This is a genomic window from Chryseobacterium sp. NRRL B-14798 (assembly GCF_050470705.1).
Taxonomy (GTDB): domain Bacteria; phylum Bacteroidota; class Bacteroidia; order Flavobacteriales; family Weeksellaceae; genus Chryseobacterium; species Chryseobacterium cupriresistens.
Map to the genome: position 1 here is coordinate 1,590,588 of NZ_JBFLUL010000005.1, position 57,671 is coordinate 1,648,258.

At 38.2% G+C, this 57,671-nt stretch carries 54 protein-coding genes (1 of these 54 only partly in view); 13 read left to right on the forward strand and 41 right to left on the reverse strand.

All coding sequences use genetic code 11. The annotated features are described in order from the left end of the window. The first annotated feature begins 203 nt into the window (after positions 1 to 203). Genes AB1278_RS07585 through AB1278_RS07595 form a run of 3 tightly spaced genes read left to right on the forward strand, consistent with a single transcriptional unit; the run spans position 204 to position 2,421 of the window. Positions 204 to 770: a Crp/Fnr family transcriptional regulator gene (locus AB1278_RS07585; RefSeq protein ID WP_137905255.1), complete on the forward strand. Its 567-nt coding sequence runs from the start codon at positions 204 to 206 to the stop codon at positions 768 to 770. Between the two features lie 53 nt (positions 771 to 823). After that, entirely contained in the window at positions 824 to 1,846 is a 1,023-nt protein-coding gene (locus AB1278_RS07590; RefSeq protein ID WP_202839046.1) for a saccharopine dehydrogenase, read from the forward strand. Further along, positions 1,843 to 2,421, forward strand: coding sequence for an NAD(P)H-dependent oxidoreductase (locus tag AB1278_RS07595; RefSeq protein ID WP_343641977.1), 579 nt, complete (start codon positions 1,843 to 1,845; stop codon positions 2,419 to 2,421). The genes AB1278_RS07590 and AB1278_RS07595 overlap by 4 nt, the downstream gene beginning before the upstream one ends. 114 nt (positions 2,422 to 2,535) lie before the next feature. Here AB1278_RS07595 and AB1278_RS07600 read toward each other — a convergent pair whose 3' ends face one another. The 3 genes from AB1278_RS07600 to AB1278_RS07610 form a co-directional block, all read right to left on the reverse strand. After that, positions 2,536 to 3,258, reverse strand: a complete 723-nt coding sequence (locus tag AB1278_RS07600; protein WP_343641975.1) for a siderophore-interacting protein — start codon at positions 3,256 to 3,258, stop codon at positions 2,536 to 2,538. A 90-nt stretch (positions 3,259 to 3,348) separates the two neighbouring features. After that, a complete protein-coding gene (locus tag AB1278_RS07605) occupies positions 3,349 to 4,212 on the reverse strand; it encodes a helix-turn-helix domain-containing protein (protein ID WP_429813412.1) in 864 nt (287 codons plus the stop codon). Positions 4,213 to 4,387: 175 nt separating this feature from the next. Further along, on the reverse strand, positions 4,388 to 5,023 hold the full coding sequence (locus AB1278_RS07610) for a LysE family translocator (protein WP_343641971.1): 636 nt from the start codon (positions 5,021 to 5,023) through the stop codon (positions 4,388 to 4,390). 205 nt (positions 5,024 to 5,228) lie between these two features. On the opposite strand from AB1278_RS07610, the gene AB1278_RS07615 reads away from it, so the two are divergent. From AB1278_RS07615 to AB1278_RS07630, 4 genes are all read left to right on the forward strand, one after another. Continuing rightward, a complete protein-coding gene (locus tag AB1278_RS07615) occupies positions 5,229 to 5,942 on the forward strand; it encodes a hypothetical protein (RefSeq protein WP_343641969.1) in 714 nt (237 codons plus the stop codon). Positions 5,943 to 6,096: 154 nt separating this feature from the next. Next, positions 6,097 to 6,573, forward strand: a complete 477-nt coding sequence (locus tag AB1278_RS07620; RefSeq protein ID WP_429813416.1) for a hypothetical protein — start codon at positions 6,097 to 6,099, stop codon at positions 6,571 to 6,573. A gap of 149 nt (positions 6,574 to 6,722) precedes the next feature. After that, positions 6,723 to 7,292 (forward strand): sensor histidine kinase, encoded by a 570-nt coding sequence (locus tag AB1278_RS07625; protein WP_429813419.1) that lies wholly within the window; start codon positions 6,723 to 6,725, stop codon positions 7,290 to 7,292. Between the two features lie 9 nt (positions 7,293 to 7,301). After that, the gene (locus AB1278_RS07630; RefSeq protein ID WP_429813422.1) at positions 7,302 to 7,982 is read left to right on the forward strand and encodes a response regulator; all 681 of its coding nucleotides are present in this window, start codon (positions 7,302 to 7,304) and stop codon (positions 7,980 to 7,982) included. A gap of 66 nt (positions 7,983 to 8,048) precedes the next feature. Here AB1278_RS07630 and AB1278_RS07635 read toward each other — a convergent pair whose 3' ends face one another. The 11 genes from AB1278_RS07635 to AB1278_RS07685 form a co-directional block, all read right to left on the reverse strand. Then, positions 8,049 to 8,312 carry a RebB family R body protein gene (locus tag AB1278_RS07635; protein ID WP_034697228.1) on the reverse strand — a complete coding sequence of 88 codons (264 nt, stop codon included), beginning with the start codon at positions 8,310 to 8,312 and terminating at the stop codon, positions 8,049 to 8,051. An 84-nt stretch (positions 8,313 to 8,396) separates the two neighbouring features. Then, entirely contained in the window at positions 8,397 to 8,654 is a 258-nt protein-coding gene (locus tag AB1278_RS07640) for a RebB family R body protein (protein ID WP_034697227.1), read from the reverse strand. Positions 8,655 to 8,737: 83 nt separating this feature from the next. Further along, positions 8,738 to 8,995: a RebB family R body protein gene (locus tag AB1278_RS07645; protein WP_034697225.1), complete on the reverse strand. Its 258-nt coding sequence runs from the start codon at positions 8,993 to 8,995 to the stop codon at positions 8,738 to 8,740. A 77-nt stretch (positions 8,996 to 9,072) separates the two neighbouring features. Then, positions 9,073 to 9,330 carry a RebB family R body protein gene (locus tag AB1278_RS07650; RefSeq protein WP_034697223.1) on the reverse strand — a complete coding sequence of 86 codons (258 nt, stop codon included), beginning with the start codon at positions 9,328 to 9,330 and terminating at the stop codon, positions 9,073 to 9,075. Positions 9,331 to 9,407: 77 nt separating this feature from the next. Beyond that, positions 9,408 to 9,665: a RebB family R body protein gene (locus AB1278_RS07655; RefSeq protein ID WP_110011409.1), complete on the reverse strand. Its 258-nt coding sequence runs from the start codon at positions 9,663 to 9,665 to the stop codon at positions 9,408 to 9,410. Positions 9,666 to 10,128: 463 nt separating this feature from the next. Then, complete coding sequence (locus tag AB1278_RS07660; RefSeq protein WP_202839064.1) at positions 10,129 to 10,356, reverse strand: RebB family R body protein; 228 nt, start codon at positions 10,354 to 10,356, stop codon at positions 10,129 to 10,131. Between the two features lie 20 nt (positions 10,357 to 10,376). Beyond that, on the reverse strand, positions 10,377 to 10,757 hold the full coding sequence (locus AB1278_RS07665) for a hypothetical protein (protein ID WP_110011406.1): 381 nt from the start codon (positions 10,755 to 10,757) through the stop codon (positions 10,377 to 10,379). Positions 10,758 to 10,797: 40 nt separating this feature from the next. Further along, on the reverse strand, positions 10,798 to 11,625 hold the full coding sequence (locus AB1278_RS07670) for a hypothetical protein (protein ID WP_343641955.1): 828 nt from the start codon (positions 11,623 to 11,625) through the stop codon (positions 10,798 to 10,800). Next, positions 11,622 to 11,810: a hypothetical protein gene (locus AB1278_RS07675; protein WP_343641953.1), complete on the reverse strand. Its 189-nt coding sequence runs from the start codon at positions 11,808 to 11,810 to the stop codon at positions 11,622 to 11,624. The genes AB1278_RS07670 and AB1278_RS07675 overlap by 4 nt, the downstream gene beginning before the upstream one ends. A 38-nt stretch (positions 11,811 to 11,848) precedes the next feature. Further along, a complete protein-coding gene (locus tag AB1278_RS07680; protein ID WP_343641951.1) occupies positions 11,849 to 12,364 on the reverse strand; it encodes a hypothetical protein in 516 nt (171 codons plus the stop codon). Between the two features lie 17 nt (positions 12,365 to 12,381). Then, positions 12,382 to 12,597 carry a RebB family R body protein gene (locus AB1278_RS07685; RefSeq protein WP_034697211.1) on the reverse strand — a complete coding sequence of 72 codons (216 nt, stop codon included), beginning with the start codon at positions 12,595 to 12,597 and terminating at the stop codon, positions 12,382 to 12,384. A 370-nt stretch (positions 12,598 to 12,967) separates the two neighbouring features. Between AB1278_RS07685 and AB1278_RS07690 the strand changes: the two genes are divergently transcribed. Continuing rightward, complete coding sequence (locus AB1278_RS07690) at positions 12,968 to 14,407, forward strand: hypothetical protein (protein ID WP_429813431.1); 1,440 nt, start codon at positions 12,968 to 12,970, stop codon at positions 14,405 to 14,407. A gap of 67 nt (positions 14,408 to 14,474) precedes the next feature. Here AB1278_RS07690 and AB1278_RS07695 read toward each other — a convergent pair whose 3' ends face one another. Next, positions 14,475 to 15,359: a CPBP family intramembrane glutamic endopeptidase gene (locus AB1278_RS07695; protein ID WP_429813434.1), complete on the reverse strand. Its 885-nt coding sequence runs from the start codon at positions 15,357 to 15,359 to the stop codon at positions 14,475 to 14,477. Positions 15,360 to 15,530: 171 nt separating this feature from the next. Here AB1278_RS07695 and AB1278_RS07700 point away from each other — a divergent pair, with 171 nt between their 5' ends. From AB1278_RS07700 to AB1278_RS07710, 3 genes are all read left to right on the forward strand, one after another. Beyond that, a complete protein-coding gene (locus AB1278_RS07700; RefSeq protein WP_411413988.1) occupies positions 15,531 to 16,103 on the forward strand; it encodes a helix-turn-helix domain-containing protein in 573 nt (190 codons plus the stop codon). A gap of 87 nt (positions 16,104 to 16,190) precedes the next feature. Next, positions 16,191 to 17,678 (forward strand): serine hydrolase, encoded by a 1,488-nt coding sequence (locus tag AB1278_RS07705; RefSeq protein ID WP_343641943.1) that lies wholly within the window; start codon positions 16,191 to 16,193, stop codon positions 17,676 to 17,678. 111 nt (positions 17,679 to 17,789) lie between these two features. Continuing rightward, positions 17,790 to 18,218, forward strand: a complete 429-nt coding sequence (locus tag AB1278_RS07710; protein WP_429813438.1) for a DUF3592 domain-containing protein — start codon at positions 17,790 to 17,792, stop codon at positions 18,216 to 18,218. Positions 18,219 to 18,259: 41 nt separating this feature from the next. On the opposite strand, the gene AB1278_RS07715 is transcribed toward AB1278_RS07710, so the two are convergent. Genes AB1278_RS07715 through AB1278_RS07725 form a run of 3 tightly spaced genes read right to left on the reverse strand, consistent with a single transcriptional unit; the run spans position 18,260 to position 20,401 of the window. Further along, positions 18,260 to 19,156 (reverse strand): cyclase family protein, encoded by an 897-nt coding sequence (locus AB1278_RS07715; protein WP_429813441.1) that lies wholly within the window; start codon positions 19,154 to 19,156, stop codon positions 18,260 to 18,262. A gap of 31 nt (positions 19,157 to 19,187) precedes the next feature. After that, positions 19,188 to 19,796 carry a Crp/Fnr family transcriptional regulator gene (locus AB1278_RS07720; protein ID WP_277695253.1) on the reverse strand — a complete coding sequence of 203 codons (609 nt, stop codon included), beginning with the start codon at positions 19,794 to 19,796 and terminating at the stop codon, positions 19,188 to 19,190. Between the two features lie 59 nt (positions 19,797 to 19,855). Beyond that, complete coding sequence (locus tag AB1278_RS07725; RefSeq protein ID WP_343641937.1) at positions 19,856 to 20,401, reverse strand: hypothetical protein; 546 nt, start codon at positions 20,399 to 20,401, stop codon at positions 19,856 to 19,858. Positions 20,402 to 20,639: 238 nt separating this feature from the next. On the opposite strand from AB1278_RS07725, the gene AB1278_RS07730 reads away from it, so the two are divergent. Further along, positions 20,640 to 21,683: an alpha/beta fold hydrolase gene (locus AB1278_RS07730; protein ID WP_429813445.1), complete on the forward strand. Its 1,044-nt coding sequence runs from the start codon at positions 20,640 to 20,642 to the stop codon at positions 21,681 to 21,683. A gap of 69 nt (positions 21,684 to 21,752) precedes the next feature. Here AB1278_RS07730 and AB1278_RS07735 read toward each other — a convergent pair whose 3' ends face one another. The 5 genes from AB1278_RS07735 to AB1278_RS07755 form a co-directional block, all read right to left on the reverse strand. Next, entirely contained in the window at positions 21,753 to 22,895 is a 1,143-nt protein-coding gene (locus AB1278_RS07735) for a 1-acyl-sn-glycerol-3-phosphate acyltransferase (protein WP_429813448.1), read from the reverse strand. 439 nt (positions 22,896 to 23,334) lie between these two features. Beyond that, entirely contained in the window at positions 23,335 to 24,585 is a 1,251-nt protein-coding gene (locus tag AB1278_RS07740) for an McrC family protein (protein WP_429813451.1), read from the reverse strand. Beyond that, positions 24,585 to 27,086: an McrB family protein gene (locus tag AB1278_RS07745; protein ID WP_429813454.1), complete on the reverse strand. Its 2,502-nt coding sequence runs from the start codon at positions 27,084 to 27,086 to the stop codon at positions 24,585 to 24,587. The genes AB1278_RS07740 and AB1278_RS07745 overlap by 1 nt, the downstream gene beginning before the upstream one ends. A 42-nt stretch (positions 27,087 to 27,128) precedes the next feature. After that, entirely contained in the window at positions 27,129 to 27,545 is a 417-nt protein-coding gene (locus tag AB1278_RS07750) for a hypothetical protein (protein WP_429813457.1), read from the reverse strand. A gap of 2,084 nt (positions 27,546 to 29,629) precedes the next feature. Beyond that, positions 29,630 to 30,136 (reverse strand): hypothetical protein, encoded by a 507-nt coding sequence (locus AB1278_RS07755; protein WP_429813460.1) that lies wholly within the window; start codon positions 30,134 to 30,136, stop codon positions 29,630 to 29,632. 297 nt (positions 30,137 to 30,433) lie between these two features. Between AB1278_RS07755 and AB1278_RS07760 the strand changes: the two genes are divergently transcribed. Further along, a complete protein-coding gene (locus AB1278_RS07760; protein WP_429813463.1) occupies positions 30,434 to 30,844 on the forward strand; it encodes a helix-turn-helix domain-containing protein in 411 nt (136 codons plus the stop codon). 56 nt (positions 30,845 to 30,900) lie between these two features. Here AB1278_RS07760 and AB1278_RS07765 read toward each other — a convergent pair whose 3' ends face one another. The 18 genes from AB1278_RS07765 to AB1278_RS07850 form a co-directional block, all read right to left on the reverse strand. After that, on the reverse strand, positions 30,901 to 32,415 hold the full coding sequence (locus AB1278_RS07765; RefSeq protein ID WP_429813466.1) for an N-6 DNA methylase: 1,515 nt from the start codon (positions 32,413 to 32,415) through the stop codon (positions 30,901 to 30,903). A 14-nt stretch (positions 32,416 to 32,429) separates the two neighbouring features. Next, on the reverse strand, positions 32,430 to 33,965 hold the full coding sequence (locus AB1278_RS07770; protein WP_429813469.1) for a restriction endonuclease subunit S: 1,536 nt from the start codon (positions 33,963 to 33,965) through the stop codon (positions 32,430 to 32,432). After that, on the reverse strand, positions 33,965 to 36,772 hold the full coding sequence (locus tag AB1278_RS07775) for a DEAD/DEAH box helicase family protein (RefSeq protein WP_429813472.1): 2,808 nt from the start codon (positions 36,770 to 36,772) through the stop codon (positions 33,965 to 33,967). The genes AB1278_RS07770 and AB1278_RS07775 overlap by 1 nt, the downstream gene beginning before the upstream one ends. Positions 36,773 to 36,988: 216 nt before the next feature. Continuing rightward, positions 36,989 to 37,948 carry a Fic family protein gene (locus tag AB1278_RS07780; RefSeq protein ID WP_407936193.1) on the reverse strand — a complete coding sequence of 320 codons (960 nt, stop codon included), beginning with the start codon at positions 37,946 to 37,948 and terminating at the stop codon, positions 36,989 to 36,991. Between the two features lie 146 nt (positions 37,949 to 38,094). After that, positions 38,095 to 40,851 carry a hypothetical protein gene (locus AB1278_RS07785; RefSeq protein ID WP_429813475.1) on the reverse strand — a complete coding sequence of 919 codons (2,757 nt, stop codon included), beginning with the start codon at positions 40,849 to 40,851 and terminating at the stop codon, positions 38,095 to 38,097. Positions 40,852 to 40,892: 41 nt separating this feature from the next. Further along, positions 40,893 to 41,921 carry a hypothetical protein gene (locus tag AB1278_RS07790; protein WP_429813478.1) on the reverse strand — a complete coding sequence of 343 codons (1,029 nt, stop codon included), beginning with the start codon at positions 41,919 to 41,921 and terminating at the stop codon, positions 40,893 to 40,895. Then, on the reverse strand, positions 41,914 to 42,717 hold the full coding sequence (locus AB1278_RS07795; RefSeq protein WP_429813481.1) for a fimbrial biogenesis chaperone: 804 nt from the start codon (positions 42,715 to 42,717) through the stop codon (positions 41,914 to 41,916). Before AB1278_RS07795 ends, AB1278_RS07790 begins: the two co-directional genes overlap by 8 nt. Before the next feature lie 75 nt (positions 42,718 to 42,792). Continuing rightward, positions 42,793 to 43,317: a hypothetical protein gene (locus AB1278_RS07800; RefSeq protein ID WP_429813484.1), complete on the reverse strand. Its 525-nt coding sequence runs from the start codon at positions 43,315 to 43,317 to the stop codon at positions 42,793 to 42,795. A gap of 313 nt (positions 43,318 to 43,630) precedes the next feature. Continuing rightward, positions 43,631 to 44,047: a hypothetical protein gene (locus tag AB1278_RS07805; protein ID WP_429813487.1), complete on the reverse strand. Its 417-nt coding sequence runs from the start codon at positions 44,045 to 44,047 to the stop codon at positions 43,631 to 43,633. Between the two features lie 46 nt (positions 44,048 to 44,093). Further along, complete coding sequence (locus AB1278_RS07810) at positions 44,094 to 44,924, reverse strand: helix-turn-helix domain-containing protein (protein WP_343641908.1); 831 nt, start codon at positions 44,922 to 44,924, stop codon at positions 44,094 to 44,096. 205 nt (positions 44,925 to 45,129) lie between these two features. Beyond that, the gene (locus AB1278_RS07815; protein ID WP_343641906.1) at positions 45,130 to 45,678 is read right to left on the reverse strand and encodes a hypothetical protein; all 549 of its coding nucleotides are present in this window, start codon (positions 45,676 to 45,678) and stop codon (positions 45,130 to 45,132) included. Continuing rightward, positions 45,675 to 46,928, reverse strand: a complete 1,254-nt coding sequence (locus tag AB1278_RS07820) for a phthiocerol/phthiodiolone dimycocerosyl transferase family protein (protein ID WP_429813490.1) — start codon at positions 46,926 to 46,928, stop codon at positions 45,675 to 45,677. Before AB1278_RS07820 ends, AB1278_RS07815 begins: the two co-directional genes overlap by 4 nt. After that, a complete protein-coding gene (locus AB1278_RS07825; protein ID WP_429813493.1) occupies positions 46,925 to 48,196 on the reverse strand; it encodes a condensation domain-containing protein in 1,272 nt (423 codons plus the stop codon). The genes AB1278_RS07820 and AB1278_RS07825 overlap by 4 nt, the downstream gene beginning before the upstream one ends. 15 nt (positions 48,197 to 48,211) lie before the next feature. After that, positions 48,212 to 50,614, reverse strand: coding sequence for a glycosyltransferase (locus AB1278_RS07830; protein ID WP_429813496.1), 2,403 nt, complete (start codon positions 50,612 to 50,614; stop codon positions 48,212 to 48,214). Next, complete coding sequence (locus AB1278_RS07835) at positions 50,607 to 51,389, reverse strand: alpha/beta fold hydrolase (RefSeq protein WP_429813499.1); 783 nt, start codon at positions 51,387 to 51,389, stop codon at positions 50,607 to 50,609. Before AB1278_RS07835 ends, AB1278_RS07830 begins: the two co-directional genes overlap by 8 nt. After that, positions 51,380 to 51,679, reverse strand: coding sequence for an acyl carrier protein (locus tag AB1278_RS07840; protein WP_034696900.1), 300 nt, complete (start codon positions 51,677 to 51,679; stop codon positions 51,380 to 51,382). The genes AB1278_RS07835 and AB1278_RS07840 overlap by 10 nt, the downstream gene beginning before the upstream one ends. Then, on the reverse strand, positions 51,667 to 55,917 hold the full coding sequence (locus tag AB1278_RS07845; RefSeq protein WP_429813502.1) for a beta-ketoacyl synthase N-terminal-like domain-containing protein: 4,251 nt from the start codon (positions 55,915 to 55,917) through the stop codon (positions 51,667 to 51,669). The genes AB1278_RS07840 and AB1278_RS07845 overlap by 13 nt, the downstream gene beginning before the upstream one ends. Before the next feature lie 19 nt (positions 55,918 to 55,936). Then, a protein-coding gene (locus tag AB1278_RS07850) for an SDR family NAD(P)-dependent oxidoreductase (RefSeq protein WP_429813505.1) crosses the window boundary here: on the reverse strand, positions 55,937 to 57,671 show its 3' portion. It continues 5,288 nt past the right edge of the window; the window shows 1,735 of its 7,023 coding nt (coding positions 5,289-7,023); its start codon lies off the right edge, out of view — the gene reads right to left on this strand; it ends in the stop codon at positions 55,937 to 55,939.

Below are 57,671 nucleotides of genomic sequence, written 5' to 3' on the forward strand. Positions count from 1 at the left end.
ACATCTTATTCTTAAGAGGGCTAAGGCTTCAACAAAGTCGCTGATGAAGCTATATGGCTATGTATGAGCTTAGAATGAATCAATGAAATTGATCCCGTCTTTGCCCTCTTTACATTAAAACTCTGCAAAAATTAAAACTTTGCGTTGATAAACAACATTGCCTCCATCTTTTTATTTATTTTCGCTGAAACTTATTTGATATCATGGAACGTGACTATTTCCGAAGCTTTAATCTGTTTTCAGAAAATGAAATTGAAGAATTTCTGAAGCATTCCGAATTCAGGCATATCAGCAAAAATGATTATTTCATACAGGAAGGAGAGCTTTGCAAGGAAGTAGGATTGGTGAAGTCCGGTATCTTCCGTTCCTTTTACACCTCTGATGAAGGAAAAGATATGACGTATTGTTTCCGGTTTCCCAATCATATGATCGCCGCCTATTCGTCATTTGTTTCCGGATGCCCAAGCAAAGAAAGTATGCAGGCTATTACTGATGCTGAGTTGATTATTCTTAAAAAAGATGCGGTAGATGAACTGGTTCAGAACAGTCTTAACTGGACAAAGTTTTTAAAAATCATTGCAGAACAGGAATATCTTGAACTGGAATCACGTTTTTTTCAGCTGCAAAGAGACAGCGCAGCCCAGCGTTATCAAACACTGTTAAAGAATCATCCTGATTATATTCAAAACATTCCATTGCAGTATCTGGCTTCCTACCTTGGCATTACCCAACGTCACCTGAGCCGCATCAGAAAGGAAATTTCTTTTTAGACATTTGTCCTGTTTATTGAAACAGCAGCGCTCTACTTTTGTCAAAAAAAGTTATGGAGCAAAATATTCTGATAATTGGTGGAAATGGATTGGTTGGAAAAACAATTTCCCGGATCCTGATATCAAGAAATCCTCATCTTACTGTTTTTATCGGAGGGAGAAAAGGTGGAAAAACAGATAAAGACCTGAAGATCGACGTTACAGATCCTTCCTCGTTTAAAGTGATCTCAGAGAAAAAAATACATCTCATTATCCTTTCCGTGAATGATAAAGAAGATCATGTACTTCGTTTTGCGATTGATCACCACATAGACTATCTGGATATTACAAAACCTACTCCGGCTTTGGTGAAGGCTTATGAAATTGCCGGTAAATCAGATGTTAACAGCAGAATTGTTTTCAGTTCAGGCTGGATGGGTGGTATTGTCCCTGGATTAGTCAATACCTTGTCAGATTCCGGTGATATTAATGAGGTGAAACTGTTTGTCTACTATTCTGTAAAAGATCTGGCAGGAGAGAGTTCTGCTCACTTTATGGCAGAAAATGTAGCCGTTCCTTTTGTGCATTATAAGAATGACAAACCGGTTTCTATCAGACATTTTTTAGATACAGAAGTTTTTAATTTTTCCTTTGGAATCGGGAAGAGAAGCGCCTATAATTTTGATGTGCCCGACTTGTATATTCTCAACAAAGTGGAAAGAATTTCCGATGTGAGTGTGAAAATGACCTACAACTCAAAATTCATAACCTGGCTGCTGGGAGCATTTCAATATTTAAGAATCTACAATATTCTGTCTTTAAAAGAAAGAAAAATGATTTTTGGATCCAGCGGTAACGGAGATCAGGCGGTCTTTGAAATTGTAGTCGATGATCCGTCAGGACAAAAGAGACTGAGTTTGCAGAGTGAAAAAGGACAGGCAGAATTAACCGCTTTATCTGCTGTTCTGCACACCGAAGAACTGTTGAGAAATCCTCATGAAAACAAGGTGTATTTCAGCCATCAGCTGCATGAGCCTTTATCATTAATGGAACAGCTTAATGCCTACGATTCTATCAATATTAATGTGAAATCATGAAAAAAATAGCCATTATCAATGGGCATCCCAATAAAGATTCCTTCAATTTTGGGGTAACAGAAGCTTACAGGTTGGGAGCCTCAGAAACAGGAGCAGAAGTGCGGGAAATCGTAATACGGGATCTCAACTTTAATCCCAATTTACAGTTTGGATATCAGAAAAGAATGGAGCTTGAGCCGGATCTGATCAAAGCCTGGGAAATTATTCAGTGGGCAGATCATCTCGTTTGGGTACATCCGGTTTGGTGGGGAGGATTTCCTGCCTTGATGAAAGGATTTATAGACCGTCTTTTTTTACCGGGAATGGCCTATAAATATCGTGAAAATTCTGTGTGGTGGGACAAGCTTTTAAAAGGTAAAACAGCCCACATTATTACCACATTAGACCAACCTGGATGGTATTACCGTCTGTTTTTTGGCAGACCCAGTGTCAATCAGCTTAAAAAATCCATACTTGAATACTGTGGGGTAAAACCGGTGAAAGTGACTTATGTAGGTATTATCAGGAATTCTAAAGAGGAGCAGCTGTCTCAATGGCTTAGTAAGGTGAGGGAATTAGGAAAGAAGTATAAATAATTTGCACCTTATTTTTTTGGTAACGGAAAATGATAACTTTATCTGGTAATAATGGTGTTTTATTAGCAGATAAAGTTTCATTATTAAAGTAGAAACACTTTTGTTGATCCATTTTTACAGTCCTTTTTTCCCTTCAATCCAGTAGGCTTGTGATTTGATGCACTTCGGGGAAACACCTCTGGCTTTAAGGAATTTCCTGATCAGAGACATTCGTCCTCCGTTTCCTGTGATATAAAAAATAACCTCATCATCAGAGATGGATTCTTTTTCTTCTTGCAGAAAATCATTCAAAGCTTCAATCATTCTCATGGTATTGTTTTTAGGACAGTGATAGCCATATAAATTAAGCTTTTCAAGAGCAGAACAATCATCAAGCTCATGAAGACAAATGAACAAAGAACCCGATTCCTCCACCGCTTCCTTGATCGAAAGAGAACTTCCCAATGATGTTTCATCTCCCAGAGAAAAATGAATCCGGGCACCGGGAGTAAAGAATTGTTTTCCTCTGGGCATTAAAAGTTTTATGGAATCTCCTTCTCTCAGTTGGGTTACAAAATGACTTCCTGCAGCAGACATGTCATGCAAATGAAACAAAATATCGAAAGTTCCTGCTTCTTTGTTAAAATTAAAAGGAGAATAATTCCTGAAATCCCTGTCGTTGATTCTTATTCCAATGGCATAGGCAGGTTCATAAGGAACATTCTCTAATTCTGTTTCAAAGCGTATCAGTCGAAGATCATTGGTGATCTGTTCTATATGGTTAACGGTGCATTCTTTGAATTTTGAGGACCAGACATTTTCTACGGTGTCATTGATCCATTTTGGTAGGCTCGGCATAAATCATTTTTATTGCAAAGGACGTTGCAAAATCAGAAAATACCGATAGCGGTTTCGGGGAATTAATTGGATTATTCGTGGTTGATGATCTTATTGATGCCGTCCTCTGAATTCTGATGGAGATTGATCTTCAAGTTTGGAAAATAAACGGCTGAAATAGGTATGATCACTGTATCCCAGTTCATAAGCTACTTCTTTTACACTCAGATTGGTAAAGACCAGCAATCTTTTGGCTTCGATTAAAATTTCCTGATGAATCCAGTGTTGTGCAGGCTTTCCTGTGACCTCACGAACCGTTTCCGTTAAATATCCTCTTGTAATGTTCAAAATTTCTGCATATTCTGATGGACTTTTCATGGTTTTGAAATTTTTCCGGACAAGAGCCCTGAATGCACGGGTTAATTGTAAAGCACGGTTTTCCTCTGAAGCCGGAGAAGTATTTTTCTGAGAATACAACTGGGCAAACATTCCGAGAAAGGCATTAAGCAGTGATTGAACAATGAGAAATCCTTCTTTAGTGGAAAGCATTTCGTTTGTATATGAGAAATGAAGTAGGCCGGCTGTCGTATTGAGGTTTTTGACAAGGTTCTTATCCACAGACAGCGGCTGTATTTCACCCAAAGATTCATCAAAAAAAGAACGAACTGTATCCGGAACAAGTTCTGCTTTTACTGCTACAAACCATCCGCAGACCTCTTTCATAAGAAGTCCCTGATGTACCTGTCCCGGCAATACACAGAAAATAGTGGATTCTTTGGCTTCAATAGTTTTAAAGTCAACCATCATTCTCACATGACCGCTCTCCATACAGGTGAAAATATAATGACTGTCCCGGTGTATACCTTTGCCCAGAAGAATATCCCCAGAATCATAAGGCTGTTTATCCATCCTTTTGATATGGAACTGATGGTGGGTGATACCATTTAAATCATAGGTGGGAATGGTCTGTTTCATCTTTAAACCTGTTGTGATGAGGATAATACGGAACAGCAAAATTACGTATTTTCACGGTTTTACATCCCGGATTTTAATCTCAAATTCGCGGTGCATAATCATGATGCTTTCTTTAAGTCAGATTTTATATGAATATACACCGGAATTCGGAACAGAAGGAAACCTGTTCCGGATTTTATTTTGCTTTTGAAAATGCCATTTTTATGGCTAAATAAGTTAATACGCTGGCCATAAACCATTTCTGGACCTTTATCCACACCGGATTATTGGAAAAGAATACAGCAACTTTTGCAGCTGTTAATACAATGATAAAGTTGATGCTGAAGCTGATCAGAACCTGAATGATCCCTAGTTCCAGACTTTGGGTAAATATCGAACCATACTCGGGTTTGATGAACTGAGGAAAGAAAGACAGGTAAAACACAGCCACTTTCGGATTCAGTACATTCGTTAAAAAACCAATGGTGAAAAGCTTTTTGGGACTATCATGAGCACCATTTTTATCAACATCAAAAATATTTCTGCTTTTGGGCTTGATAGCCTGATAAGCAAGATATAAAAGATAGACTGTTCCCAGGGTTTTAAGAACGGTATAAGCGAGTGGAACAGCCAGTAAAACAGCGGTAAGACCAAATGAAACCATGATGATATGGAATAAAAATCCACATACGACTCCGGCTAATGAGATAAATCCGGACTTTTTCCCTTGTGTTATCGACTTTGATATCAGATAAATCATATTAGGACCGGGGCTGATGACTAAAATGAGTGCAGCCAGTATGAAAAATAGTAGCTCGTGGAATGGAATCATGACAGTTCTTATTTAAATGAGAAGGTTTCCGGTGCAAAGATAAGAGGTGTTTCCTGTTTAATTTTATCAGGGACAGAAGAAAAATTCATTTTTATTCAATTAAATTTTATTTTCCACCTGAATGTGATTTAAAAAGAAATACCAGTCTCTTTTTTTTGTAAATTTCAACGCATAAAATAATTATCATTCACAAATAAATATTATCATGACTACTGAAAACATCTTTGAAGCTATCAGAAAATGGAAAAATCTTATTGATTCTTACAAAAATGGAATTGATACCAATGGAGCAGAAATTTTGAATTATTTGAATCAGGGAACTCACTTCAGCGTTTCAGGTGAAGACATTGAACAATGGAAAAGAAATTTAGGAACCACCGAGCCCAAAATGATTCACGCCTATGTAGGCATTCATGAAGGGCAGCTGAAATTTTTCCTGATCGATTCCAAAAGTGATAAAGATGCTGATTTCAATACCATCCTGACGAAAGACTTCTTACGCGAGTTCAGTGAATCAAAAATAGAAAGCAGTAATGATATAGTGGCAGACGTTCCCCCGATTACTTCTGAATCAGCCATTAACCGGAATTTCAGATGGAATATGTTCGGAACATCGTGGATAGAAGCTCAGAAAACGGCGGATATCTTCCAGTTGATTTCCATTCCGTTTTCAGATTATGAGAATATTGGAATTACCACAGGACAGACCTGTACCAGCTTCTTCGGACTTACTGATGATCTGGAGAAGAAAGATCCCGACTTCCCTTATCATATTGAAATCATTACCGTGAAAAGTCTTGCCATCAATCATATGAGCGAGACTGCTGAAAATTATTCCACCCCAAGACCTCCCTTTACGATTATTGATACTCTTAATGATTATCAACTTCTGAAGCAAAGTACCAGTGTTGTCGTATAACAGCTTATCCCTGTATCTGCAAATTATAATTAATCTCGTCCTATGTACCGGATTGGTTGTATTGATAAAGGAAGAGATCAAAACAAAACTTCCTGTGATTATACTTCTCTCGGGGGAACTGATGCTGGAGTTGTCGGATTTAACAGGCCGGCTGATGAAATTAAATACACTCAATACTTATAATTATATATTGAGCCAGTTTTTTGGTTTGATGATCCTTACTGTGATTTACAGCAATTATTATATCCGGCTTTCCCGTCAATTAAGGTGGATGATTTACTGTTATGCTGTACTGGTGCTGATTACCAATGTGCTGTATGTTCAGAATGATACAAAGGTTACTTTTTATTTCAACATTATCACCAGTATTATTATTTGTAGTTATGCGGCCTCTTATTTTATGAAAATTATCAGGGAAGGTAGGGTAAACAGAGATCTGTTTATTGTGAACATCATCGTTTTTCTGTTTTTCTCTATAGAATGTATCATCTCCACTACCTTTAATTTCTTAATCAGCAATCATCTGAACTGGGTAGCTCCTGTCTGGCTTTTTAGAGGCATTCTGCTATTGTCTTTTTATCTTGCTTTTATTAATCTGGGATGGGGCGTTGGGAAAATCAGGATCAGATAGTTCTATGGATTTGGATTGGTATTGGGCTGTTTTTTTTAACAACATTATTCATTACGTTATTGGTAATTAATTACTTGAAAAGTATAAAGAAAAATAAACAGAAAGTCTCAAAGCTGGTCCGGAACACCCAAAAAGAATATCGGGAAAATATGCTGCTGGTACAGGAACAGGACAGAGAAAGGCTGGCAGAAGAACTTCATGATAATATTATCTCACAATTGAATCTTATCCGTTTGAATATCAATGATAAAAAACCGGAAGAATTGAATCGTGATTTAAAGAAATCGATGCAGCTGATCCGGGAGTTATCTCATAATCTTACTCCGCCTGATCTCGATGAGATAGAACTGGAAGATTTAATTGCAGATTATCTTGATCAGATCAATAAAAATATAGAGGTCGTTTTCAGTCATATGACGATCAGAACCCCGATCAGCAATCCTGTAAAACTAAATCTTTTCAGAATTGTTCAGGAACTGATCACCAATATTTTAAAACATGCCGAAGCTACCAGAGTAGATGTCTCACTGAGAATCTCTCTGAACTATTTAATATTAACCATAGAGGATAACGGCCGTGGGTTCGCTATTGAAAACCAGTCAGGAGGGATCGGGCTGAAGAATATTCAGTCCAGAGCTCAAAAAATTAAAGCCATCTATAAACTTAAAACCCAGCCTGAAAAAGGCACAAAATTCATTGCCTGTATGGCAATACAATAAAAAATAAACATGGAACACTCAAAAATTAAAATCGGAATTGTAGATGATGATCTGCTGTTTGTACAGCTTTTGAAAAATTATATTGAAAACAATGGAGATTATCAGGTTGTACTTACCTCAACGGGAGGATATCAGTTTCTTAAAGAAAAGGATTCTGTTTCTTTAGATATCCTGATTCTGGATCTGAGAATGAGCAATGGTGACGGTCTTGAAGTAATGGCCGAACTGGCTCAAAAAGAAAGTGAAACAAAAATCATTGTTCTTACCAGCTTCTACCGCCGCTCATTCATGGGGCAGATGCTGAAAATGGGTGCTCATGCTTTTTTACCCAAAGAAATTGAACTCGAAGAATTATTATCCGTAATCAAGACAGTTCATCATACCGGACATTATTTTTCCAATGACCAGATTAATGTCATGAGAACCCAGCTTTCCAATAAGCTTCCGGAGTTTCACGCGTTCTCCAAAAATGAACTGACAGACAGGGAAATTGATGTTTTAAGACTAGTCTGCCAGCAGCTGAGTACCAAAGAAATTGCAGATTCTCTGTTTATTTCACCCAAAACAGTAGAAACCCACAAGACTAATCTCATGATTAAAACCGGCGTGAAAAATATGGCCGGACTTGTTATTTATGCCGTACAGAATAAGGTAATAGATCCGGATGAAATTATATTGTTCGATAAATAGTCTGATCCAAAAAGAATCAGGGAGCACTTCAAAGTACTCCCTGATCACAAGAAATCTAAAAAAACACTATAATTTAGGATGTAATATTTTAGCAATAGAAACGGCATCTGCCACAGTGTCCAGGCTGTAGATCTGGATAACGCCCTGTGTAGTGGCTGCCTGACCTAAGATGTTCTGCTGGTTTTGTGCATTCACTGCATTTTCAAACATAATTCCTGTAGAATGTGCTGCAGATTGATACACGTTGGCTAGTGCCATTGCAGGAGATTCTCCTACTACTTTTACGTTGGATTGCGTTACCGCGTCTGTGATTTGTTCGTTTACTGGCATAATGATTATTGTTTATTTGGGTTAAAAACAACCGGAATTCCCGGTTGTTCGGATAATGGTATTTAAGCTATTCGCAAAAACGAATTAAGGATTAAGGATTTTAGCGATTGAAACTGCATCAGCCACAGTATCCAGGCTGTAAATCTGAGCAATACCCTGTGTAGTCGCCGCCTGAGTAACAATGTTTTGCTGGTTCTGGGTATTCACTGCATTTTCAAACAGGATTCCTGTAGAATGGGCCGCTGATTGATATACGTTGGCCATCGCCATTGCAGGAGATTCTGCTACTACTTTTACGTTGGATTGCGTTACCGCGTCTGTGATTTGTTCGTTTACTGGCATAATGATTATTGTTTATTTGGGTTAAAATTACCGGGTTTTCCGGCTGTTCGGATAATTGATTATAATAGTTTCGTAAAAAGTGATTACGGAGTAAGGATTTTAGCAATAGAAACCGCATCGGCTATCGTATCCAGACTGTAAATTTGAGTTACTCCCTGTGTAGTGGCTGCCTGGGTAACAATATTCTGCTGGTTTTGCGTGTTGATTGCATTTTCAAACATGATTCCTGTAGAATGTGCAGCTGACTGATACACGTTGCTTAGAGCCATTGCAGGAGATTCTGCTACTACTTTTACGTTGGATTGCGTTACTGCGTCTGTGATTTTTTCGTTTACTGGCATAATGATTATTGTTTATTTGGGTTAAAATTACCGGGTTTTCCGGCGGGTTAATTTATTTTGCGGTAGGCAAAATCTGATTAAGGTTTAAGAATTTTAGCAATAGAAAGAGCATCAGCGATGGTATCTTTACTGTAGATTTGAGTTACACCCTGTGTAGTGGCTGCCTGGGTAACAATATTATGCTGATTTTGAGCGTTCGTTGCGTTTTCAAACATAATTCCTGTAGAATGTGCAGCAGATTGATACACATTACTTAACGCCATGGCAGGAGACTCTGCCACTACTTTTACGTTGGATTGCGTTACCGCGTCTGTGATTTGTTCATTAACTGGCATAATGATGATGATTTATTGAGTTAAAAACAACCGGGCTTTCCGGCTGAGGTGATTACTTTTATCAAAAAGTTTAAAAATTAAGGCTTAAGAATCTTAGCCATAGAAACTGCGTCTGCTACAGTGTCCAGGCTATAGATCTGCAGGATTCCCTGAGTGGTTGCCGCCTGGCCTAAAATATTCTGCTGATTTTGCGTGTTTACCGCATTTTCAAACATGATTCCTGTAGAATGGGCTGCAGATTGATACACGTTGGCTAGCGCCATTGCAGGAGATTCTCCTACTACTTTTACGTTCGATTGTGTTACTGCGTCTGTGATTTGTTCATTAACTGGCATAATTGTAATTGTTTTTTTTGAGATCGGATCTCGGTTAATAAATTATTGAAGTAAACTAGTTTATATCTGGGTTTTAAACTCACCACAGATCCTGCAGATCAATGCGTTTCAAAAACATTGGTATAGACAGGTTATGAATAAATTGGCTCTGAAGGGTGGCTCTGAATACAATGGCTGAAACCCCTGTCTGTAAAATCTGCGCGAGTTTAAAGCATATTTTTTCTAAAAAGGATGCGGTCTTATTTTTAATATCTGTCTTAAAAATAAATTCCTGCTGCAGGTATACCGTCAATGTCGGATTCCTTTGGGCTAACGATGGATTCTGAATGATTGTTTTTGTACATTGACAGCATCTGAAAGGCGGTGCAAAAATAAATGTTGACCTGATTGTATATATGCTGAGGGCACCGGATTTCATCTTTGCAGAGAAATAAACCGCATCCGTAGTTGTGTGGAACAGGAATTAGAAACGCTGTTTTCTAAATGACTCCAATTCCTTTATTTTTATATTTTTGGAACTCATTTTTTTTAATCCCATCACATAATGGCTGATCCCGGTCATAGCATTCCGTTGCTGATTCAATGCAGAATTGATTTGCATCTGTCCGGTGGAATGTGCGCTTACCTGTGCGGAAATAGCCTGAGGTACTGCGGTAGACATTCCGGTAATGATTGTATCAATTTCGTTCATATTAATTCGTTTTGGTGGTTCTAAGGTTTGATATTACCCAATCTTGTATTCAGCTTATTCATCCGCTCCATTATTTTAAGTTCTTTCTCTTTTACCTTTGCTGTAGAGGCTTCCTGCAGCTTTTTCAGCTGTTCTTCATAATTCATGACAGGGGTTTCAGGTGGTGGAGCAGCAACAGGAGCAGGAGCTGCTTCATGCTGTTTTACAGCTTCTTCCAGTTTTTCCAGGAGAGGAGCAAGAGACTTCATGGTCTCTTTGACAGCTTTGTCCCTGATATAGCTGATAATTTCATCTTCATGTCTTAAAACAAAAGGCATGATTTCTTTTTCTACCATTTCAGGTTCCGTTACAGGTACCGGAGGTTGGGGAGCAGGAGCTTTCTTGCGGATTCTTTTACGCATACTTATTGTTTTATACTATTGTAAAAATGAAAATGTCTTGTTACAGCAGATAGTTAATAAATGCAGACGCAGATTTCCAATCCCGGTTGAGGTCTTTTACAACGTTATAACCTGTAATTTCTAAAGCAATACATGCAGAGATAGCGCTGGCAGTCAGCATTTCTTTTAACTGATGCGGAGGAAGGGTCAGGATATAATCATCCGGAATAATCAGAGATTTACTACCGGATGGGACTTCGTTTACTATGATACTCAGGATTTCCTGAAAATAATGGGCGATGAGCTTGGAGGCCTGAAATTCCAGTTCTCTTTTTAATGCCACCATTTCATCCTGGGTAACCAGATCGGAAATGGCACTTACATCCACATCATGCACGGAGTACTGAGCTTCACCCGTATTGGAAGGTGTGATCGTAATATCTGCTTTCAGTACACATTTTGATCTTTCCAGATTGATCGTGAGAAGTTTCGAATCATAATCAGGAACTGCAATTTCGTTCAGGGTCGTAAGAGGCAGGATTCTTACATTGCAGTAAAATACCTTTGGATCATCCAGCTTGACCATGATTACGGCAATTCCTGTCGATTTATCTTTAGGTTCCACTACAAAAGACTGAAAATGATTGTATCTTTTGCCTCCTCTGCCGATGCAGTTAACCAGTCGTAAAGACGGCTGAATATTAATGTCTGATGTCTGAAGATTAAATACAAATCGTTCCGAATTGTTCTCCGTCTTTTTAGGTTCTGAACTTTTGGTGTCCAGATAACTGATTTCATTGCTTTTGAGCAGATAAAGTCTTTCATTTAAATCATCTAAGCTTTCCAGATTTAAAATTTTGGCGGGTTTGGTTACTGAGGAATAATTCATCTTTTATTTATTTTAATTTTTTCAATGAGCTGGGTTATTATTGTTTTTTTCCTGGGATCACCTTCAGTTTCGACCGAAGGAATTACCGCTTCTTTGATCTCCGGTTTTTCAAGTGGCTGGGTCAGTTTAACCGACTTTAATACTAATTTTCCCCCATGATCAGCCGTTATAAAGCTTCTTCTCATACTTTCTTTTTCTGAGGAGATCTCTTCCGGAACCGGATCTACCCGTTTTTTTTTTCAGGATCTTCTGTCTCTGCAGAAACTTCCGTATAGGATGGGGGAGAAGGAAGTGCTTCTGAGACAGGAAGCGCGTTGACATTATAGATCGTATTGGAAATTTTTGCCTTTACCTCAGCATAATCACTTACCATTTTGAATAAGTCTTTCATCATTTCATTTCCTTTTCCTGCATCCTGGCCTTGAATATTTTCAGCCATCTGAACAGAGGTCTCCTTATTGCCCGGAGCCGGCCCGAAAGTCGTTCCGTAGGTCAATAAATTATTAGCCAATCTGCTCAATGCAATTAAACCTACCTGCTCAAATCCTTTTAAGAATGACTGTAAATCCTGAACCATCATCCCTGTAGACTGTTCTATCATTACTTTGGTTACTCCGGTCATTGGAGAAGCTTTAGGCGGAGCCAATACCTCACTGTTCACAAATACTACAGCTTTCTCCGCCGGAGTGGTAGCATTGGCCGCCTGGGATTGTTGGGTTTCACTGTTGTTTTCACTCATGATGGTAAGGTTTTAAATTATCCTTTTAAAATTTTAATGGCATCTGCAACAATCGCAGGGTTGAGCTGGTTCAAGTTCTGCTGGTTTGTCACAGAATTCTGAATGGAAATTCCACTGGCATGCGTGGCCATCTGGTAAAGCATACTCATAGCCTGTGCGGGAGACTCACCAAGTACCGTAACGTTAGTCTGCGTTACTGCATCTGTAGTCTGGGTGTTTACTGTTTCTGCCATATTCTGGGTTTAATGGGTTACTATTTTTTTAACTAAATTTTGACTATGAGATTGTTGATCTCTTTTGTCTGATACAAATTTCAGCAATCAGAATAAATCTTCATTAAGGGAAAAAACGGAATTTTAAAAAATAAGGGAATTCTCTTATGAGTGAATTTTTGATAGAATGAATGTATTTTAAAAATGATAAACCCAAAAAACAATTCTATAAGTTTAATTTGATAAACACTCGAACACTCGAATCCCGAATACATCATCCGCAAATAAGGGAAAACCCCTAGTTTCTGAAAATGGGAGCTTCCCCTCTACACCAGTCCTTGCTTTACCTTGAAATTTGTCTGATAACCTATTCTAACATTAAAATTATATTATGAATAATCAGAACAGCGAAGAAACAGTAATTCCCTTTATCATAGTGCAGCCGGGATACGCAACAGGAGACATGTTTGCCATTGCCGCCACATTAATAAACAATGAAAGATACCATGTGTTGATTTCTACAACAATGGATAAAGACAGAAATATGACAGATCCTTATGATAACAGCAAATCTATTATAGAATTCTACAAAAGTTCCGGAATAGATGAAAGCAGGATACATACTCATAATGTTGCAGAAGTGCGGAGTCCGGGGCTGGCAAGTGAACTTAAAAAAAAGGTAGTAACCCTTGTGAAAATTTATGATAATAATATCTCAAGAGGAGAAATAATCAGAAACTACTACAAACCTGTAGGAGAAGGCACACGGTATATCGCCGACAACTTTTCTGATAACATGAGAACTGCATTAAGAAACGCATGGGACATCAACGGAAGCCAGGATGATGCCATAAGAATATGGCTGGAAACCCAGGGAATTCCGACAAGCGGTAATAATCTATTGATTTTATGGTCCCGTTTCAGCGGAAAGGGAGGTGATATCCATATAGAACATGATACCAGCTATTGGGGAATCAAGCAGATTGTGCACAGGGTGGCGGATATGTATGATGCCGTTATCATTACCGGGGATAAAGGATATCTGAAAGAAAGAGCAAAGAAATATGATGAAACAGCTGAGGAGATTAACAGCAAGTCTCCATCCAGAAAAGTTTTCAATATTACGGAATTCTGGAAAGGAAACTCTCCGGAACTGAAGGCATGGGGAGGAAACACCCGTATGGGACAGTTTAAGCTGTATGAGTATTTTGATACACACTTTAAGAATGTAAAACATCTTGGCTTCAGAAGTGGTAATCTGGAAGTAATGGCTATGCTGGGATATAAGGTTCGGTATATGGAAGAAAAAGGCAGTGAAAGCGGAGACAGAATGACCAGCTGGTTTGATAAAGGGGATGGTTTTACAAAGGGAACTGGTAAAGCAACAGGATATGAGAGACTTGTATTGACAGAACCTCCTACAAGATCCGGTAAATTTATTCAATATCAGATTCAGGAAATAAACAAAGAAATCCGGGAAAGGAAGCAACCATTTGAAGATCACATTACAAGGTTAAAAGAAAGTGGGGAAAGTCCGCAAAGTCAAACTATTAAAAACCTTGAAAAAAAGATAAAAGAAATAAACGATGAAGGAGAGGCCAGAAAGAAAATATATGCGGGTCCCGAAATGGCTCCTTCCCGTAAAGATAACATTCTTCCGAGTGCTATACCTAAAAAAGGTAAGGAAAGCTTTTCAGAAGGTTTCAGCGAAAACGATATGAAGATTATTCTGAGTTATCTGCAACCTGCAGACTGGATAGAAAGAGAAACAGCATATGAAAGGTATGTCCCTCAGCGAAGTAAAAGCTACGAAAAACTGCTTGAAGGTTAAGAGACAGCATCCTGAAACTATTCAGGATGCTGTTTTTGTTTACATTAAATATAAAAATTGCACATGATCAATTTAAAATTCTGTTTTCATCTACCGGCAATTCTTTTCTCTTCCTCCAGAAGAAATAAGCCACAACAGCTGTAGCAATAGGCAGGGCAATACCAAACTCATCAATATAATAGTTGGTGTTTCCTGTATCTACAGTAAGAGGTGTAAAAATAGACTGGATAAAAAGATTATGACTGGCATGTAAAATAACACCTGTCCATAAACTTCCGGATTTCAATCTTAACCATGTAAAGATGAAACAAGCGGCAAATATCATCACCGTAAAACACGTAAGAGCCAGCCATTTGGGGCCGCCTGTATTATAATTGGAGAAAAGCAGAAGAGGATAATGGTAGATCGACCAGATTACACCCATCCAAAGAGAAGTAGCGGTATAGGAATTGATCTTGGCCAATTGAGGCGTCAGAAGACCACGCCAGCCTATCTCTTCTCCCAGTGCAGAGCCTACTGAACGTACCATGCCAAAACTGCTCATCAGAATAACATACAGAATGATCGTGAGACCATCTGGAAGGTTCCAGCCCATTCCTTTGCCAATTTCCGCTACAAATTCATGATTATAAAAGCCGCCGGCACCACTGATCCAGATGATGAGGTAAGGTACCAAACTATAAAGAACGGGAATACAATAGGCCATTATCTGGTATTTTGTTGGTTCCCACTTCCATCCCAGGGAAGAAATGGGGATATTTCGGATACGGCAGGTAAGAAATGCAGCAATAGCGGGACACCACATGACAATGGTTGCATAAGAGATTATTCCGCCGCCAAGTTTTCCGGTGCTGATACACATATAATAAACAGGAAGACAGAAAAGCAGGGTAAGAATGAGATAAGTGGCAATATTCTTCCTGACTTCGGATTTGGATATTGTATTTTCCATAAACTGATCTGGTGCTAAAGTTTATAAATGACTGAAAAATAGAAAGTTATTTTTAAATAAAAATACACTTATTTTTTATATTAATAATAATTTAAACATCAGCGGATGTAAGAAAAGATTTTAATAATGAAAACAGTAAATTAGCTAAAATATTTTCCGAATACCTAAACGATGTCCAAGCTAAAAGCCATAAGAGAACAAAAGAACCTGACCCAGGAAGAGCTGTCAGAACAATCAAAAATTTCTGTAAGAACCATTCAACGTATAGAATCGGGAACAGAACCTAAAGGACATACGTTAAAATCACTGGCTCAGGCTTTAGGAATAGAAGAGGTTGAATTGCAACAGGATCAACCACAAATAATTTCAGAAACAGATAAGGTTGAAATAGAAGTAAAAGAAGGGGAAGCTCCAATCAATTATTCATACATTAAAATCATTAATCTTTCCTCGTTAATATTTACTCTTTTACCGCCACTCAATATTTTTGTACCGCTTATTCTCATGCATAGTATGAAGCAGAGAAACAGTCTGGCCAGACAGATTATTTCCGTTCAGATGATCTGGACAGTGATGGCACCTATTACCTTTATGCTCGGCATCTTTTTAAAGTTCGGAAAGCAGTTTACCCTGATCCTGATGATCCTCATTGTTCTCTCCAATGTATTTATTATCCTTCGGAATGCAGCTGAGATAGATAAGAATAAAAAACTCTATTTCAGACTGAAATTCAGTATGATATAAAACCTGTCAGGACTTTGTCGGGTTTTTGTCGGGTTCATTTTTAGCAGAAAAACAAAAGGAAATCGAATCTTTGTCAAAAAAATAACAATGACAAAGTCTTCAAGGTTCACCCTTCCTTTTTTTATGCTGTTCATGAGTGTCACGCAGGCACAAACAGAGAAAACAGATTCTCTGTATAAAACCATTATGTCGAAAGACAGCCTGTTTTTTTCTGTAGGCTACAATACCTGCAACATCAAGCAGATGGAAAATCTGTTGAGCGAAAAGTTTGAATTTTATCATGACAAAGGAGGTTTTGAGGACAGGGAAAAATTTATCATTGATTTTAAAAACGGATTATGTAAATCCCCGGAGACCTACCAGATAAGAAGAGTGCTTATTAATAAAAGCACAGAAATTTATCCCATGTATAAAGACGGAAAGATCTACGCTGCCATTCAGAATGGAGACCACCTTTTTTATGAGAAGATAGTAAATCATGCTGAAAAACTGGTTGGGGAAGCAAAATTTACCCATTTATGGATACTGGAAAATGGTGAGTGGAAGCTTAAAAATTCATTGAGTTTTAATCATCATCCGAAGCAGACTACCGATAGTGAAACGATGTTTGATAACGATCATTCCATGCAAAGCTGGCTGAAAGAAAATAATATTCCTGCCCTGGGATTAGGAATTATAGAAGGAGGAAAGTTGCAGCAGGTGAAAGTTTTCGGTGAGATCAGGAAAGGGATTGCAGCACCTGATAATGCCTTGTTTAATGTCGCATCACTTACAAAACCTGTTACGGCAATGGTTGCATTACGATTGGTAAGTCTTGGGAAATGGAAGCTTGATGAACCTCTTGATGCCTATTGGACAGATCCAGATATTGGCAACGATTCAAGGCATCAAAAATTAACCACCAGAATGATCCTGAGCCACCAGACAGGTTTCCCGAACTGGAGATGGATGAATGCAGATAAAAAGCTGAATTTTCAGTTTGATCCCGGCACCAGATACCAATACTCAGGAGAAGGTTTTGAATACCTTCGGAAAGCACTGGAAAAAAAGCTTGGAAAATCACTGGATCAGCTGGCAAAAGAACTTGTTTTTCAGCCATTCGGGATGAATGATACCCATTATATCTGGGATCAGAATACCGACGAATCAAGATTGGCTATAGGATATGATAAAGATGGTAAACCTTATCCAACCGAAAAAAACAAAACGGCCAATGCGGCTGATGATCTTTATACTACGGTTGAAGATTACGGCAACTTTATGGTCAGTGTCATGAATAAGAAAAATCTGAAACCGGATGTTTTTCAGGAAATGATCAAAAAACAGGTCAAAGTAAAAGATCAAAAATATTTTGGACTGGGGTTTGAGATATACGACCTTGGAAACGGTGATTATGCCTTATCCCACGGCGGAGCTGATCAGGGAACACAATGTATTGCCATCATCATACCCGGCTCAGGGAAGGGAATTATAATTTTTACCAATATTGATGACGGTTATAAAGTATATGAGAAGTTGGTTCTTCATTATCTGGGTAATGAAGGAAAGCAAATTGTAGATATAGAAACCAGATAACAGATTGTTTTTTAAGGGTTAAATAATGATGTGATAAATCTTTGTATCTTCGGGGTATCAATCTGAAAACAAGAAAGATAATCAAAATATATGTTTTCAGGATGAAATAGTATGGACAGAAAAAAAACGAAAGCTATGTGGCAATATTATATCATCCTTGCAGCAGGAATCATTCTGTTTGCAGCAGCATTAATGAGCTTTAAAAATACTCTTTCATTCTTAAAAAAAGCAGAAAAGGCAACGGCAACCGTTACCTCATTAAGAGAATATGAATCAGAGGGAACCGTATTCAGCCCTGTCTTTACCTTCCGGTCGCAAAATAATATGGAGCATACTTTTGAACTGGCGGAAGGAACCAATCCCTCAGCATGGGCCATTGGGGAAACTGAGACTGTGATCTATGATCCTGAGGATCCTTCCTCAGTAAGTTTATATACCTATTTCAGAATTTTTGCCTGGCCTTTAATCCTGATTTCAATGGCACTGCCACTACTGGTGGTGGGAAGCGGGTATTTTATTGCAGAACGGTTTTTAAAATAATCTTCATTATCAATTTCTTGAGCTGTTTTCAAGGAAACTCTTTATAAGTTTTGTTGTACTGAAGCAAAGGCCCTTACCGGAAAAGTTCCGGCTCCTTTGAATTTTGGAGGGGCAGCCGTAAAGGTAAAACCTTCATCAGGAAGCTGTTCCAAACGACAAAGATGCTCCGCAATTACTATTTCATCGCCCAGAAGAATGGTGTGTACGGGACGGTTTTTGCCTTTTGTGTTATCAATATTATGAGAGTCAATCCCTACAAGTTTTACCTGGCAGTCTTTAAGATATTCTGCCGCGCTTTGCGTAAGGTAAGGATGATTTTCATAATACGTCTCCGTATTCCAGTGGCTATCCCATCCCGTATGGATAAGTACCGCTTTATTTCTGATTTCCCGGTTTCTGAGATATTGATCTGTAATCTCCAATGTTTCCGTATAAGGAATCCGGATTACTACCGCCTCTAATTCAGCCAGTTTTTCCAGTTCCATTTCAGCGGTGTCTTTTCCGTTTTCAAACCTGTGGAAAGGACAGTCGATATAAGTTCCTGTATTCGTAACCATTTCAATCTTACCAATTTGAAACGAAGTTCCTTCCTCATACAATTTCTGAGATTCCGTTCTGCTGAGATAATCACAGATGTGAGGAGCGGGAAGCCCTTTATAAGTAATAAGTCCTTCTTCAATCGTGTGGCTCAGATCGATCAGCCGTTCCACAGGAGGTTTTTGTTGTACAGTCTTTCTTTTATGGGGTTCGTTAATGACCTGCTTATTCAGGATATTGACTTCACCAGCCATAAGAAGCCGGAGATCATCAATAATATAATCAATCAGTTCCTGGTCTGTAATATGATCTCCTGCAATGTCAAGTCTGAATTCTTCCCCTTTAAGGCTTCCCCCATTGGTAAAATACACTTCAAAATCAAATTGTACCCTTTTGTCCATTATTAAAATATTTAGACAAAAGTGAAGAAAATCAGATTCTGTTTACTTGACTTAAATCAATTTGCTTTATTTTTTTACTTCGGATCCTGCTTAAGGTTTCAGGACTCATCCCCAGATAAGAAGCAATATGGAAAAGAGGAATTCTGGTTTCAGAATGCGGAAACTGTTCAAGAAAATAAAGATACCGTTCATAAGAATCCTGAAGCAGGAAAGAGCTTTCACGGCGGCATTTTTTAATAAACTCTTTCGTAAGGATTTGATTCATGAACTGATGCCATTTCGGATCTTTTAAAAGCTTGTCTGTCAGTTTTTTGGGAAGAATAATAATTTCTGAAGCTTCCAGACATTGAAAATTAAGAGATGTTTTTTCGCCGGTCAGATAGCTTGTCAGTGCTGTAAAAAAATCGTGTTCAAAGAAAAATTCAGTGTTGATCTCTCTATGGTCTTTTATATAAAAACTTCTGATAACTCCTTTTTGAAGAAAAAAAAGGCTGTCTGCCGTTGAGTTTTCCCGTATGACATAACTGTTGCTTTCCAGATGCCATACTTTTGCTTCGGCAAGGATCATTTCTTTCTCCTCATCGGTAAGATCAAACAAAGGATATAGTGCTGTTTCGAAGAAAGGAGTAAGATTATGCATCGTTTTGAAGGTTTAAACAGTGAACAGAAACTGCAGCTGCAAAAATGCAGCCCTTAGTTCTATTTTACTTTTTCAAGAAGATATAACTTACCACCGGAAAATCCCTGTTTAGGCATAAGATTGCCTTCCAGAACCATTGTTTTATTGGTTACATCGATAACGGAAATATAGCTATTGGAATTGTATTCGATATAATTCTCCTTTTCCTTCGTTGAAGGATTTTTTCCGAATTCCATTGAATATTTTACCCAATCTTCATCCTGTGTGCTGCAATGTACGGGCTTGAATTTAGATTTCTTAGCCTTGAAAACAATCTGATCAAAACCTTCCGTACATTCTGAAGTAAATGATCCGTCAGGATTCTGATCTTTTGAAAAATCTTCAAAAGAACCACGGTAAACGCCCACTACTTTCCAGGTACCATCCAGACGGTCTTCATCAATTTTCCCCTTTGCTTTGCTCACTGCCCAGCTGATTCCGTTAACGGTTCCCTTTACCGCTTTGTAACTTAAATTTACTGCTCCGGAAACCACTTTAGTAGCTGTTCTTACCACACATGAATGGAGAACGAATACAGACGAAGCCAGCAATAGGAATTTCTTCATTTTGTAAAATTTTGTAATTTTTTTTCAGATACGAAGATAGTGCTTTTAGAAAAAAATTATGGTGATGGATAATGTTTTTGTCTATCAACATCATAATATATAGCGCTGTTGTTTTTTCTCCTGTCCGGTTTACCGCCCGAAAATCAGTATTCAACGTTTAATATGACCTGTTCAAAGTATTTGTTCTTATTCCGATCTCTGCTTTGCCATAATTTTACCATCACAAAACATCACTATTATGAATACTACATTGAACTTCAGTAAAAAAATACAATCCGTTTTGTCCCTGATTATTTTTATGGGAATAGGATTATTGCCTCTGAAAGCACAGACTTATACCACGGGTGAAAAGGATGCGGAAAGCATCAGATCCGCTTTTCAGAATACAAAGCAAATAAGAGCCGGGCTTTTGAACGTTGGGTATGCAGAAATGGGCCCGGCCAATGGAAAACCGGTTATCCTTCTTCATGGATGGCCTTATGATATCCATAGTTTTGAACAATCTTCCGCGATCCTTGCTGAAAAAGGCTACCGTGTTCTGGTCCCTTATTTAAGAGGTTACGGTACAACGACCTTTGTTTCTCCCAATACAAAACGCAACGGTCAGCAGAGTGCTGTTGCATTGGATATCATTGCTTTTATGGATGCTCTGAAAATCGATAAGGCTATCGTTGGCGGTTTCGACTGGGGAGCCAGAACTGCAGATATTATGGCAGCCCTTTGGCCTGAACGATGCACCGGACTGGTAGCGGTAAGCGGCTATTTGATTGGAAGTCCAAAGGCCAATGAAAAACCTTTGCCTCCGAATGCCGAGCTGTTATGGTGGTATCAGTATTATTTTTCAACGGAAAGAGGATATATGGGGTATAAAGCCAATACTTTAGCCTTTAATAAACTGATCTGGAAAACGGCTTCACCAAAATGGGTTTTTGATGACCAGATCTACGAGCGTTCTGCCAAAGCATTCGATAATCCTGATCATGTGGATATTGTGATCCACAATTACCGCTGGCGTCTGGGATTAGCAAAAGGAGAAAAACAATATGATGCACTTGAAGCCAGTCTGGCAAAATCTCCGTCCATTTCGGTTCCAACGGTTACTATGGAAGGTGATGCCAACGGAGCAGCATTTCCCGCACCGGAAAGTTATGCTTCCAGATTTACAGGTCAATATGCACATCATACTTTAACGGGCGGAATTGGTCACAATTTGCCACAGGAAGCTCCAAAAGCATTTGCAGATGCGATCATAGAAGTAGATTACATGTCGAAATCCAAATAAAAATCTGAAAGACTAAAAATAAAACCACTGCTCAATAACAGTGGTTTTTTATCTTTATTTTATCCTCAACTAGTTTTTAGATTCTTCTTCAACCTTCAGTTTATTCACCAAAGGATTAGCATACATTGCTAAGAAATACTCTCTGGAAACAGGATCAGACGGATCAATACGCATTTCAAGTCTGCGGACAAATAACTGTTTTTCCTGCTCCGTATATTCGGAAGCGTAAGTATTGGTGTTGTGAAGCAGATCATAGGCAATGTACTTGGTTGGCCAAAGCTTATAATTACTGATGATAGAACGGTCGATTACCTGTGCAATGGCCTGCAGTTGTTTATTTTTGTTGTCAATGGCCGCTGCAATTTCATCCAGTTCCTGATCCAGAACATCACCGGCATGAAGGTGGATGCGTTTTTTTTGTCCCAGAATTCCGCTGATAATGTTGGTGAAATCTTCATTTTTCCCTTTAATGTATTCCTCATCCCTGTGTTGTGCCAGCAGCTGAGGCATTTTTAAGGAATCTGTAGGGTCATACTCATAGGAGATAGAGATAGGAACAATCTTTAAGGATCTAAAATACTCTGTCAGTGGCTGATCTCCGGCTGCCATGGCAAGCATTTTCAAAACCCCTTGCTGGGTAGAATCGTTGCCGTCTTTGGTACGGCCTTCACGCTGGGCAATCCATACAGAGCGGTTTTCCTGAAGCAGAAGCTCTTTAATATATTCAGACATGGTCTGTGAGCTTGTCAGCTGTTCACGAAGGGGCAGACCTCTTTGTACCAAAAAATTCCGGTTCAGTTTTGCCAGCACGTTTAAGAACTTTTTACGGACAAGATTATCACCAATGGCAGAAGCAGTCATTACATAACCTCCTTCCAGCAATACCAGATTAAGCAGTGAAGTATCCAGAACGATATCCCTGTGGTTCGAGATGAATAGGTAAGCAGTGTTTTTATCCAGCTTATCAAATCCAGAAGTCGTTAAACCGTCAGAACTTTTTGCAAGGATCTGGCGAACGGCATAGGCTACAAACTGATGCTGGAAATCACTGATGGAATGAACATTTTTAAACTGTTCCAGCCAAACCTGCTCATCTGTATCAGGAAAAGTAAAATTCATAAAGGCTTTCATCATGGGATCACGGGCTATGCTCTGTAATCTCTCATTCACTTCCTGATCATTGAAATACCGGATTTCATCAAACTTAGACATGCGGTTGGGTAAAAATTAAAACTTTTTGCAAAAGAACGAAAATTTATCGGGGGAGAGGCTATAAAGGGTGTTAAAGTATTATGAGGGGCGTAGGAGTTGGTTGAAACAGCTGTACAATAAGTATCATGACGCGCTCCTTCATCCGTTCACTATGCACACATAAACAAACACACACAAATAAACGTTGCGGATAGACTAAGTGAATAGTCTGTAGTATGTTGAAGCAAGTAACTATTCACGTACACACCAATAAACGTTGTGGATAAGCTAAGCGAGCAGTTTGTATTATGTCTGAAGCAAGTAACTATGCACAAACAAACGTAAATACAAATAAGCGCCCACTTTGTCATTCCGACAATAATTAGCTGTGCACGCACATAGAAACATCCACCTAGTCATTCCGCAGGAATCTAAACTTTTATAATAATCGAAATTTACCTTAATAAGTTTTGTGTGAAGCGAGAAAATTTTCTTTTACAAATGATACAATATTCTCTTTCCATTGCTTTATATCTTGATGAGTCGAAATGAAAGCAACTCCGCAAGTCAGTGTATCGTTGGCATCATCATGTTCTATAGCCGAATAATCCCCTTTAATCAGTTTACTTTCTTCTCCCGGATATATCAGAGCTGTTTTTGTTGCTTTAAAATATCGGTGATAAGCATACATCTGCCTTAGATCTTCGGTTGACGGAAGATAATTTCCGTTTAAGTTTTTCCATTTTGTATCCAGAACAATTCTGTTTCCATTAGTTTCCAGAACAATATCAGGTTTCATTCTGCTGGCTCCGTTTTCTGATCTCCAGAATTCTTTGGATTGCTGGGCTCTTACTTTGATATCAATATGCTGTATATTTTTCTTTAAAACAACATATATAAACTGTTCCCAAAGACGGTTCATATCAAACATTAAGGCAAGTACATTATTTTTCCCTCTTGAAACATCAGGATGATAGTTCAGCAATAGCAGCTTTGCGATCTGCAGAGCTTTTTCATAATGTTGATTTTTCCGGTCAAAGTTGATTTTCTCAAATGTTGAATCTGTGACTTTGACATCACTCATTTCGGGGAAATTCAACAGTAGCATACCAATTCTGCTGCTCAGATCCGGCTTGCTGTTAGTCTGTTCAATAAGCTTCAGAGCTTTGTAGAGAATGCGGTGTATTTCATGATTGACATCATAATGAGAGTACTTTACATAAAATCTTTCGTGGTGAACCAGATTCTGAGATATATGTTTTGAAAACTGCAGAGCCCCCTTTAAAGCATGCAGATTTCCCTCTTTCCTGTTGTATCTTTTGATGAGTCCACGGTGAAGCAGATATTCTAATTCTTTTACATACAGTTCATAATAAAGATCCAGAATAGAGTTTTTTTTCAGCTTTAACGAAGCACTGCTGGAGACCTTTACTTCAAATCCCCATACCGTTCTTATCATGTCGTGCAATAGCTGTCTCCATTCATCTTTGCCGTTATGATCTGCTTTCGGAAGAATTTCAATGGTTGTTTGGGCAATCTTTATGACTCCTACATGTTGATTAAACTTTACACCGTTTTTTATAAGGCTAAAAAAAGGAGTTCCATCTCCATAATAATTCTCTAAAGCCTGGTCCAGTTTTAGTTTTTTATGTTCATCAGTAAAGTAGAGCTTTTCATGCTCAAAAACAACAATGGATTCTATTGGTTTCATTAAACAGACTGATTCATTAACAATAGAAGAGCTTTAGAGAAATCCATGTCGGTATCTCCAATTTTATAATGATGATCTGGTTTTCTGTAATCTATGATTTCATACGATTCTCTTTCTGAATACTCACTTTCATAGTCATCAAATGCTGCAAAAACAGATGATTCGGTAACTTTCTTTTTCACAAATCCTTTGCCCAGTACTAATCCTATTTTGCCGTAATCACCAAAGAAATACTCCTGTAGTAGAGGAATGATATTTTTATAAAAAGAATCTCTGATGGTTGTATTGTCTTTTCCTATAAAATAAGCATGTCCAATGGCGTGATCTTTATCAATCAGTTTTTCTATACGGTTGTTTATGATGGTCAATAATTTTTCAAAATCTATTCTTTCAAAATCAAACCTTTGAAAATATCCGGATTCTCTGACGATATTATTTTTTTTATCTTCTTTCATCTGTTCCCAGATACCTTCTTTTTCTTTTTTGAAGTCTTCAGAAACACCTAAAACAGAAAATAATTTATTCTCTTCAGTCAGATATTCTTTGTCGGTCCATTCATAGCTTTTATACTCCCATAATAGATTTTCTATCATTGCTGACGGGTTCAGAAGCTCAGGTTTAGGAGACATTTCTTCAAATGAAAATCGTCTTCTCAACGCTGTGTCCAAAGCTTCCACACTTCTGTCTGCTGTATTCATGGTTCCGATAATGTATAAATTGGAAGGAACTCCGAATTTATCTTTACTGTATGGAAGGGTGATCTCCAGAGCTTCATTATTGCCGATACGTTTATCCTCTTCAATAAGTGTAATGAGCTCTCCAAAGATTTGAGACACATTTCCACGGTTGATTTCATCAATGATCAATACATGAGGAAGGGGAGGAAGAGTTTCTTCTTTTACTTCGGTAATAGATTTTTCTTTTATTTTATTATTGATATAATTTAAAACAGACCAATACGCTGTAGAATTGGAACCTCCGATCACTTCTCTGAATTCCGTATTCACATTTTTAATTACGGACAGATCAGGAAATGCCTGCTGCAATTTCTCAGCTCTGGAATAAGATATCGTATAAATTTTTGAATCTTCAGAATAAATAGGCTTGAGATTTAGATTTCCTTTATCAGAAATATCCACTATTCTCAATCCCAGATTCGGAGTTTGTATGGTTAATACAAGCGGATCTCCATCTTCCAGATGTCTGTTTGCATCCTGAACAAGATCACTCCAGGCATCATCAAAGGTATATGGTGTTATTGAATTTTCACTTTTTAATCTTGGTTTTCTGGCTTTATCAGCAATTCTTTTGAAAATTCCACTTTCAACCTCGTAGATGACTTTTTTATTTCCGTTCTCATCTTCATCGATTTTAGGTTTAATCCCTTCAATAAAATCTTCGTAGCTCATGCTTTGATGGAAGGTTGTAAACACAATTCTTCCTTCATCTACCAGCTTTTTATATTCTTCCTTGATTTGCTTTCGGGTATGATCAGACAGAACAAAATCAGGGTTAGCGATCTGAATGGCTTTGTTGATGGTATTGTAGGTCTTACCGGTTCCGGGAGGGCCGTATAAGATTTGGTTGAGTGGCTGTTTCATGACAGAATGAAAAGTAGTAAAATTTTTAACGGTATAATCCAGAAATTTCTCAAAATAGTCTAGGCCCTCATAATCAAAATTGGGAATTTCTTTTTTTATAATTTCAATAGTTTCAGAATCATATTCATTCAGTTTTTCCTCTGAGATGAGATCTTTGGAATGAGAAATCTGATAAAGGAATCCGAATATCATCCCATGAAATATGCCAGAAGGCTGGTCGTAATTTTTTACAAACCAGGTATCAAAATCTTCCAGAATGGTCCAGCTTTCTTCTTCATTCTCTTCATCATTCACATTAGCAGAATATCTGTCAAATCTTTCATACATTTTAGAAATCATTCTTTCCTGTTCCTTTGGCAGAAAGCGATTTGCTTTAAATGTAGGATGAGTATTTTTCATAGCAGTGATCTCTTCATCTACAATATGAATTACTTTTTCCAGCATTGTATTGAGATCATGAATAGATGATTCAAAACTGTCATAAAGCTCTGGCAGGTAGATCGCAAAATATTCCATTTTTAGAGTTTCTTTACCCTCACCATATACCAAAGGATCCAGATTCTTCAAACGGGGTTTTATATTTCTGATAAGCTCCAGAGCATATTGATTCTGATCATTGTTGGGATCTTTTGTCTGATAAAACTGAATATAAAGAGATAATTTGTTCCCTTTTTTCAAAGCAAAAACCAGATTAATCAAGTCTGTGGATGAGCCGGGATAAGAAACGGGTATATTCCAGAATGTAGTAGAGAAATAACGGGATCTTTCGGTTCCGATAAAATAATTTTGCTCTGCTCCTTTAGAAGCTTTCTGTCTTACTGAAAACGTAAAATCAGGATTTGTATCATGCAGGTGCTTTAACCAGTTATAGGCTTTTACCTGTAATTCGTGGTAATTCATATAAATGTTTTGACTTAGTATAGTTTAGGTTTTAAACTTTGTTTATAGCAAAGAAAGGATCTGATTACAATCCTTTTGATTTTCTGCATTCATATTTACAGTAGATTTTACATTTGGAATAGATTTCATAATAATATGACTATTTGGAAATTGATTGATTCTACGGGTAGGTTTTTTAAATTTTGAATTGGTAGCCAGTATGAGAATATCCACATTGAGTAGCTGAAAAGCATTTATTGCTTGTAGCGTATATTTGGAATAGTCTCCCATAGTATAAAAGCCTATAGTTGTTTGGTTTATTCGGGTTACTATACACTCAAAATCTCTCTGTACAGGATTTCCAAGTATTTTTTTAGGAGTACTCCGGTTTCCTTGTATATTGATTAAAGAATCATAAACAAGATTTAAAGTAGTCGATTTGCCAGAATTACCTTTTCCTTTTAGAGCAATTATTCTCATATCTTATTAGTTTTCGAGGACAATAATAAAAAAAATATACAGGTTCTGTTTACGGGAAAGCATAAAAATTTCAATAAAAATTCTCTTTAAAAACAGTTCTATCCCCTTCCAAAGTCCCTCTAACCCCTTCACCAAGCCCCTGAAGGGACTTTATGAACGGTCTCCACCCTCTTCATGAAGGGGATATACCCCCTTGGGTAAGGGGTTAGACGGACTTGTATAAGGGGCTCCACCTGCTCATATAAGAGGGTAGAGACCGTTGTCCAAAGGGGCGGAGACGGTTGCTATACTACCTGGAGGGTGTTAGGAAGGTAAGAGGGGTAATAGATTATTGTAAGAATCATGCGTACTATTCATCTGGCTTCATCAGTGGCGTAGCCACCATTCTTTGCTTCCTCCAATCATCAATTCGAATCAATAAAACCTTTGCATTTTAAAATATTCTGTTTCTTCAGATGCAATGGCTTATTATTTTGTTTTATACGCAAAGACGCAAAGTTTTCAATATTGATATGTTTTGTAAGGCGCAAGAAAATCAAAGATTTTCAGCAGGTAAGTATATTGGATTATAGCAATTTTATCGGAGATAAAATCCTTGCGCCTTAAACAGCGTCCCTATAATAAGAACTTGCGCCTTTGCGATTTCCAACCAAAAATAAGCAGATGGATCATCATAAAAAAAGCACGTTTTTCACGTGCTCTCAAAAAAGTATTTATTCTTACTGATTAATACAATGGCTTATTATTTTGTTTTAAAAGCAAGGTCGCAAAGTTTTCAATATTGATATGTTTTGTAAGGCGCAAGAAAATCAAAGATTTTCAGCAGGTAAGTATATTGGATTATAGCAATTTTATCGGAGATAAAATCCTTGCGCCTTAAACAGCGTCCCTATAATAAGAACTTGCGCCTTTGCGATTTCCAACCAAAAATAAGCAGATAAATCATCACAAAAAAAGCACGTTTTTCACGTGCTCTCAAAAAAGTATTTATTCTTACTGATTAATACAATGGCTTATTATTTTGTTTTAAAAGCAAGGTCGCAAAGTTTTCAATATTGATATGTTTTGTAAGGCGCAGGAAAATCAAAGATTTTCAGCAGGTAAGTATATTGGATTATAGCAATTTTATCGGAGATAAAATCCTTGCGCCTTAAACAGCGTCCCTATAATAAGAACTTGCGCCTTTGCGATTTCCAACCAAAAATAAGCAGATGGATCATCATAAAAAAAGCACGTTTTTCGCGTGCTCTCAAAAAAGTATTTATTCTTACTGATTAATACAATGGCTTATTATTGTTTTAAACGCAAGGTCGCAAAGTTTTCAATATTGATATGTTTTGTAAGGCGCAGGAAAATCAAAGATTTTCAGCAGGTAAGTATATTGGGTACAGCAATTTTATCGGAGATAAAATCCTTGCGCCTTAAACAGCGTCCTTATGATAAGAACTTGCGTCTTTGCGATTTCCAACCAAAATATGGTAAACAGATAACCACAAAAAAGCACGTTTTTCACGTGCTCTCAAAAAAATATTTATTCTTACTGATTAATACAATGGCTTATTATTTTGTTTTAAACGCAAAGACGCAAAGTTTAAATATTGATATGTTTTGTAAGGCGCAAGAAAATCAAAGATTTTCAGCAAGGAAATTAAAGTAGGTCATCAGAAATTTTATCGGAGATAAAATCTTTGCGCCTTAAACAGCATCCCTATAATAAGAACTTGCGTCTTTGCGATTCCCAACCAAAAATAATCAGATAAATCATCACAAAAAAAGCACGTTTTTCACGTGCTCTCAAAAAAATATTTATTCTTACTGATTAATACAATGGCTTATTATTTTGTTTTAAACGCAAAGACGCAAAGTTTTCAATATTGATATGTTTTGTAAGGCGCAAGAAAATCAAAGATTTTCAGCAGGTAAGTATATTGGGTACAGCAATTTTATCGGAGATAAAATCTTTTCGCCTTAAACAGCGTCCTTATGATAAGAACTTGCGGCTTTGCGATTTCCAACCAAAAATAAGCAGATAGATCATCACAAAAAAAGCACGTTTTCACGTGCTCCCAAAAAAGTATTTATTCTTACTGATTGTTGTTTGAACCGGATGTAGATGGTGTTTCAGTGGGGGCTGAAGTCTGTCCCGCTACAAAAAACTGCTTCATATCATCATAAATAACATTGGTCCCCGGTACATTCTCTTCGGAAAGGTATCTGATGCTTCGGTAGAAACTGATGGCGTTATGATAGTTATCGTGATCCAGCAATACCTTGGTGTCTGAAAGCTGTTCTGTTAAAGAATCCAGTTGTTGCAGCCTTTGTTCGATCTGTTCTCTGGCGATATAATCTTTATCGAATTCTGCTTTATCCAGGAAGTTAGGAACATATTGGGCATACTGTTCCATATAGATTTTGGCTTTATTCACGAAGAGTTTGTTCTGTTCTGCAATTCTTCCGTATTGCTGTCGCTGATCCGGAGTAAGGTTGATGGTTTTTCCCAGCAGTACAGACTGGATGTCCTGAATTGCTTTATCAATCGTTTCCAGATCACTTGTTGAAAAGCTTACACTGATTAAATTGTCTAGTGCCATAATATTGTGTTTTTTTGGTTTGTAGGATCAAATATAGGGAGTGCCAGGCATAGAAAAATAGAGAGATATAAGATTTTCAGCGCATGTTCACCAGAAAGTGAAAACCAGATAACAGCGTTTGTTTTTTCTGACTTTTTGATGAAAAAAAGCGGGCATAAAAACGGAAATGGCGAAATAGGAGAGGAGGACCGTTTCACAGTATCAGCATGAAGAACAGAGATTGTAATTAAGCTGTTTTTTAAGGGGCATTTTTATAAATATTTTTCTATATTTAAACCTCATAAATGTTGATATATCATGGAACATACAATACATCAGGGACGCAATGTAAAACGATTCAGGGAAATGCTGGGCATCAAGCAGGAAGCACTGGCTTTTGACCTTGGGGACGACTGGAACCAGAAGAAAGTTTCTCTGCTGGAACAGAAAGAAATTATTGAAGACCCTTTACTGAAAAGAATTTCTGAAGTATTGAAAATTCCGGTGGAAGCGTTTCAGAATTTTGATGAGGAGCAGGCGGTGAATATTATTTCTAATACGTTTGATAACGGTTCTTTCCTGAACACAGGCCATACTCCTACTTTTAATGTAAACCCTATTGAAGAAATAAAGAAGTTGCATGAAGAAAAGATGGAACTTTATGAAAGGATGCTGAAGGAGAAGGATGAGATGATGGTGAGGCTGGAGAGGTTGATTGAGAAGAAGTAATTTAAGATATTATAAAAGGAAAGGTTCAGCTCACGCTGAACCTTTTTTATATGATTTTAATTTTCCAAATCCTTCATAATCTCTTTAAAACTAGCTAAAGCGGATTCTATATTATCAATAATCTCTTGTGCCAAGATATCAGGTTCTGGTAGGTTATCTAAATCTGTAAGGCTTTGATCTTTAATCCAAAATATATCCAAAGAAGTTTTGTCTCTGGCTATGATCTCTTCATAGGTGAATTTTTTCCAACGTCCATCGGGGTTTTCTTCTGACCAGGTTTCCTTACGGTTGTTTATATTAGAACTGTTATAGCAAGTAACAAAATCTTCTAAGTCAGCTTCTGTTAAAGGTTTTTTCTTTAGAGTATGATGTACATTTGTTCTATAATCGTAAATCCAAATTTCTTTTGTCCAAGGCTTCTTAGAGGCAGCCTTATTATTAAAAAATAAGACATTTGCTTTTACACCATTAGCGTAAAAAATACCAGTTGGCAAACGTAAAATGGTATGTAATTCAGTAGTTTTTAATAATTGTTTACGGATTTCCTCTCCGGCTCCACCTTCAAATAAAACATTATCTGGCAGAACAACTGCGGCTTCACCATCAATCTTCATCAAAGATTTAATATGTTGTAAGAAATTAAGCTGTTTATTGGAAGTTGTTTCCCAAAAATCCTGACGATTATAGCTCATATCGTCACGCTCTACTTCTCCTTCTTCATTAGTTACTATATATGAGCTTTTCTTTCCAAAAGGAGGATTAGCCAATACATAATCATAAGTATTAGATTCTGCTGCAATTAAAGCGTCGGAAGATTTAATTAAAGGTTCACCATCTATTTCTCCAATACCATGTAAATATAGGTTCATCAAGCACATACGACGGGTACTAGCTACAATTTCATTACCATGAAAAGTTTCATCTTTTAAAAACTTTTTTTCTTCACGATCTAATTTGTGATGATGTGTAATGTATTCATAAGCAGATAAAAAGAATCCTCCAGAGCCACACGCTGGATCTATGATTGTTTTCATCGGTTTAGGCTGTACACACTTCACCATAGTATTAATTAATGCACGAGGAGTAAAATATTGCCCGGCGCCAGATTTAGTGTCTTCTGCATTTTTCTCCAATAAACCTTCATAGATTTTTCCTTTAACATCAGAACCCATTACAGACCATTCTTCATTGTTAATCAATGTAATGATGCGTAATAATTTAGATGGATCTTGAATTTTGTTTTGACTTTTCGCATAAATCTGCCCCAGCATTCCTTTTTCACTAGAAAGGGTACGCAAAAGCTGTACATAAAAACTTTCTAATTCAGCTCCATTCTTTGAGGTTAAATTTTCCCAATTGCAAATATCTCCATCTGGAATTTCTTTCCCTTCAACATCTTTTATTCTAGGTAATGGTATATTTTTATTATAAAGTGGACTATTTAATTCATCCACCATTTTCAGGAATAATAAATAGGTGATTTGTTCCAGGTAATCTCCATAACCTACACCATCATCCCGCATCACATTAGCAAGATTCCATATTTTTGATATAATTGTTGACTCAGTCATTCTTCTAACTTCTTTTAACCTCTTATTTTAGATACTTTCTTTTTACTTATTTTCTTTAAAGGTTTATGAGCCTCTTTCTCCGCCTTCATTCTTTCTAATAAAACTGAGGCTGGTTCATAATCCGGTTCTGCTTTACAGGCTTTTAATTCTTCTTCAGTAAGCAAATTTCCTTCAAAAGCTTTTTTCAGAATGCTTTGGCGTAGAGCTTCTGCCTGATCTAAACTATTTTTAATTTGTTTTTCTACATCATCACAAACTGATAAACGTGATTCTATTTCTTGGACGATTTGTTGTTGTTCATTAACAGAAAATATTGGTACTATAAACTCTTTTAATAAATCAGTATTTAAATTAGGTTGGCCAGCACCTTGATCAATAGCTCTAAATTCTAATGTTTTAGAATTTAAATAATAATAGAAAAAGTCAGTTAGTCTGGGTAATAAGTTAAGAAATGCTGCTATTCCATCATTTGCTGTTGCGTCAATTCCCAATATCCTAGCAACACCTAAAGTAGCTCCACTGTTACTAATTACTAAAGTGCCTTTTTTTAAGAATCTTGTTTTTTGTAAACCGGCAGGCTTTATGGTATAAGTAAATTCAGTTAAATATTTATTATTAATTCTTGTTATATCTGCAACTTTTAAGAAAGGGATATTACCATTATAAAACCTTTCATCACCAGCTGGCCTTGGAGAACCTCCTCTTACTACATCAGATATACTACCTAGTTTAGCGTAAAATCCAGACTCTAATTTTGTTGAGGTATCAATTTTTATCTTATTAATAGAAGGTTTTTCTGGTTTTTTTCCAGTTGATTTATTTTCTTCCCAATACTGTAAAGCTAATTTCCATTCTTCAATCTGAATATGGTAGTACTCTTTGCGCTCTTGTTCAATTTGAAATAATAATTCTTCGACTGTTGGCAAATTTGTTTGTTGCTTTCTCCATTCGTTTGTTAACTCTCCTTCAAAAGCTTTTTTCAAAACAGCTTGTCTATAGATTTTCAACTGTTCTTGAGATTTTTTCAAATCTGCAATACTAGCATCTAAAGATGAAAATAAAGTTTCTATTTTTTTAACAATTGCACGTTGCTCAGGAATTGAACATATTTGCAAGGGGGTAGTGGAGAGTGTTTTTAAATAAATACCTTTTTGAGCTGTTCCTTTCGCATTATTCATAAAGAAAGACTGGACAAAAGGATTTTGCAATTGAAAATTTAAATAAAATGAATTTAAAAATGTACCAATAACAGCTACACTTCTCTGTAATACAAATTGATTCTTATATTCTTTAACAACTGCAGATCGACCAATTGTTGCTACAATAGTTAATAAAATATCATTAGGTTCTATTTGCGTTCTTTTATTTTCAATTTCAAAATTTTCTTTTGAAATAAATCTACCCTCAGAAAAATCAATTTTATTATTTGCTATATTCTTAGCACTTAACATTAAATATCCATTTGATTCTTTTTTAGGGGGATTATGAGATCCATCAGTAATCTTATAGGAAATATCTTCTAATGTACATTCAATCCAGTCTTCTCTCATTATGCTGCTAAAGCTTCATTTAATTCATTAATAATAGTCTGCATATCATTACCAAAGAGCTGGTACATTTTTCCACGTCCACCTTGTACATCAAATGGTGTATAGTCTAGATCATCTAATTCCAGATGATAAGAGCTAATAATATGATCTTTAATCATCCTTAACCATTCCATTTGCTCTGATGAAAAACGATTATGTTGTCCGGCATTTTGAGCAAATATCCATTGCTTAAAATTGTCATCCACCGTTTTATCATAAGGCTTTAGAACATCATCTATTCCACAGATTTTCCGTAATATTGAGACTAAAGCTGTTAATTCATCTTTAGGAGCATGAGCAGTTGTTGCACCAATGTTTTTATAAGCGTCCCAGATATGCAGGGGTGCAAATATCGGTTTTTCCAGTCGTATTTTCTCCATAAGATCCTTCAACATTTTGAAAGTTATTTCTTTTCTTCGAAATGGCTGATCGAAATAAATGCTTAATGCGGTGATTTCGTTTTTATTAGTTCGTAGATATTCTTCAAAATTATTAATTAAATTTTCAGCTTTATCAACGGTTGTTGTATCCCACTCTGAAGTTAGTACAGTGTCAATATTAATATGATCAATAATTTGATCGTGTTGTTTTCTTACATTATCAATATATTCATTCAACGGACCATTAAATGATAATGATGCTTTTCTGATCAAAGCTTCATGTGCTTCTACTTTTGCTTTTTCTATTTTTTCTGGTGTGCGTTCCTGTATAGGAATAATTTGTATTAATTTTTGGGCATTTTCTTCTATTTTATCAATATCAAAAGCTTCAATTAGTTCACGGATAATCTGCATTAATGGTTTACCTCCGGAAAGCTCAATAATATGTTCTTTTTCCTTTTCACTCAATTGTTTATCTAAGCGAATAAGTCGATTGGCTAAAGACAGAAATACATCCTCATCTGAAATACCCATAGTTACTGCACCCAACAATTCTTTCATTGAGACTGATGGTTTACGTTCTAAAGGTCTACTATCTGTTTTCTTAGATTTAGTAGCTCCCACAGCATCTACAATAACGAAATGATTTTTTACACGAGCTGTTTTACTTACCAATTGTAATTTATCATCATTAATAGTTCGTGTACCACGTCCTTTCATTTGTTCAAAATAATTGACACTTTTCACATCACGCATGAACAGCAATACTTCTAATGGCTTTACATCTGTTCCTGTTGCAATCATATCTACTGTAACTGCTATACGAGGATAGTAATCATTACGAAAACGATTTAATAAAGATTTTGGATCTTCATCAATTTTATAAGTTACTTTTTTACAGAAATCATTACCCTCTCCAAATTCTTCGCGTACAATATTGATGATATCATCTGCATGGGAATCTGTTTTGGCAAATATTAAAGTTTTGGGTACTTCATATTCACTATTTTGCCAACGATCAGGATATATCTTAGTTTCTAAAGCATGTTTAAACTCTTTAATTATTGTACGGATTTGTGATACGTTTACAACAGCTTTATCCAGATCATTGCGCAGATATTCTGTATCTTCATCTTCTTGTTGCCAACGTTTAGCTCTGGAAAGTTTATCTCTTCTATCCACAAACCATCCTGATTCTATTAGCCCTCCTTTCTTGGAGATTTCTGTTTCAATAGAATAAATTTCGTAAGGAACATTCACACCATCAATTACAGACTCTTCGTAAGTATATTCACTTACTACATTTTGATTGAAGAAACCAAAAGTACGTTTATCTGGAGTTGCTGTCAACCCAATCAAAAATGCATCAAAATAATCTAAAACTTGTTTCCATAAATTATAAATAGAACGGTGGCATTCGTCAATGACAATAAAATCAAACTGTTCAATAGGTACTTTTTCATTATAAGAAACGGGAACAGCTTTTTTTTCAGCCAGCTTTTGTTGAAGCCACGATGATTGTTCAATAGGACTATTCTCTTCTTCACTTTCATCCATTTCCTCACCTTTCAAAATAGAATACATTCTTTGAATAGTGGAAATACATATCTGGCTATCTGATGCGATATAACTAGAGCTCAATCGTTGTACATTGTATAGCTCTGTAAATTTACGATTGTCGTCACTTGGCTGAAAAGCCATGAACTCTTGTTCCGCTTGTTCTCCCAGGTTTTTAGTGTCAACTAAAAATAAAATACGCTTTGCTTTTGCAAACTTAAGTAAACGGTAAATAAATGTTGCTGCTGTAAATGTTTTACCAGCTCCGGTTGCCATTTGCACTAGAGCTTTAGGCTTATTTTGTTTAAATGATTTTTCTAAATTATTTATGGCAACAACCTGCGCAGGACGTAATCCTTCTTCTTCTAAAGCTGGTATATCATTGAAACGTCCTCGTAATGTTTTTTCTTTCTTATACCATTCCATCAACATTTCAGGTTGGTGAAAATGAAAAAGCTCCCGGCTACGTGGATTCGGGTCTCTATAATCTGTAAAACGAGTGATTACTCCAGTACTTTCATATGCAAAAGGAATTACTTCTGTACTTTTAAAAAATTTCAGTTGTGCTTGTGCGTAATTCTTTGATTGCTCCTCAACTGTTGTTAACCGAAACCCTTCTTCTTCCTTTTTGGCTTCAATGATACCAATAGGTTTCTGATCTACAAATAAAACATAATCAGCAGGTCCTACTGAAGTCTGATATTCACGAACAGCAATACCTTTTGCAGCATTAAAGTTTATTTGATTTTTAGATTGTACAGCCCATCCTGCCTGACGAAGCATTTCGTCTATGCGATCACGAGCAATTTGTTCAGGGTTTTGATTAAGCATTTGGTTTTCTTAGTTTAAGAGGTAAATATAAGGAAACCTCAATAAGAAAGCCAAATGAAGCCTTAAACTATTGTAAATTCAGAATGTTGTATGTTGATTTTTAATAGTATGAATCATAGTGAATTTAATATAAATTGATGTTACAACCTCAATCCTCCTACACATCCACCTTCTCAATCTCCCAACGGCATTACAAACACTACAGCCATTGTAACATTATTCTTTATAGTAATATTCTGTCAACCTCTGTTCTCCAGATTTTAATAAAATACCCTGTTCAACCGCCCATTTCAGGTCTCTGCTTGCAGTGGGGGCAGAAATATTTCTGAAGTTCTGCATATAGTCTTTCCTACTGAACGTATTTTGTTTTACTTTCTCTTTAAATAAGAAAATTCTGTCTTCTGTATACAATGTTTTATTTTGAGATTGTAAAAGTTCCTGTAGAGATTCAAGAATAATACTCAGCATAAATTCTATAAAAGGGGTAGAATTTCCTTTTTTATCAGATTCTGATAAGGTATTGTAATATTCAGTCTGTTTTTGCTTGATGAGGGTTTCTACGGGCAGATATTCAAATACCGGATATTGCTGCATCAGAATTAAGGTCTGCCAGAGTCTGCCCATTCTTCCATTGCCGTCTGTAAAAGGATGTATAAATTCAAACTCATAGTGGAAGACACAGCTTTTAATTAAAATAAGGTCTTTGTCTTTTTTAAGATAAGCAAAGAGATCTTTCATCAATCCTTTTACCATGGTGCCTCCCGGTGCTATATGTTCTACTTTTGAACCTTTAATGATGCCTACATTAGTGGTTCTTAATTGACCAGGATGGGCAACCAGTCCTTTCATCAGAATGGAATGCGCTTTTTCTAAGTCTTTCAGGTGATAAGGATTGAGTTGATTGATTTCTTCATAAACTTTTATCGCATTCTGAACCTCGAGAATGTCTTTTTGGGGTGCAATGACTCTTTTATTTTCCAATAAAGCAGTTATTTGCTCTTCAGTAATGGTATTCCCTTCAATTTCCAATGAAGCCTGAATGGTTTTGATTCTGTTTTTCTTTCTTAATTCAGTGACAGGTTTATACAGATGGGAAGCATTGATTTCTCCTATTTTTTCAGAAATAGAAGCCACTAAGAATAAAATGGTGTCTGTAATGGAATAGGGAGGTTTCATTTCTTTGATAATATCATATGATACTATCAAAGATAGAAAATTATATGAAAAACGGATTGATATTTTGAAACTATTTTCTTACTCCATAGATACTTCAGGCATATTTCTTAATAACGAAGGGGCGTAATGAGTTATATTTCATTGCTTTAATTCCCAAACTTCTTCACCCTAATCACCTTCTCCCTTACCTTAATCACAAAAGGCTCCAGTTTTACTATTTTCCCGGCTTCCACTTTGAAAGTATCTGTAGAGCGTTCACAATAGGTATTGGACGGAAGAGAGTTTTTGTTCAGCTCAATCCTGTAAGTTCCGGAGGGTAGGAATGAGGCAAATTCCCCGTTGTCGTCGGTGATGATATGATGTACTAACTGTTCGTTGCGGTAAATATTGAAAAGAATACCCCCGACTTTGGGTGTGAAATCTACTGCTGTTTTGGTGTCAAAATCATAGGTTATTTTTCCCTGGGTCGTTCCGTTTTGATGAAGGGGAATCTCAAAAGAGTAGTGATGTTTGTCTACCGTAAATTCAGTTTCATCATAATACCAGCCTTGCTGGATCACCTGTTTCAGGGCATATTTTCCATAAGGGATAGACCGGTAGCTGATAGAACCTGACGGGTCGGTTTTAAATGAAATATTGTTGAGCATAATGAGATAACCTGCCGCTTCTTTGTCGCCTTCATCATAGATATTGTTTTCGTTCAGGTCATAATAGACAAATGCTTTGATATCACCTTTTTTACCCGGATCAAGAGTGCTGTTTCTAAGGTTGACGGTCACACCGGCTTCAACGGTCAATAGGTTATTGGTGAAACTTCCTGCAGTATAACTGAAGTAGGAAGAGTTCAGGTACAGGGCATATTTTTCCCTTGAATACTTCAGGTTCATAAAGCCGGAAGGCGATTTTCCGTACAGAACATCATCCGTATAAGAAACCCCTGAGGTGACATTCAGCTGACGGTTGAAGAAATTTTTATTCACAAAAGCAGAAAGGGAAAGTTTTTCGTAGGGTGTGCGTTGGTTCATCATTTTTGAAAAAGCATATTCGGAAAGAAAATAACTTCCATGCTGATAGATCCCGTTCACGGTAAGCCATTTGTAGCTGTAGGTTCCGCTTGCTTTCATCTGAAACTGCTGTTTGTCGTTGTCCGGATATTGAACCAATCCTGTTTCCATGCTTAAGATGGAGGAGTGTTGCTTATCAGGGCTCAGCCAGGTAAGGTATTCCGTAAAACGCTGGGCTTTCAGCTGTTTTGTGTTCTCGTAAGGCTGGGCATTGAAGAAATTATTATAAGAGTTGGAATTTTCTTCCTGATACTGATAGCCAAGTCCCATCCCGAAATTCCCTTTTTTAGGGAAGTTGATTCCTGTATCCAGTCTTAGATTGCTTGAATTCAGGGTGTTGTCGTAAAAGTAGAACTTGGGTGAAAAATGGGAAGCCGTAATGTTGGCATACACATTATGGTCTTTGAAAATCATGGTAGAGAAATTCTGCTGAATCTGCAAAATTCCCCTTCTGTTTCCGGGATAATAATCTGTGCTGTAGAAATAATTTCCGTTCAGATTCACCTTTTTGATCATTCCGGAATATTGGGATTCCAAAGCTAAAGAAGGCTTGGAGGGCTGGTTGTTTTCGTAGAAACTCAGTCCGCCATAGACCTTGGTATTGGTTCTCCAGTCTTTGCCGAAAGCATACTGAAGGTCTGTTCCGGCTACATGATGTCTGGCTTTTTCGTAAGGATCATCCCTGAAAATATACGTTCCGGAGATATTGCGGGAAGCATTTTGAGCTCCAAGAGTTCCCCGGGTATAAAATCCATAACCATATTTCAGAAAAGAATTTCTTTCGATCAGGCTGTAGGTCTGGTCTACGAAACCTGCTTCAATTTTCTTGTCTTTGTCCGGAGACGTGTAGGCATATTCCAGCCCTCTTCCGAATAGGGAAAGTTCCAGTAATTTATTAATATTTCCGATCGTGAATTCACTGTTTTCCCTGTGATAGGTCAGATAGGTATTATTGACAATAGGATCGCTCTGATTCTTCATGGTATAGATATTTCCCCGGATGAAAATATATCCTGAAGGAAGGTTGAAACCTCCCGAACCTACCAATTGATACATGTCCAGGTTTTCTCCGGCATGCCTGTAACTTGCCGTGATGGTATTCCTGGTAAAGTTGGAAAAAGCGGTGGATTCCATATCCTCATAACGCTGTACCGAAGAAACATTTTGCACAGATACCGTAGTGTTGCCGAATATCTCTCTGTCCGGCTCTCTGAAACCTGCAATATTAACGGAAATCTGAGTGCTGCGGGATCTGATTCGGGAAGGCAGAAAACGGAACACAAAGACTGAATCTTTCTGCACGCCAATACTTCCTGTTTTCTCTATAAAAGCATTTCCCTGCTCTGCTTCCGGAATTTTAAAGACAACCGTTACATGCTGCTTTCTGTTCCCAAGATTGGAAACCCTTGCCCTTACTTCTACGGAATCGGTAGCCTTATTTACATAGATCAGAGGGGTTTCTGCCGTGATGCGCATGGCATTATTTTCAGTAACGGTGTAAGGTATTTCTTTTTCCGCCATTGTTTTATTCTGCTGGTCAGAAAGACGGAAACCCAGACGGGATTCTCCTGAAACGGCATTATTGCTGACTACGATCTTTACCGGAATGAAAAGATGTTCACCGGATTTCATTTCCACCTGAAGATTGTTGCCCGAAATATTTCTGAAACCTTGAGGAATAGTAATATTTATTTTTCCTTTGAAATCATTGGTGCTTTGATTGTCAAGGACGATGATCAGATCCAGAATGCCTGTTTTATCTGTTCTGGATTCATTACGGATATCAAGACTTATCCCGGAACTGCTTTGCGCCGGAATCCATATCTGAAACGAAATCAAAAAAATGAAAAAGATTTTTTTGAACAGGTCTTGAAGCATGGTTATTGGGGGATAATCTCGTATTGAAGGGTGGTGGAATATTCTTCAGATTTGGCATTAATCAATCTTTCATCATTGGCTTTGGTGGAATATCTGATATCGTAATATAAGCTTGAATTTCCGGTTGAGCCTCCAGTCGCAATAAGTTGGGGAGAAGCACTTAGCAGGATAGGATATACATTCCCATTGTTTCCAGAAACGGGGATGAGATTCATTTTTACGGTTCCTAAAGCAATGTAGTTTCCGGCTGGAGAGCTGAACTGCCCCTGAAGAGAACGTAATTTGATCTGGTAATTGGTATTGCTTTTTACAATCAGTCCATTGGAATAGGTGACACTTACTCCGTTGACATAATCCGGCATACTTTTGAATTCCAGTGATCCGTTGACCGCTTTTGCTGAAAACTGAAGCGACATTTCAGGGACATCGGTCGGAGTTCCGCTGAGCGGTCCGATGTGAATCTGAAAATTATGATCAGCCCTGCCGATAATATTGTTGTACTGGTCATACGCTGTAAACTGAACCGGAACAGTAAATCTGGTCCAGGAAGGGTAACTTCCCAGATAAGATCCTCCCATAACGGTCAGGCTGTATTTTACCTGCAGGTTATAGTAACCGTTGGGATGTGGCGGCTGGTTGTATAGTGCTGCATTGGACTGTGGAATTAAAAAGATTTCCTGGTTGGCCTGAAGAAAAGTATTTAACGGCATTCCGATCTGAGGAATGGTGGGTACGGGTCCCGGATAAGCCTGTCCTGAAGTGGAAACCGGCTGAAATGATATTTTGTTGGAAGGCATCGTATAATTTCCGTCTGTAGAAGTGATAGGCTGTTTCAGCCTCATGGATATTTTCCAGTAAGGAATATTAAACGCTCCATTACCGGACAGGGTAAAGGTGTATGCATCCAGATTGGTATTTCCGCTGTAGGAATTAATCTGTAAGTAGCTGTTTATCCAGGAATTGTAATTGACCTGTGAGAAGCAGTTCAGAGAGATCAGCAGAAAGAAACAGAAGAATTTTTTACTATTCATAGCTGAAACTTAATTCTCCTAATTCCAGATTGTTGTTGTCTCCGTAATCGATCATTACAGAAGCGGTATATTTCCCTTTTTCAAGGCTTGCCGGAAGCGGGATATCCATTTCTCTTTTGTTCCCGGGCATGCTGTAAAAGATAATGGGATCCAGTGATACTTTTTTCCCGGTTTGGGTATTCACAAAGTCGGTGAAAATTTTTCCGTCACCCCATACATCGCCCTGATTTTCAAAAAAGAGGTTGATGGTATTGGTTGTTTTTCCGTAAACCAGATTCTGGATTTCAAGTTTTTTAGTTTTGGCGGCAGGCAGCTTATGGAATAATTTGATTCCTGAGCGGATGCTCACTTTGATGTTGGCGCCCTTATGATCCACATCATCTACCGGGTTCATCTGACTAACATACAAAACGGCTGTATGGGCAGCCAGTTGGTCTGAAAGCGCATTCGGAACCGTAATGGTGACCTCAATATCTTTTTTTTCTCCCGGAGCCAAAGTAAAGTAATTATCTTCCTTTTTGACCGAAACCCAACTTGCGCAGGAAGCGGGAAGGGTATTGGCGGGATAGGTTACATTCTCACCTTTGCCGTCATATTCCCAGTCTCCAAGGCTTACAGCCAGGTCCAGAGAATTCTTGGCACTTACATTCGTTACCGTTATTGTCTGGGTATTGCTGTTTCCGTTTCCCGATTCAAAGTACAGTCTTGGCGGTGAAACCGAAACTCCTGTTTGTGCGTATCCGCGAAAAGAGGATAGGAAAAGAAGACTGAAAAGGAAAAGAGAGAGTCTGCTCATGACGGAGATTAGTTTTTAAATGTTGATAAAGTGCTGGGGTAGGTACAACACTTTATCATTACATAATGATAGCTATTATTGAGAAATAATCGTATACGTCAGCTCAGTAGTATATACTGTTGGATCTTGTCCCGCGATATAGTTATCCAGGTAAGTATTAGCTCCTGCACCTTTATATTCAATATTGATTTTCTTGTCTACCCCTCCGGTAGAAGAAGTTACCAAAGTAGCTTCGCTAGCTGATAAATGTACATTCTGAGCATATTGAGCACCGTTTACAGCTTCAGAGCCTGCGCTTGCAATAATCTGGATCGTGTTAGCCTGGATGTTTTTACCTCCCTGCTGTAATACATCGTTACCACCTTTTACTTTTACCTGGAATCCTCCTGTGCTGTAAATGCTTAAGTGATCTGCGTTGAGAGAAGATACACCGTCGGCATAGTCATCTTTGGTTACGTAGTCCAGGTTAACGATTTTTTGAGCGTTGTTAACAACAAGAGTCTGAATAGGTTTAAGTCTCACGTTAAGGGTTACATTCTGTTGTGCTTTTAATGTTGAGAATCCCAGGATAGCAAAAGAAGCTAAGATCAAATTTTTCATAAGGTTAAGGATGTTTTTTGTATTAATTGTTTTTAAAATTGCGGTTGCAAAGGTAAATACAAAGAACATCAGGACCTTTGTGAAAAAATACTTATTATTTGTGAATTTTTACGGAGAAATAAGCGCGCAGGAATAAATACCTTTTGTGAATAATTACACAAAAAGTATAGTTTAAATGGTGATAAAATCACCATAAAGTAAAAAAAATGCTTTATTAATCTTAAACATTAATTTTACTTAATATATAGGGAATGAATAAATTGTAGAATTATTATTCAATGCATAGTAATTTTTTTAAGCGTTGCTTAATTTTTTACTGAGAAATTAGAGTTAATATTAAAAAATTTTGCTCATCACTGCTGTTGGAGCTTAAATCTTCCATTGCATTTTCTAACTCATAATCGATGATATATCTCTTTTGAACCACCCCTTTGTGATGGCTGATAAGAGGGTAATCACCAGATCTTTCCCTGTTGCTTTCGGAAGTACCGGACGTATCACGATCTTCATCATATTCTGCTTTCAGCTGAAATCCGGACGGACTTGAGATGGTTACAGACTGAACTTCCCGGAAGGAAGACTCGCTCCCTTCGTCCGAAAATCCTGTGCCTACAGCAAGCATCTGTACAGGATAAAGCCTAACGTTAAGCCTCAAACCGTCTGCTGCCTGTGCAAATGATTTTGTAAAAGCAAAATAAAGCAAAATGAATAAAATATACTTTGCAAGCATATAACCTATATTTTTCCCCAAAAGGTTACTTATGTAAATATACAAATTATTTCATTTCGGAGGGATTTTTTCCCGTATGTTTTTTAATAAAATTAGTAAAGTTTCCTTCATTGCTGAAACCCAGATCATAAGATATCTCAGAAATCGTGGAGTTGGAGAAGCTCAGGGCTTTTTTGCATTCGGTAATGAGTTTTTCAATGATGATATGTTTGGCTGTTTTTCCCAATACATATTCTGTCATCTCGGTCAGTTTTCTTGATGAGATATTAAGTTCTTCGGCGTAATAAGCCACTTTTTTTGCCTTTTTATAGTCTCTTTGCAACAGAACTTTGAACCGGTTGACATAATACATATAGTCAAATTTGATTTCTTTTTTGATTTCTTCAGTAGGAATATGCAGAAGGGCATCCAGCATCAGTCGTTCTATAGCATTATGGGCAGCAGCTATATATAAGCTTTCATCCTTTTTTCTGAAACTTTCCATCTGCTCAAGAAAAACCACTCTCATCTGTTCTACATTGAGGAAAGGTGCTATAAATATATCGGAATTATAATTATAAAAAAGCTGAGAATTGATAAAAAGACTGTCTTTGGTTGATCTTTCATAAAAACTGGATGAAAAAGCAATTGAATACACATCTGATCTTTTGGTTTCACCAAAAACTATTTTCTTTTGCGGCCCTACGAAGGCAATACTTCCTCTTTTTAAAGGGTATGGAACATTCTCTACCGTTAGCTGGGTGTTTTCCAGAATAATATAAATACAAAAATATTCCAGGGTATTGAATTCTCTTTTGTTGTTATTTCGGGCGATAATATAATCTAAACGATTGATACTGAATCCTATATTTTTTAATTGATCCGTGATTTTGTACATACATTATTAACCATTCTGTTCAAGAAAAATTCTTGTAAATTATTATATAAATATAAAAAATTTACCAAATAGTAAGTTTTAAAGAAAAAAATTAAGTCAAGATGCCCGTAAAAATACCCGGTAACCTCATGATCAACCGGGTGTTGTTATATTTTTTTTATTGTTAATTCAATGATATACAGTGATGTATGTTTTTATTGGGAAATTATGTGTTTAAATCTGCAGGGACTGATGTTACTTTGCACATCCATTTCCTTAACCTCCATATGGGTAAGTATACAAAAACCACAGACAGAATTCCGGCCAGCGTTCCCACCACAACAGCCATTGCTGTTGCATCCAGTTTGTAATCTTTTGAAAAATTATACTGTCCTATAAACAGCAGCGACAATACCAATAGTCCTGTAATCAATCCATGTAAGATGCTCAGTCTGGTCATCAGCTTTTTGATATTAAGCTGTTCGTCTACCGTAAACTCTATGGCTTCCTGGCTGGCAGCATCCGTTACTCTTTTGATGATGTCTATGGTAAGAACCACCGGAAGGAAGATGGCCATCGGCAGGGTAAGACGGGCCAAATTCTGAGTTCCTGAAAAAAAATGGGTGTAGCCCAATTCTTTGAAACTGGCGTAAGCAATAATGAAATTAAAAAACACATTCGGAAGGACATAATAAATCGTACGCTTTATGAGAAAGCGTTTGAGGGTGGTTTTCTTTATCAGTCTGGGCTTCGGAGGCTTTATTTTAAATTTCATAGAGAAGTTGTCAATAGCTCGATGGCTTTATCTTTTATCAGATGAGCTTCCTCTTTGGGAAGAAAATTTTCATTGGACATGAAGGTGAAGTCCATCTGCTGGTTGTACGTACTGGTGACTAAGGTATTTGAGTTCAGCCATGGGAAAGCCACGGTAGGACTAAAAATCGTTTCCAGACTGAAGTTTTTATAATCATTCGGGATATTGATCTTGCCCATATTGGATAAGGTAATATCATGCCCGCCTTCGCTGGATTTCAGCATATTGATCATCCGCCCTACAACAGGATGCATGTGTTCTCCCATCCAAAGGAGCTCACGGGCTTCCATCTTATTGATTTTTGCGGTAAGATCTTTTTTGATCTGCCTGGCATTGTCCATCACATCATTGCTGTTTTTCCTGATGGAAAGCTCCACGGTTGGGGCAAAAGCAAATAAATGATCTTCTTTAATTTCCGGAATAAAGTGACGCACATCTACCGGGCTGATCACTTTACCTTTGGCACGGTCCCCCTGAACATCACGGAAGGCCTGCATCACGGAAGAACATAGCAAAGCATGCACAGAAATCTGGTTGGCTTTACATTTTTCAGTGATAAGTCGGGTTTCTTCCTGAGTCATTTTCCAGTGAATGGTATAGCTTTTTCCCTGGTTTCTTTTTTTGCTTTTCCGCTGGATGGAAAAGAATATTCTGGCGAACAGAAGGTAAAGACCGGCCTTATATTTTTTGATTGCTGTATTAAAATCCGAAGGCAGGAAATCATCAACAGATTCAAAAGCAACATAAGGAATTAATGGAGCATAAGGATTGTCCAGCAAACTCAGAAGCTCACGCAGTAAGGTTACTCCGGTGGTTCCATCGGATATACAGTGAGGCATGATCCAAAGGATTTCGGAAATATCCTGTCCTTTTACCCAGACTACTTCGGTCAATGGTTTTTTGGGTGTTTCAAAAAGTTTAAACCATCCTTTTTCGGATTCTTTGAACCAATCTTCGTCTGTTGTACGCTCTACAATGCGAAGCGGAATAGGTTCAATATCTTTCTGTCCCATAAAATAAGGATAGTTTCCGATGTTATGATCAATATTCGTTCTTAGAATAGGATGCTTCTGCTGGATTCTTATTAAAGCAGCTTTAAAATTTTCTTCAGGAATCTCTCCTTTGATTCTTGCCGTATAGATACAGTTTAAAGGAGTTTCAGGATCTACATACATGATCCTTTCCACCATCATTAAGGGTCTTTTGATCATGATACTGCCATTTGTTTTAGTTGAGAATGAATGATCCGCATTACCTCTTCACGAACTGCCAGTGCATCTGTGTAAGGTAAATATCCTTCGCTTCCCATGAATGAAAAATCCATTTCACCCCGGTACGTTGAGGTTACCATTGTAGTTGTATTTCCCAGCGGTCCTATTACTGATGGACTGAAAATCGTATCTACCGTAAACTCCTTGTACTCATGAGGAATCTGAATGCGTCCCAGATTGGAAAACATACAATCGTTGGAGGATTTTCCGTTCTTCAACAGCCTGGTGAAATTACTCAGGGCATCATGCCCGGATTCCATGACCATCATGGTGATATAAGGATTCAGTTTTGAGGTCTTTTTTTCCACAGCTTTCTGCATCACACGGAGATTATCCTCAAAGCTTAGGTTTTCATCAGAAGAAACCACGATCATCAGCCCGAAAGCGAAAATATGATCTTCTTTGATCTGTCCTGCAAAACGTCTGATGTCTACCGGACAGGAAACTTTATTGAAGGACTTTTCTGCTCTTACTTTTTTAAATGCCTGCAATACCGCCGCACTTAAAAATGTATTTACCGTTACCCCCTGGGATTTGCAGTAAGCGATTAATTCTTTGCTTACCGCTTCATCCAGCTTCCAATGGATGAGGTAATCACTTTGTCTTTCCACAGCTTTTTTGCCTGTAGGAATCCATTTAATCGCGGTAGAAGCCAGCCTACCTATAAATCTGGCTTTCAGTTTTTGTCTGCGGCTGTTCAGGATATGGGCAGGAACCACATCTTCAATTCCCAAGATCGGGTTTTCTATCCCGATATCGGCAGCCGGGTTGTCCAGAGCCATTAAAAACTCTTTCAGGAAGGCCATTGCAGAACCACCATCGCAAAGACAATGGTGGAACGCAAATAACATGTCAGAAACGTTTTCCCCTTTGATCCAGACAAACCGGATCAGGGGTAATTTTTCGTAATTAAAGATGGTGTTCCATTCTTTCATGGATTCTTCCTGCCACTGGTCCTCACTTTGTCTGGTGACGATTCTTACAGGAATGGAAACCGTTTTTTCAGGAACATTAAACCATGGAATATTTTTTTCATCATGGCTGATTAATGCTCTCAGCCAAGGGTGTTTGTTTTGAATCCGGGCCAGAGCCTGCTGGATCTCTTTTAAGGTAAAAGTTCCTCTCAGTCTGAACGGAATGACCGCGTTAAAAGGTTCTGTTCCGTCTCCCAGTAACATACGTTCACCAAATAGTAATCTTCTTTTCATAGGTTGATTCATAGGCTACACAGAAGCTAATGTTGAATGTTCGTTTACAAAATTTTCTAACAACTCTACCGCTTTGTCATTTCCTCCGGAAAGGGTGAATGTATTTCTTACTTCCTGAGCGGCAGTTCTGTATTTAGGATTTTCCAATAATTCAAAAACGGTTTCACGAAGGGCCTCTACGCGGAGTCTTTTATACCGGATGCTGATTCCGCAGCCTGCCTGCTCGATCAGTTTGGCAATATGGAAATGATCATAGGCAATAGGCGTGATCAGCATGGGCAATCCGTTACGGAAAGTATCATTTACAGTATTGAAACCACCGTGGCAGATGACCATATCCATTCGCTGCATCACTGCCGATTGTGGCACAAAGCTGTTCACGATAAAGTTGTCCGGCCATTCTTCAAAAATTTCGGGTGGAGTAGCGGCAATCACGGTTACAGGCTGATCTTTAAATGCTGCAATGATTTTTTCAAAAAAAGCTTTTCTGATGTCTACCAGCAGCGTTCCCAATGATACAAAGATTTTTGGAGTGGTAGACGCATTCAGTTTATCCCAGTCAAACAGAGCATCATTCGGACGTCCTTTTACCGGGCCCACAAATTTCATATGAGGCGGAACGGTTTCAAATCCTGCGAAAGCCTGGGAGGTAAACACCATATTCAGTTTGTGAGAATGGATATAAATTCCCTCCTCATGAATTCCTACTTCTTTTTGCAGGTCTTTGATAAGGTTTTGCTGCCATTCCCAGATTTTTGGAGCACTTTTTTCCGTATCTCCCATCACATCTGGTGGTACAGGAGTTGTCGTTACACAAGGAATATTGTTTTTATGGGCGAAAAGAGCCCCTCCGAAAGTGATACAGTCATTTACAATCACGTCAGGTATCCAGCTTTCAGTGAGTCTCGTTAATCCCGGCATCATCATTTTAGCGAAAGGAACATAGGTTTCTTCCAGTGCCAGTTTCATTACTTCAGGACCGGAGCATGCGGGTCCGTCGTCCTGCCTTTTCAAGATACGGGCAATTTCTTCCTGATACGGAACAAGATCTTCTTCAGGGTAGAAATAAGAACCTCCTTCAGGAATATGTTTACTGTCTAACGGGGTAATCCCAAACCATTTTACTTCATGTCCGCGGGCAATTAAACTCGCTCCCACACTTAAAGTAGGGCTCACATGTCCAAAAAATGGAGGAACTACAAATAAAAATCTAGACGGTTTTTCAGGTTTTGAAGCCTTTACTATAGCCTGTTCCAATAGGTTGGCTGCTGTAGCAGCGCCTCCTGCTTCCACAAAAGACTTTCCTACTTTCTGAGCCGCTTCACGGTAGCCCGGAGTATTTAAAATCTTGTGTACGGCTTCTCTCAGGTGATTGGCTTTAAATCTGTTAAAATTAAGGCGCTCACCCGCTTCTGTACGCACCACACGCCCTGCAACATGCGACTGATCATAGGCAATAGGAATCACAACCAAAGGAATACCATTGGATAATGTTTCAGAAACGGTATTATGGCCGCCGTGGCACACCACACCGTCAAGATGAGGCAGTAGATCCAGCTGTGGAACCTGTTGATACACCATAAAATTGTCCGGCCATTGCTCAAAAAGCTGTGGATCGGAAACTACTACCACAGTCAAATCTTCATCTTTGAAGGCATCAATAACCTTCTGGAAAAATGCTTTTTTATGGTCGTGATCGAAGGTAGTTCCGATACTTACTAAGATCTTTTTATTGTCTTTGCTTTTTAATTTTTCCCAGTCGAATTCACATGAAACACGTCTTTCCGTAAGAACCGGACCTGTGAATTGGTATTGAGACGGCAGATCTTCTATTTCCCCAAAGAAATAACCGGAAGTCAAAACCAGGGTCAGAAGGTCTGAAGTCGCCAGAGAGCGGTCTTCCTGGAAACCCAGTTCTTTCTGCAAATCGATGATCTGATTCACTTCCCATTCGTGTACTTTTGGAAGTTCATTCATGATTTTAATAGCTGCCGGAGCGGTAACAGAAGTGGCGTAAGGAATACCAAGAGTTTTGGCTGCAACCGGAGCTGCAAATAACTGATGATCCCCGATAACCAAATCGGGCTGCTCTATTTTTAATAAAGTAACAATACCATTATAGCAATGTCTGTTCAGCGGGATAAGAACCTCTTCATACAGGAATTTAACACTGTCGATTCCATACACTACTTTTTTGGAGATAATATCGAGATATTGTTCACTTTCTTTCTTTTCTTCGTCGGTCTGATCATATTGGATCAGTAATAATTTTCCTCCTTCGGGAAGTTTGGCCTCTAAAGTCGGGTCAAGGCTGATCCAGGCTACTTCATGTCCTCTTTCCAGCAGGGTAGCACCAATGCTTAAAGTAGGGTTGACATGACCTGTCAATGGTGGAACTATAAATGCAAATTTAGCCATGGTTTTGTGTTAAAATTTTAGATAAAAATTGAGCGATCGTTTCAGCAATGCGCTGAGGTTCCTGAATCGGAATATTGTGATCACCCGGAATTAATTCAAGTTCAGACTGGCTGATTTGAGATTGCAGCCACTCACCGGTAGGTCTGCAGTTGGAATCAGCGCCATAAAGCAATAGAGTGGGAGACGATAATTCATTAAAACGGGCTTCACCCAGGAAATGTTTTTCCTTAATCATATCTGCTTTGATGCTGGTCTGATTAAACAGAAATTCATACATACGGTGGTTCTTCTCCATTTGTCTTTTGCCCATCTGTACTTTGGTGGTATCTGTAAAATTGGCTACGTAATGCTCAAGAAATTCTTTGCTGTATTCATCAATGATGTTACGGGCTTTTTCGTCCTGAGGATCCGGAGCTTCCATCACCACAAGCTGATTCACGCGGTCCGGGTATTCTAAAGCTGTTTTTAAAGCGATAAGACCTCCGAAACTATAGCCGACAAGGTGTACTTTTTCCAGTTGAAGGTGATCTATTAAACCTATTAAATCGGATGACATATTGTCAAGGTCGTACCCATCCAGAAAGCGTTCACTCATACCGTGGCTTTTCAGATCGTACATCACCACATGGAAATGTTTTGCCAGAATTGGGGCAATATTAAAATAATAAATGGACAGGTTACTGAACATACCGTGGATGAGTACCACGGTTTGTCCGGCTCCTTTGTTGAGTTCCTGTATATGAACTTGCCTGTTATTGACAGTGATTATTGGCATTCGTAGATATAATTGATGATCATACTAAGGTCAAGATTAATAAGCTGGTCAAGATCCATAGATGATAACCAACCTGTAAAGTCGATCTGATCGCCAAAATGCGCCTTGATCTTTTCAGAGAAAGAGACAATCTCAATGCTGTCCATTTCAAGATCTCTGGTGAATGAACTTTCAGGAGTAATGTCCATCTCTTCTACAAATTCAGCACCTATCACTTCAGTAATAAAACCTTTTAATAAAGTAAAAAGTTCTTCGTGGTTCATTTTTAATGTTGCGTTTACAGTGTCCATCCGATAATATAATTTTTATGTTTAATAGTTTTGATTTCAATATTGTTGATCCACAGGTGATCGTCTTTTATCAATTCGACTTCGAAGGCTTTAGGATTTCCTTTCAGTCCTGTTCCCAGAAACTTTCCATAAGCTTCTTTGGCTACCCAGAAACGGGTGGTCCATTCTGCCTGATCTCGGTCTTTTAATAAGGTTAATTCTTTGTCGGTAAATACCATGTCGTAGAATCCTGAACTGCGTTCTTCCATCAGTTCCATATCAATTCCTACAGATTTTCCATATCTCGCGATCCCAACAGCTTCTTTTCCTTTATGAGCCAGAGAAATATGGATGTTATCTGTAAAATCACTGATAAGGTAAGGTTTCCCCACTTCATCGGAACGGATTTCAAACGTAATCGGGAAGCAGGCATGATTTTTTTCTTTGCGAAGAAGATTTCTTACGGCATCTTTCACCGCCACACGGCTTACCATCCAATTTTTCTTCTTGTTCGGCAACAGTTGCTGGTGATGCTGTTTTTCCGTCTGGTTGAAATATCTTTTCAGGATAAAATCCCATGAAGCCACTCTGGTATAGGCCTGATGGAAGAAAAATACTTCAGGAGCAATCTCTTCTGAAAGTCTGTTATGCAGTGGTGACATGGAAACATTCCATAAGGCGGCATCAATTTCCAGTCTTCTGTTTTGCCATCCGGTAATCGCGCACCATATTTTTCCGTCTCTTTTCAGGATGATATCTGCGATGGCGAATTCATCATTCAATTCAGTCAGCATGCAGGTACATTCAAAAATGCCTTCCTGATCATGCATATCTCCGAAGAATTCAATATCTCTGATCTTCACAGGGAATGCAATACGGTCTTTCACCAAAGTAAGCTGAAGCCAAAGTCCGAACAGCTGTCCTGCATTGTCAAGCAATGAACCTTTACCTCCGTTTCCTTTTATCTTCCCGATGATTCCTTTATCTCCTACGGCAGAAACTTCTGTAATTCCCTGATATTGGTCTCCATGGAACATGTGCATGTCGTAGATTTCTTCAGGGGTTCTTTCGATAGGTAAAAGATTACCGATGGAAAGATTGAAGTCAGGTGTTGGAACAGGAGCAGATTTTAAGACTACTTCTGCGTTGGCAAAGTTTTCAATGTCAAGATAGGCATGATTCGGTGAACGCCATTCTCCTTTTACGGTTTTTTCGAAAGGTTTGGCCACGTTCATCCATTGGAATACACTTACATTCATGATTTTATGAACCAATGTTCCCGGGATTTCTGCTTCTGCGATTTCTGCTAATTGCTCAAAAATCATCGTCATCGGAATAACCGGTTCCATATCTGCTACATGAGCCCAGCCTTTGGGCTGTCTCAATAAACTGTGGTCGATCAGGTATGGATGGCTTTCCAGTGTTACATACAGATCTTTTGTAAAGGTCGTACTTCTTATGGGTTGTGGGGCTGGAGCTACAGGAGCAGGTCTTTGGATGGTGATTTCCGGACGGTTCTGGAATAAAGTCAATACTTCTTCCTGCATACGGATCATATCGGCAACGTTATCCTGGAATGCCTGTACCAGAGGATGTCCGCTTTTTGTGGCAATAGCTGAAGCTGTTGCTGCATATTGTTTTGGCGTGTCAAAAGACTGAGCCAACGCTTTCACCTCTTTAAAATTCCGGATGATAGGTGAACCTAATTCCAGTTTAATGCCTTTTCCTGAAGCTTTTTTCGAATGATTTTGAATCTCTAAAAAGTCAAGGGCAATTGTTTTTCCTTCTACAAATAATGAAGCAACTACTCTTTGTAATTGAGCCAATGCAGAACGGGTCGGAACGCTGGAAGCAATCGTACTGAATGCTTTTCCTTTTAACGTATCATCAATAAACCCGATCAGTCCTCCTGTACCGACCTGAATGAAGACTCTTGCGCCTTCTTCGTATAATTTGTCTGTCAGTTCACGGAAACGGACAGGTTCTACCAAATGTTCGGCACTCAGTTTTCTGATCGCTGCCTGATCTGCAGGATAAGGTTCTAAAGTGGTGGCAGACCACAATGGGATTTTCGTCTGCTGGAACTGTGCTTTTTCCATCCCCGCAAGGATCACATCCAATTTATCAGCGATAAAAGGAGAGTGGAATCCTGACTGGAACGGCAATACCTGATGGAAGATCTGTTTTGCTTTTAACAAGGGAACCAACTCATCCAGAGCAGTATTGCTTCCGCAAAGAATCACCTGATTAGGGCAGTTATCATTGGAAATATATAAGTCTGAAATTTCTGAAATAAAAGGCTGTACTACCTCAATTCCGGCTCCTATGGCGATGAATCTGGAATCTTTTAATTCAAAAGTTTCAGGGTTCAGCACGTCAATTAAAGCTTTTACAGAATTTGCTTCTGCGAGCTCGGACGAATATCCTGCCAGCCATTCTCCTAAACTGTGCCCTGCATTCATATCCGGAATAATTCCCAGTTTTTTTAATGAATTATCAAGTATACTGCAGCTGTTGAAGATGTTTAAGGCATCGGTTAAAAGACCTTCACCTTCTGTTTCGATTGGTGCTGATAATCCGAAATAACGGCTTACCGTTTCTACCTCACCTTTTGCCAGACCATCTAATCCAGGGAATACAAAGGCTACTTTACCGCCATCTTTTAATAATGGGGTAGAAGTGTACCAGATATCCTGTTTGTTTTTCCAGATGATATTTTTGGAAACAATTTTTATGGCTTTTTCTATTCTGGCAGGAGTTGGATCGAATATCGCAACTCTGAAATCTCCTTCGCCGATAGTTGTTTCATTATTTTGTAATGCAGATAGCAGTTCTTCGTGAGTAGGTCTGGCCAAGATCAATACCTGATCTTTTTTAGGCATATCATACCCTTCCAAAACAATGTGTGCATTGATTCCTCCGAATCCGAAAGCATTCACCGCAGCTACTTTTGGTAGTCCTGTTTTTGACCAGTTTCTGGCTTCCTGTACCGGTTCGAATCTTGTGTTCTGCATCTCTGCAGTGGGATTCTCACAATACAAGGTTGGCGGCAAAGTATCGTGATGTAAGGCAAGACAGGTTTTAATTAATCCAGCAATTCCGGCAGCTGGCATGGCATGTCCGATATTGGACTTTACAGATCCGATACCCGCTGCTGGAGCTGATTCTTCTTTTCCGAAGAATTGGGCTAAGGTCTGAAGTTCTGTTTTATCTCCAAGCGGTGTTCCTGTGCCGTGAGCCTCAAGGTATCCCACTTTATTTTTATCTAAATCAGCATTGATCCATGCCTGTTCCAACGCTTTCAGCTGACCTTTTACAGATGGGCTCATCACGCTGGTTCCGGTACCATCACTGCTTACGCCAACGCCTTTAATAACCGCATAGATCTTATCCTGATCGCGAACGGCATCTTCCAGTCTTTTTAAGACTACGAAACCACAACCTTCTCCGATTAACAGACCATCAGCATCCATACTGAAAGGTTTGATCTGCTGCTGACGTGACATTGCTCCCAGCTGGGCAAAAATACTCCAGAAGGCAGCATTCTGTCCTGTGTGTACACCTCCTGCGATCATGATATCGGAACGGCCTCTCTGAAGTTCCTGCACTGCATGATCTACAGCAATTAAAGCAGAGGCACAAGCGGCATCTACAGTGAATGCAGCACCTCCCAGATTGAAACGGTTGGCGACAAGAGAAGCAACAAGATTGGGAATTAATCCCATCGCAGTATCTGCTGCAAAACGACCTTTACGTTCCTGAAATGCATGCTTTACCTTTTCAATATCGGAAGAAGAAACGTGAGGCAGTAACTCTTGTAACAATGAAGAAATCTGTTCTCCGGTTCTTACAATTTCTATAGCTCGGGTCGCACCTGGACCTGTGTAGTTTCCTTTACCGATTATGATTCCCGTTTTTTCAAGGGAAATGTTTTTCTGAAATATACCTGCATCTTCCAGTGCTTTCTGTACCAGATCAAGGGTAAGCAGATGATCAGGTTCCGTTCCTTCAACGGCTAATGGCAAAATACCAAATGCGGTAGGATCGAAAGTATAATCAGGGATAAACCCTCCACGCTGACAGTAAAAACGGTCAACGGGGCTTGTGGCATCACTGAAATGAACAGGATCTATCCGATCCGCCGGAGCGAGTTCGGTAGAATCGACTTTATTGACAATATTCTGCCAGAAAGTGTTGGCATCCTGTGCCCCGGGAAAGACACAGGATAAACCAATTACAGCAACATCTGTTTTTTTCATACTTTGTTTATACAGTGTTTTACCAATTATTTCCTGACATGATCAGCACCTGGCTTTCTGTTCCGTATTTAATTTCGTTAAGGAAGATTTCTTTTCCTTCATCCAATGGAATCATGGAAATACCTCTGCGCTCGTACTCAGATTCCAGGGTGGAAGAGACCATTCCGGCTCCTTTCCATGGGCCCCAGTTGATAGAGATCACTTTTCCTTTTAATCTTTTATTTAAAGCTTTCGCGTAATCATCCAGTACACTGTTGGCGGCCGCATAATCGGTCTGACCTTTGTTACCGTATACGGAAGCAATACTTGAGAATAATACCACAAACTGGCAGTCTTCACGGAGCTGTTCCGCCAATACACGAAGTGGTTTTACTTTGGTATCAAATACACGTCCGAAGGAGCTTGTGGTCTTTTGTTTGAATAATTTATCTTCTAAAAGACCTGCTCCGTGGATGACTCCATCCAGACGGTTGTATTTCTCATAAATACTGCTGATCAGATTGCTTAAACCTTCTTCGTCACAAAGATCCAGTGATTGGTAAATGATCGTGTTTCCAAGGTTTTCCATGTCACGGATAGTACGCAGGATCTGATTATTTTTGAAAATCTTCGTCGTTTCTTTTTCTATTTCTGCAGGAGAAGTGAATTGACCAGACTTGATCAGGAAACCTCTGATTTCTTCTTTGGTTTTCATTCCCTGAAAATCTTTCGCAGAAAGTTCATTTCTAGGGTCTGCGGATCTTCCTACCAGAATATAGGTACAAGGATAAGCCTGAGACATATGCTTTACCAGTTCGGCGGTGATTCCCTGTGCGCCTCCAAGTACCAATACCACAGATTTTTGATCTAGCTGGATATGGGCCTCATGTAAACTCGTGGATAATGGAGAAGGAATGATGTCTATTTTATGTCTCTGATCATTTTTGTAAATGATTTCAGCGGGTTTATCATTCGTAAGGATTTCCTTTAAAGTGATTTCAGCAATCTGATCCACTTCCTGAGGCGTGCTAAGGCTGATCAGTCTGCAGGCGGTATTGTCAAATTCTCTGGCTAGACTTTTGAAAAGTCCCGGATAACCCTGATGATGGCGCAATATGCTTACATCTGTGATTTCCTGAAGATGTGCAGGAATATCTGAGATCAGGTATACCCATTTTGCTTTATCAAAATCCAGTTTTTTGATCAGATCCACATGATCGATAATGCTTGGTTTATCTGCTGCTGAGAACAGGTCCAGCATGATTAATCCGTCAATGTTGGAAAGATCTTTTTCTGTATCTGTTACTTCTACGATGGCTCCGTGTTTTTCCAGAGCTTCTTTGATTGCGGAGGTATGAGTGCTGTTATCCTGGGTAATGGCAAAACGTTTTCCCTGCAATACTTCTGTGTTTTGCACTAAAGAAGCATCAGTAGGTGTGATGTCAAAACGAAGACGTGAAAGTACGTTTTGAGTCGGCTCTACAGGGGTTGCTTTAATTTCATTATTGGTTTCAGTGGCTTCGCCATTCATTTCATTGATCCAGCTTGCCAGTCCGCGAAGTGTTTTAATCGCAGCCAGTTTTTCCATGACATCATCAGCCTGTTCAAGGTTTTGACCAAAACCGATCTTGGTTTTAAGATCACCGATAATTTCCATACGTTTGATGGAATCTATACTTAAATCTGCTTCCAGATCCAGATCAAGACCCAGCATTTCTTTCGGATATCCTGTTTTCTCACTTACGATATTCAGAATCGCATTTTGAAGATCTTCA

Excerpts from the sequence above, each read along its gene's own strand:
- AB1278_RS07590 (WP_202839046.1), top strand. The coding sequence starts at position 824 with ATGGAGCAAAATATTCTGATAATTGGTGGAAATGGATTGGTTGGAAAA.
- AB1278_RS07815 (WP_343641906.1), bottom strand. The coding sequence starts at position 45,678 with ATGAAATTTAAAATAAAGCCTCCGAAGCCCAGACTGATAAAGAAAACC.
- AB1278_RS07825 (WP_429813493.1), bottom strand. The coding sequence starts at position 48,196 with ATGAAAAGAAGATTACTATTTGGTGAACGTATGTTACTGGGAGACGGA.
- AB1278_RS07830 (WP_429813496.1), bottom strand. The coding sequence starts at position 50,614 with ATGGCTAAATTTGCATTTATAGTTCCACCATTGACAGGTCATGTCAAC.
- AB1278_RS07645 (WP_034697225.1), bottom strand. The coding sequence starts at position 8,995 with ATGCCAGTAAACGAAAAAATCACAGACGCAGTAACGCAATCCAACGTA.
- AB1278_RS07655 (WP_110011409.1), bottom strand. The coding sequence starts at position 9,665 with ATGCCAGTTAATGAACAAATCACAGACGCAGTAACACAATCGAACGTA.
- AB1278_RS07690 (WP_429813431.1), top strand. The coding sequence starts at position 12,968 with ATGAATAATCAGAACAGCGAAGAAACAGTAATTCCCTTTATCATAGTG.
- AB1278_RS07635 (WP_034697228.1), bottom strand. The coding sequence starts at position 8,312 with ATGCCAGTAAACGAACAAATCACAGACGCGGTAACGCAATCCAACGTA.
- AB1278_RS07700 (WP_411413988.1), top strand. The coding sequence starts at position 15,531 with ATGTCCAAGCTAAAAGCCATAAGAGAACAAAAGAACCTGACCCAGGAA.
- AB1278_RS07720 (WP_277695253.1), bottom strand. The coding sequence starts at position 19,796 with ATGCATAATCTTACTCCTTTCTTCGAAACAGCACTATATCCTTTGTTT.
- AB1278_RS07770 (WP_429813469.1), bottom strand. The coding sequence starts at position 33,965 with ATGAGAGAAGACTGGATTGAATGTACATTAGAAGATATTTCCTATAAG.
- AB1278_RS07600 (WP_343641975.1), bottom strand. The coding sequence starts at position 3,258 with ATGCCGAGCCTACCAAAATGGATCAATGACACCGTAGAAAATGTCTGG.
- AB1278_RS07650 (WP_034697223.1), bottom strand. The coding sequence starts at position 9,330 with ATGCCAGTTAATGAACAAATCACAGACGCGGTAACGCAATCCAACGTA.
- AB1278_RS07730 (WP_429813445.1), top strand. The coding sequence starts at position 20,640 with ATGAATACTACATTGAACTTCAGTAAAAAAATACAATCCGTTTTGTCC.
- AB1278_RS07765 (WP_429813466.1), bottom strand. The coding sequence starts at position 32,415 with ATGACTGAGTCAACAATTATATCAAAAATATGGAATCTTGCTAATGTG.
- AB1278_RS07625 (WP_429813419.1), top strand. The coding sequence starts at position 6,723 with ATGCTGCTGGTACAGGAACAGGACAGAGAAAGGCTGGCAGAAGAACTT.
- AB1278_RS07795 (WP_429813481.1), bottom strand. The coding sequence starts at position 42,717 with ATGAGCAGACTCTCTCTTTTCCTTTTCAGTCTTCTTTTCCTATCCTCT.
- AB1278_RS07665 (WP_110011406.1), bottom strand. The coding sequence starts at position 10,757 with ATGCGTAAAAGAATCCGCAAGAAAGCTCCTGCTCCCCAACCTCCGGTA.
- AB1278_RS07610 (WP_343641971.1), bottom strand. The coding sequence starts at position 5,023 with ATGATTCCATTCCACGAGCTACTATTTTTCATACTGGCTGCACTCATT.
- AB1278_RS07790 (WP_429813478.1), bottom strand. The coding sequence starts at position 41,921 with ATGAATAGTAAAAAATTCTTCTGTTTCTTTCTGCTGATCTCTCTGAAC.
- AB1278_RS07775 (WP_429813472.1), bottom strand. The coding sequence starts at position 36,772 with ATGCTTAATCAAAACCCTGAACAAATTGCTCGTGATCGCATAGACGAA.
- AB1278_RS07800 (WP_429813484.1), bottom strand. The coding sequence starts at position 43,317 with ATGAAAAATTTGATCTTAGCTTCTTTTGCTATCCTGGGATTCTCAACA.
- AB1278_RS07780 (WP_407936193.1), bottom strand. The coding sequence starts at position 37,948 with ATGAAACCTCCCTATTCCATTACAGACACCATTTTATTCTTAGTGGCT.
- AB1278_RS07710 (WP_429813438.1), top strand. The coding sequence starts at position 17,790 with ATGGACAGAAAAAAAACGAAAGCTATGTGGCAATATTATATCATCCTT.
- AB1278_RS07740 (WP_429813451.1), bottom strand. The coding sequence starts at position 24,585 with ATGAAACCAATAGAATCCATTGTTGTTTTTGAGCATGAAAAGCTCTAC.
- AB1278_RS07670 (WP_343641955.1), bottom strand. The coding sequence starts at position 11,625 with ATGAATTATTCCTCAGTAACCAAACCCGCCAAAATTTTAAATCTGGAA.
- AB1278_RS07735 (WP_429813448.1), bottom strand. The coding sequence starts at position 22,895 with ATGTCTAAGTTTGATGAAATCCGGTATTTCAATGATCAGGAAGTGAAT.
- AB1278_RS07810 (WP_343641908.1), bottom strand. The coding sequence starts at position 44,924 with ATGTACAAAATCACGGATCAATTAAAAAATATAGGATTCAGTATCAAT.
- AB1278_RS07595 (WP_343641977.1), top strand. The coding sequence starts at position 1,843 with ATGAAAAAAATAGCCATTATCAATGGGCATCCCAATAAAGATTCCTTC.
- AB1278_RS07620 (WP_429813416.1), top strand. The coding sequence starts at position 6,097 with ATGAAATTAAATACACTCAATACTTATAATTATATATTGAGCCAGTTT.
- AB1278_RS07695 (WP_429813434.1), bottom strand. The coding sequence starts at position 15,359 with ATGGAAAATACAATATCCAAATCCGAAGTCAGGAAGAATATTGCCACT.
- AB1278_RS07820 (WP_429813490.1), bottom strand. The coding sequence starts at position 46,928 with ATGATCAAAAGACCCTTAATGATGGTGGAAAGGATCATGTATGTAGAT.
- AB1278_RS07640 (WP_034697227.1), bottom strand. The coding sequence starts at position 8,654 with ATGCCAGTAAACGAACAAATCACAGACGCGGTAACGCAATCCAACGTA.
- AB1278_RS07675 (WP_343641953.1), bottom strand. The coding sequence starts at position 11,810 with ATGAGAAGAAGCTTTATAACGGCTGATCATGGGGGAAAATTAGTATTA.
- AB1278_RS07805 (WP_429813487.1), bottom strand. The coding sequence starts at position 44,047 with ATGCTTGCAAAGTATATTTTATTCATTTTGCTTTATTTTGCTTTTACA.
- AB1278_RS07660 (WP_202839064.1), bottom strand. The coding sequence starts at position 10,356 with ATGAACGAAATTGATACAATCATTACCGGAATGTCTACCGCAGTACCT.
- AB1278_RS07630 (WP_429813422.1), top strand. The coding sequence starts at position 7,302 with ATGGAACACTCAAAAATTAAAATCGGAATTGTAGATGATGATCTGCTG.
- AB1278_RS07840 (WP_034696900.1), bottom strand. The coding sequence starts at position 51,679 with ATGGACACTGTAAACGCAACATTAAAAATGAACCACGAAGAACTTTTT.
- AB1278_RS07680 (WP_343641951.1), bottom strand. The coding sequence starts at position 12,364 with ATGAGTGAAAACAACAGTGAAACCCAACAATCCCAGGCGGCCAATGCT.
- AB1278_RS07750 (WP_429813457.1), bottom strand. The coding sequence starts at position 27,545 with ATGAGAATAATTGCTCTAAAAGGAAAAGGTAATTCTGGCAAATCGACT.
- AB1278_RS07725 (WP_343641937.1), bottom strand. The coding sequence starts at position 20,401 with ATGAAGAAATTCCTATTGCTGGCTTCGTCTGTATTCGTTCTCCATTCA.
- AB1278_RS07585 (WP_137905255.1), top strand. The coding sequence starts at position 204 with ATGGAACGTGACTATTTCCGAAGCTTTAATCTGTTTTCAGAAAATGAA.
- AB1278_RS07760 (WP_429813463.1), top strand. The coding sequence starts at position 30,434 with ATGGAACATACAATACATCAGGGACGCAATGTAAAACGATTCAGGGAA.
- AB1278_RS07835 (WP_429813499.1), bottom strand. The coding sequence starts at position 51,389 with ATGCCAATAATCACTGTCAATAACAGGCAAGTTCATATACAGGAACTC.
- AB1278_RS07685 (WP_034697211.1), bottom strand. The coding sequence starts at position 12,597 with ATGGCAGAAACAGTAAACACCCAGACTACAGATGCAGTAACGCAGACT.
- AB1278_RS07715 (WP_429813441.1), bottom strand. The coding sequence starts at position 19,156 with ATGGACAAAAGGGTACAATTTGATTTTGAAGTGTATTTTACCAATGGG.
- AB1278_RS07845 (WP_429813502.1), bottom strand. The coding sequence starts at position 55,917 with ATGAAAAAAACAGATGTTGCTGTAATTGGTTTATCCTGTGTCTTTCCC.
- AB1278_RS07615 (WP_343641969.1), top strand. The coding sequence starts at position 5,229 with ATGACTACTGAAAACATCTTTGAAGCTATCAGAAAATGGAAAAATCTT.
- AB1278_RS07745 (WP_429813454.1), bottom strand. The coding sequence starts at position 27,086 with ATGAATTACCACGAATTACAGGTAAAAGCCTATAACTGGTTAAAGCAC.
- AB1278_RS07755 (WP_429813460.1), bottom strand. The coding sequence starts at position 30,136 with ATGGCACTAGACAATTTAATCAGTGTAAGCTTTTCAACAAGTGATCTG.
- AB1278_RS07605 (WP_429813412.1), bottom strand. The coding sequence starts at position 4,212 with ATGAAACAGACCATTCCCACCTATGATTTAAATGGTATCACCCACCAT.
- AB1278_RS07705 (WP_343641943.1), top strand. The coding sequence starts at position 16,191 with ATGACAAAGTCTTCAAGGTTCACCCTTCCTTTTTTTATGCTGTTCATG.